This is a genomic window from Avibacterium paragallinarum (assembly GCF_011765605.1).
In the GTDB taxonomy this organism is placed as follows: Bacteria; Pseudomonadota; Gammaproteobacteria; order Enterobacterales; family Pasteurellaceae; genus Avibacterium; species Avibacterium paragallinarum.
This window is the reverse complement of record NZ_CP050316.1, coordinates 1892626-1950296: the sequence shown is the minus strand read 5'-3', so window position 1 is coordinate 1950296 and position 57671 is coordinate 1892626. Positions and strand designations below refer to the sequence as shown.

The window sequence follows — 57671 nt, the reverse complement described above, 5'->3', positions numbered from 1 at the left end:
AGCTATGGGCGTAAGCCCGTGATTTTGCTTGGCGTGTTGGTTAGTGCTGTAACCGCGTTGGCTTTAACGAATGTTACGCAGATCAGTAGCTTTACGGGCTTGCGTTTTATGCAAGGTTTTTTCGGGGCAGCTCCCGTGGTATTGGTGGGAGCATTGATGCGAGATCTCTTCAGCAAAAATGATTTTTCTCGCATAATATCCACGATCACCTTAGTCTTTATGGTTGCCCCTTTAGTTGCCCCTATTATTGGAGGCTATTTGGTCGCTTATTTCCATTGGCATTCAATCTTCTATGTCATCGCCACAATGGGCTTTTTAAGTGCGTTGCTGGTGTTTTTTATCATTCCAGAAACCCATAAAAAAGAAAATCGCATACCCTTGCGTTTGAACGTGGTGGTACGCAATTTTGTGAGCCTAGGTAAGAAAAAAGAAGTGCTAGGCTATATGTTTATGAGTGCCTTTGGCTTTGGTGGAATGTTCGCTTTTTTAACCGCAGGGTCGATTATTTATATCGGGATCTATGGCGTGTCTGAACAGCATTTTGGCTACTTTTTTATGCTCAATATCGGCGTGATGACGCTCGGCTCATTTTTAAACGGGCGTTTGGTGGGTCAGCTCGGTACAGAAAAAATGTTGCAAATCGGGCTTGGCATTCAATTTGTTGCTGCCTTGTGGTTATTAGTGGTTTATTTCGCTGATTTAGGCTTAATGCCGATGGCGATCGGTGTTGCCCTTTTTGTGGGACAAAATCCTCTGATTAGCTCGAATGCAATGGCATCAATTTTAGAAAAATTTCCTGCAATGGCGGGGACAGCAAATTCAATGGTAGGGAGCGTACGCTTTGGGGCTGGAGCTTGTATTGGTTCGCTAGTGGCATTAATGAAAATCGACAGTGCAGCACCAATGTTGCTGACAATGGTGGTTTGCTCGTTCTTCGCTGTGGGGTGTTATTATTTTCTCACCTATAGACAGGAATAGTTGAATGTCTTTCACTTTGAGCGGCGGTCTTTTGCTTGCCGAACATTGATAGAGAAAGCAAAGAGGACGTATGAAGATTAGCCAAGCGGCGAAAGAAACGGGCTTGTCTGCCAAACAAATTCGTGATTATGAAAAAGCGGGATTGCTCCCAACCCCTATGCGAACCCTAGCGGGCTACCGTCGCTATTCCGCACAGGATTTAAGCCAATTACGCTTTATTAGCAATGCACGCAAAGTCGGGTTTTCGTTGCAACAAATTCGCCAATTATTGAAATTAAATCAAGATCCCCACCGCACGAGCCGCGAAGTGAAAGCCATCACCGAACAGCATATTGCGGAGTTAAAAGACAAAATTGCCAGCTTGCAAGAAATGTTAGCCTTACTCCAACGCTGGCATTGCTCTTGTCAAGGCAACGATAGCCCTGATTGCACCATTCTTTCAGGGCTAGGGGAAGAAATAACTCCGTCTTTTTCGGTAGCTGAAGATGAAAAAGTGTAGCTATCATTGCTGAACTTTCTCATTCTTTACCAGTCTATATGAGCGATTTATAACGCTTTATATTTTTGGGAATGAGCGGAAAAATCATTCTCTTTTGTATCAATAATATTCTTATCTAGGAGATAAAAGTGCGGTTGTTTTCTCGCGTAAAATTGAAAAGCTCAACCTTAATTGCATTGGTTGCGTTTTATTTTACCCTTGTATTAAATTTTGCTTTTTACAACAAAGCCTTAACCCTACACCCATTTACTGGCAAGGCAGAAGATTATTTTCTCTTAACCATTCCTTTATTCATTTTCTTCACCCTTAATGCAGTTTTTCAGATTTTTGCGTTGCCGATTTTGCATAAAGTGATTATGCCTATTTTATTGATAATCAGTGCCGCGATCAGCTATCAAGAAATTTTTTATGATGTGCATTTCAGTTCAGAAATGCTAGATAACGTGTTACAAACCACGCCCGCTGAAAGTATGAGAATGCTCACTTGGCAATACCTCACTTGGATTGCGGTATTTGGGATTTTACCTGCTTTCTTATATGTGATGGTAAAGATTGATTACCGCACTTGGTGGAAAGAAACTGTTGTACGTCTTGGCTTAATTCTGTTCTCGGGAGTGGTGATTTTGGGCATTGCTAAAGGATTTTATCAAGATTACGCCTCTTTCGTACGTAATAATAAATCAGAAATGAGCTTGTTATTACCCTCTAATTTTATTAGTGCAAGTGTAAATAAAGTGAAACAAGTACGTGAAGCTAACCGTCCTTATGAGTATATTGGTTTAGATGCAAAACAGAATAAACCTGATTCCTATCGTCATTTAACAGTGATTGTCGTGGGCGAAACCACGCGTGCGCAAAACTGGGGGCTGAATGGCTATGCACGTCAAACCACGCCAAAACTTGCTGCACGTGGTGATGAGGTGATTAATTTTAATTCCGTGTCGAGCTGTGGCACATCAACGGCGGTGTCTGTACCTTGTATGTTTTCATTTTTGACTAAGGATCAATATGATGCCGGCAAAGCTCAGAAAATGGACAACCTGCTTGATGTTTTACAACGTGCAGGAGTAAATATTTTTTGGTTGGAAAATAACAGTGATTGCAAAGGCGTTTGCTTACGCGTGCCGAATGAAACTATTCAAGCGAATAAACCGACCTTGAAAAATTATTGTACTGACGGCGAATGTTTAGATGAAGTGATGTGGCCTGATGTGGATAAAATTCTTACACAAGCGGGCAAAGATGGGAAAGATACCGTACTCATTTTACACACCATTGGTAACCACGGGCCAACCTATTATGAACGCTACACCCCGGAGTTCAAAAAGTTTGTGCCAACGTGCGATACCAACCAAATTCAAACTTGTAGCAATGAACAGTTAGTCAATACTTATGACAATGGTATTCTATACATCGACAATTTCCTCAATACCTTAATTGCAAAATTGGAACACCGCGATGATTTAGAAAGTGCGATTTATTATGTTTCCGATCACGGTGAATCTCTGGGCGAAAACGGTATTTACTTGCACGGCACGCCTTACGCCATTGCACCAGCCTATCAAACTCGCGTGCCGATGATCTTCTGGTTCTCAAAAAACTGGAAACAGAATGAGGGCGTGGACTTGGATTGCTTACGCCACAACGCCAGCACACAACATTATTCTCACGATAATTTATTCAGCACGGTGCTTGGAATGATGGATATGGAACTCAACACAAATATTTATAATAGGACACTAGATATTTTAGCAAGTTGTCGAAAAACACATTAAAAATGTTATTGGAATAGATTTTGTTGGTTAAATTGATAGTTATTGTTTTTTTAACGAATAACTGTCAATTTTTTTATTATGTAAGCTCTATTTTTGTGAAGAGCGGGCGAATTGGGCGGCTTCTTCAATCAGTGCATCGCTTGGGCGTTGGTGGGTGTAAAGCACAAATTGTTCCACCGCTTGTAATGTCATCACCTCTGCCCCAGAAATAATTTGCTTGCCCTGTTGCTGGGCATATTGAATAAGCGGGGTTTCCGCTGGCATTGCGACAACATCAAAAATCACATTGGCTTGCGTTATCATTGCGGCGGGAAAAGCAAGATCTTGCTCTTCTTTACCACCTTTCATTCCGATCGGGGTAACATTAACTAAGATCTCAGCCTGTTGCTCTGCTAGATCTTGGAGATAGGTATAGCCGTATAAATCCGCCAAGTAACGCCCTGTTTTAGGATTGCGTGCATAGACTTTGAGCTGGCTAAATCCCGCATTTTTAAAGGCTGCCACAACGGCTTTCGCCATTCCGCCACTGCCCTGAACAATCACGGAGGCATTGCGATCTAATTGATATTTCTCGATTAATTTGGCAATGGCGATGTAATCGGTGTTGTATGCCACGAGATGCCCATTATTATTGACAATCGTATTCACCGATTCAATGGCTTGGGCGGAGGGATCAATTTCGTCCACAAAGGGCATACAGCTTTCTTTAAACGGCATTGACACCGCACAGCCACGAATGCCCAATGCACGCACGCCTTTCACCGCATCACCAATGTTCTCTGTGGTAAAGGCTTTATAAATAAAATTTAGCCCGAGTTTTTGGTAGAGGTAATTGTGGAAAAATGTCCCCGTATTGCCTGGTCGCCCTGCCAATGACATACATAATTGGGTATCTTTGTTAATCATTTTGCTTTCCTTTAAATATTAATATCGTCATCAATAAAATACTGATCCATTTCAAAGGCGGGTTTTGCCGCTTTGTCTTTGCCGACGGCTTTTGATGGCACACCTGCTACGGTGGTAAACTCAGGCACGGCTTGCAACACAACGGAATTTGCCCCGATTTTGGCATAACGTCCGATTTCGATATTGCCGAGAATTTTCGCTCCCGCACCGATCATCACGCCTTCACGCACTTTCGGGTGGCGGTCGCCTGACTCTTTGCCCGTTCCGCCCAGTGTAACCCCTTGTAAAATGGAAACATCATTTTCGATTACGGAGGTTTCGCCCACGACGATCCCCGTGGCGTGGTCGAACATTATGCCACAGCCGATTTTTGCTGCGGGGTGAATGTCCACATCAAAGGCAACGGAAATTTCATTTTGTAAATAAATGGCGAGGGCTTTGCGGTTTTGTTGCCATAAATAATGAGTGATGCGATAGCTTTGCAAAGCGTGGAAGCCTTTTAGATAAAGCAGTGGCGTTGTCCATAATTCCACAGCGGGGTCGCGGTGGCGTACCGCTCGAATGTCGCAGGCGGCACTGGCGATAATATCGGGTTCGGCTTGATAGGCTTCTTCGATGATTTCTCGCAAGGTTATCGCGGGCATTATGGGATTTGCCAGTTTGTTCGCCAAAATATAGCTCAGGGCATTGCCTAAATTTTGATGTTTCAAAATCGTGGAATGGAAAAAACTCGCTAACATTGGTTCACATTCGGCGAGTTCTTTGGCTTCTTGGCGAAGTAATGTCCAAACCTCAGCGGGCATTTTATTCTCCTTTTCGTTCACGTCCGAGCAGGATCGCGACAACATCTTGTGCATTTTTTCCACAAAATAGCACTTGATAAATTTGTTCGGTAATCGGCATTTCCACCCCTTGCCGTTGTGCCAGTAAATAGGCTTCTTTGGTGTTATAAAAACCCTCTACCACTTGCCCTATTTCGGCTAAGGCGGCTTCGGTGGTTTTGCCTTGCCCGAGCATTAAGCCGAAGCGGCGGTTGCGGGATTGATTATCCGTGCAGGTCAGCACTAAATCGCCAAGCCCTGACATTCCCATAAAGGTGTTAGGATTTGCCCCTAAAGATTCACCCAATCGGCTAATTTCAGCCAGCCCACGTGTGATCAACGCGGTGCGTGCATTTGCCCCGAAGCCCATTCCGTCTGACATTCCAGCCCCAATGGCGATAACGTTTTTGATCGCTCCGCCCAGTTGCACACCTGTCATATCTTGATTGAGATAGACGCGGAAATGTTTACTACAATGAATGCGAGCTTGGAGGGCTTCGGCAAAGGCGTGATCCTGCGAGGCGAGGGCGATGGCAGTAGGCAAGCCCTCAGCTAATTCTTTGGCGAATGTCGGCCCAGACAGCACTGCGAGGGGGTATTGCGTGCCGAGTTTTTCTTCCGCCACTTGTTGTAATAAACGCCCTGTATCCCGCTCTAAGCCTTTGGTCGCCCACACGATGCGATGATGCGGTTGTAAGTGCGGTCGGATTTTTTCCAGAATTTCACCGAAAACGTGGCTCGGCACAACGATGAGTAAATCGCGTGATTTTCTGACCGCACTTTCTAATTTGCTTTCAATTTCCAGTGCCGTAGGAAAGGGAATGTTAGGCAAAAAGGCTTGGTTGCAACGCTGTTGTGCAAGCTGTTGCATATGCTCGGGGTTATGCCCCCAAAGATAGGTGGGGTAGCCATTACGCGAGAGGGCGATGGCTAATGCTGTGCCATAAGACCCCGCTCCGATAACGCTAATAGGCTCGCTCATCATCATTCTCCTGAAGATAAGTGAAAGAAATGCCGATGTTGGTTTGGCTTGTAAATAGCGAGGAAGTGGGAATATCCCCACTTCTATTTAAATCTTAATTCAATTTTTCTGGTTGTTCGCTTTCCGCTTGTTGGCGTTCTAAATACTCCATAAATAATGCATCAAAATTCACTGGAGAAAGGTTAAGCGGTGGGAATGTACCACGATTTACAAGGCTTGCGATAAGCTCACGTGCGTAAGGGAAGAGCATATTTGGACATTGTGACATTAGGCAATGGCTTAATTGAAGATCATCTAAGCCGCTAATAGTAAATATCCCAGCTTGTTGTACTTCACAAATGAATGCAACATCTTTACTTTCTTCTAAAGTGGTTTCAATAGAAATTTTTAGACAAACTTCGTAAAGATCATCTGCAAGTTGTGTTGTTTCACTGTTTAGATCAAAAGAAAGTTGGGGTTTCCATTCCTGTTGAAAAATAGCTGGAAGATTTGGGGCTTCAAAAGAAACATCTTTAACGTAAATACGCTGGATTTGTAAGATGGCTTCAGAAGTTTGTGTATCCTGTTCTTCAGTTACAACTGCTTTAGTTTGCTCGGTCATTTTTGATTCCTCTTGAGTTATTTATCTTTTTTGATTAATGGCAAATTCGCGGAACGCCAACCTGCAATCCCTTCTCTTAATGTATAAACATCAGTAAACCCTTGTTTTATTAATAAGTTAGCTGATGACGATGCTGACATTCCTGTTTCACAAACAACAATGATAGGTGTATTTTTATGTTGTTCAAGTTTGCCAAGAGATTGTTTTTTGATATCTGATGGTAAAAGATTAATACTGTGAATAATGTGCCCACGCCCAAATTCATCAAGGGTACGCACATCAATTACCACTGCATCTTGGTTATTCATCAAACTAACTAGTTGTGAATTATCAATTAATTTCACTTTGCTAGTGAACGCTTGTAAGTAGGAATAAATCACCATTACAAATAAAGCGACCCAAGCAATTACCATCAACATATGATTTTTGGCAAATTCCGTTGCCATAGGAAGAAATTCTTGCATTTGATTCTCTATATTTATGTTTAGGATATAAAGGTCTAAGTATAACCATACTTTTTCGATCTTTCAAAGTAAAGTCCGATAATTTTTTGATTTACAAAATCTCTTTATTTTAAATCAAAGAATCACGAAAAATTATTGCTAATTGATAGCCCTCTATAAGGTTTATTGTTATATTAATATTGATTTAAAGGGATTAAGGTTCTTTCTCAGATTAATCCACTTTTTATTACACAAATAACGCAAGATTTAACAACTTAATAAGAGGTCTTACTATGTTTTTTCTCCAATTTGCCATCGTTTTGGTGTGCATTTTGATTGGTGCACGCATTGGCGGTATCGGCTTGGGAGTAATGGGCGGCGCAGGGCTGGCTATTCTCTCTTTTGGCTTTGGTTTACAACCAGCGGGCTTACCCATTAACGTAATGTTAATGATTATGGCGGTGGTTTCTGCAGCGGCAGCAATGCAAGCGGCAGGCGGTTTAGACTATATGATCAAAATTGCCACCAACATTTTGCGTAAACACCCGAAATACATCACCTTTATTGCGCCAGCAGTAACTTGGACATTCACTGTATTAGCAGGAACAGGCCACGTTGCCTACTCTGTATTGCCTGTGATTGCTGAAGTCAGCCGCCACAACGGCGTGCGTCCTGAGCGTCCACTTTCAATGGCGGTAATTGCATCACAATTTGCTATTGTTGCAAGCCCAATCGCTGCGGCAGTGGTGGCTGTGGTGGCTTATCTTGAACCACAAGGCATTCACCTTGGTGATGTATTAATGGTTACAATGCCATCAACCATTTTAGGTTTAGCGGTGGCTTGTATTTTCGTGAATAAAATGGGTAAAGAATTAAAAGACGACCCGAATTATCAACGTTTATTACAAGATCCTGAGTATGTAAAAGAAAACCACACTGACGTAAACCCAGATAACATTCAATTAAAACCAACGGCAAAATTGTCTGTGGGATTATTCCTATTTGGTGCATTACTTGTGGTATTAATGGGTGCATTCCCAAGCCTACGCCCAGCCTTTGACGGCAAAGCAATGGGAATGGCACACACTATCGAAATCGTAATGCTTACCGTGGGTGCGTTAATCATCTTAACCTGTAAACCAAACGGCAACGCCATTACACAGGGTTCAGTATTCCACGCGGGTATGCGTGCGGTGATTGCCATTTTCGGGATCGCGTGGTTAGGTGATACTTTAATGCAAGCCCATATGACCGAAGTGAAAGACACCGTGAAAGTGTTGGTAGAAACCGCACCTTGGACATTCGCCATCGCTTTATTCGTGCTTTCTGTGTTAGTAAATAGCCAAGGGGCAACGGTTGCCACCCTCTTCCCTGTTGGGATCGCACTCGGCATTCCTGCCCCTGTATTAATCGGCGTGTTCGTTGCGGTAAACGGTTACTTCTTCATTCCAAACTACGGCCCAATCATTGCGTCCATTGACTTTGATACCACAGGCACAACCCGCATCGGAAAATACATTTTCAACCACAGCTTTATGCTCCCAGGCTTATTAAGTATGGCATTTAGCTTGGCATTCGGTTTATTATTCGCCAATATTTTATTGTAAATTTAGACCGCACTTTCCTTTCTAAACTGAGCGATATCATCGCTCAGTTTTTTTATCTAGCATTCCCCCGTAAACTTCCGCATAATATCGCCACTTGACCTAGCAAAAGGAAAATCACAATGACTATTTCAAAACAACAAATTCTTGATGCTTATTATTTCCGCCACGCGTGCAAACAATATGATCCAAGCAAAAAAATCAGCGATGAGGATTTCCGTTTTATTTTAGAAACTGCCCGTCTTTCGCCGAGTTCTTTCGGTTTTGAGCCGTGGAAATTCTTAGTGATCGAAAATCCGCGTATCAAAGAATTAATCCGCGATAATGCGTGGGGGGCGAAAGATAAAGTGATGGATTGTAGCCATTTTGTGGTGATCCTTGTCCGCCAACCGCAAACCCTGCTCGCTGATGGCGATTATGTGCCACATATGATGCGTGATGTGCATCATATCCCTGAAGAGGCGTTAAAAATGCGTCAAAATTTCTACCGCACTTTTACCGAAAGCGACTTCGGGCTAACTCAAGCTCCTGTTGCTTTCTATAATTGGGCGTGCCGCCAAAGTTACATCGCGCTCGGTAATATGCTGACCAGTGCCGCAATGATCGGTATCGACAGCACCCCGATTGAAGGTTTCCCGCTGGAAAAAATGAATGATCTGTTCGTGGCAGAGGGGCTATACAACGCGGAAGAATACAAACTTAGCGTAATGGCAGCCTTCGGCTATCGATTAAACGAACCAAGAGAAAAAACACGCCAAGCCTTTGATGACGTGGTGGAGTGGGTGAAATAAAAATCCGCAAAACTCGCACCGCACTTTCATTTTCACAAAGATAAAGTGCGGTGTAAATTTCTCAACGTTTCTTTTCTAAAAAATCTCGGAACAATTATGCTAATTTCTTTTATTCTGATTGCCCTATGTGCCGGTGTCGCCCTTGCCACGCAAGCCGCCATTAATAGCCAATTAGCTGGTTCATTAATGGGGCAACCTGTTGTCGCCGCCTTAATTTCCTTCGCAACAGGAACATTGTTGCTCTTTTTCATTTGCTGGTGGAAGGCAGATCTTTTCACCGCCTTGCAACAAGTGCCAAAACAACCCCTATGGAAACTTCTCGGCGGCCCACTGGGGGCGTTAGTGGTGTTCACCACCATTTTCCTTGCTCCGAAAATGGGCGTAACCAATATGCTCTTTTTCATTATTGTCGGCCAACTCATCGCCGCCGCCATCATCGATCATTTCGGCTTAATCGGAATGACCGCCCGCCCAATCCAAATCTGGCAACTCATCGGCTTTGTGTTTATGGGATTAGGCTTGGTGCTGTTTTTCTTTGGGAAAAGATTGTTTGGATAGGGCTTCAAATCTCCCCTAACCCCTCTTTACTAAAGAGGGGGGCTGGATCGAAACGTGTTTAAGCTCTCTGGTAAAAAGCAATAAAGTTAAAAATCTCGAAAAAACCACCGCACTTTTTGTTTTATTGAATTTTCTCATCGCAACAAAATGTAGTGGCGGACCTATGTGTCCGCCTGAAAGATATATCCACAACAACAAAACGTAGAATAGGCTTTAGCCCATCATTTAATGTAATTTATTCCCTTTGATGACCTGATTTTGGGCTGAAGCCTCATCCTACCTATGCACATAAAAATGCAAACAATATCGCTAAGAAATTTGTGAATGATGCCCAAGAAATCCCCCTCCTTAGCAAAGAGGGATTAGGGGAGAATTGAAAAACAACGGAGATTTGAAAGATAGCAAATATTTGAAAACTTAGGGAGATTTAGCCACCTTACAAAATCATCTTCACCAATTTATCCGCTTTAATGCGGGCGAATTTTTTTAGTAGTTTTTGCACGGGTTCAGGGTATTGTGCCAGTTCTTCCAGCTCTGAATAATGCTTGAGTTGGGTGGTGTGCTGGCGAATGGTGGCGAGTTCTTGTTCAACCTGTGAGGCGAGTTGTTGGTTTGGATCTTGAATGAGCAAGCCATTTTCTGCATCTAAACGCCAAGCGCGTGGGTTTAGGTTGTTGCCAGTTAATAAAATATGGCTATCGTCCACCCACACGCCTTTTAGGTGATAGCTGTTCTCGCCGTCTTTCCAAGTGCGGATCACCAGTTGCCCTTGGGTAATTTGTGCTTCAAACTTTTGGCTAAAACGGCGAAGATTGCTTTCGTATAAATAAGGCAATGCCCCTGCCATTTTGAACGGCTGAGAAGGTGGAATGTAAAAATCATTCGCCGTTTTATCACCCACAATAATTTCAATGTGCTTGCCTTTTTGTAATAAACGGCGGATTTTTTGTTGTAATGGACGTGGAAAATTAAAATATGGTGTGCAGATCACCAATTTTTCTTGCACGATCTGGAAAAGATCTTCAATCGTACGGTTAAGCAGGTTTGCACCACCGCCTAAGCCAAAAAGTGGGGTGATTTTTAAGCCAGAATTTTCTTCGTTGACAAACTTATACTGCCCATCTGCTGCCAAGCCTTTACGGAAAGCACGAATATGCTGGCGAATTTCTTTGGTTTTTGGACGTTCAGCATTATCCAATGGCAACACCGCTTGATTACTCAATAGATATTGTTGTAGGAAATTCACCATTGAATCCGCAAGGGCGGAATGGGTGATTTTATGATAACGATCGTAGCGGTATTTTTCATTTTGCTGTAAATACACATTATTAATGCTTGCACCGCTGTATAACAAGGTATCATCAAAAATAAAGCCTTTAATATGCAACACGCCAAATACTTCACGGGTGTTTACCGGCACGCCGAAAAACAAATGGGCGTGTTCACCATATTGATGAATGGCTCGTTGTTCGCAGTACCAATCTGCGTTGGTGGCAGATTTTTCTGCGCCAAGCAAATTACGTTGCGCGCGATGCCAATCGACAAAAATTTTCACCTCAAGCTCGGGATTACGGCTTTTAGCGGCAAACACTTCATTTAAAATTTCTTGCCCCGCTTCGTCATTTTGCCAATAAAGTGCGGTGATATAAATGCGTGTTTTTGCTTCACGAATAAGCTGGATAATTTGTTGCTTAAATTCCGCAGGGTGATGAAGAAAATCAATTTGCGAGGGTTGTAACGCCAAACTTGGCAAGGCTTGCAAATTTTCCTCCGCCCTTTTCGTTTTATTTATCAACATAATTTTTTACTCTAATTTTGATAATCCATTTTTTTCAGCCTTGTAGTTTACAATATTTACTTCTTGGCTTGGTAGAAAAAAGATATTTTTTCGTTATAATGCTCACATTTTCCCATAAAGTGCGGTGCTTTTTTACCCACTTTTCTCACATTCATCACAATTTGGCAACATAAAATGAACGCAAAAAAACCGACTTTCCAGCAAGCAGATTCCAGCAAACGCTTCAATGAACGCTATTCTGGCGAAAAACAAGATAAAAAAGCACCGCACTTTTCCCCTCATTCTTCCCGTGGCAAAAAGGACGACAAACGCACTTTCTCGCGTGAAAGAACACCGACAAAATCCGCGGAAAAAGTGCAACAACGCACAGAATTAACGATGGGAAATGCGCGCGGTACAGCCAATGTGAAAGTGGTGATAAAAAGCACTGGTGTGAAAGAAAAACAGAAAAAAACCGGCCCGCTTTCCCCTCGAGCACCAGAAAAAATCAAAAAAAATCGTGCAGAAGAAATGAAAGTGTATGGCGAAAATACGTGCCTTGCGTTATTTGCTGAGCGCCCTGAAAGCATTGTTCGCGTGTGGACAACCGTGGAAATGGCACACCGTGTGGGCGAGTTATTTAGCTATTTGGCGGCGAATAAAAAAGTCTATCACGTTGTGGATAGCAAAGAGCTTGCACTAGTGAGTGGCACGGAGCATCACAACGGCATTTGTATGTTAGTGAAAAAGCCACGTCATTTTACATTGAGCGGTTATTTGGATATTCCGCGTGAAAAAGATGCGTTGATCTTACTCGATAATGTGCATAACGCACATAATATTGGTGGGATCGTGCGAACTTGTGCGGTCTATGGCGTGAAAGGTTTAGTATTAAGCGAATCCGATTTGCTAAATTCTGCCGCAGCAATGCGTGTGGCAGAAGGTGGTGCAGAATATTTGCATACTTTGCTTGTCGATAGCAGTGAACAAGCGTTAGAAAAATTGCGTGAAAAAGGCTATCAAATCGTGCATTTAAGCCAAAGCAAGCAGGCGAAACCGTTCGCTCAGCTGAAATTGAGTGATAAAGTGGTCTTTGTTTTAAGCGAAAGTGCGGGTGAAAATTTGGCAGAAAATCACGATGAAGTAGTGAATTTATCCCTTGCCAATCCGCTGAAAGCAGGCTTGAATGTTGCGGTGGCAGCGGGCGTGTTATTGGCAAAATGGGCGGAGAAAACCCTTTAAATCGCTATAACTGATCGGAATGATGAATTAACACAAAGCGTTCCCACAATTGGGCTTCGCTTTCTTGATGATCGGGATCGGGCTTGATGCAGTTGCTAATCGGGCAAACTTTTTGGCAAGTTGGGGTATCATAATGCCCCACGCATTCGGTGCAAAGATTGGGATCGATCACATAAATGTCATCGCCTACGGAAATGGCATCATTGGGGCATTCTGGCAAGCACATATCGCAATTTGTGCATTTATCTGTAATTAAAAGTGCCATAAATTCCCCGTAAAATCATTGAAAGGGCGAGATTATAAAGAATCGGCAAGGAAAATTAAATAGGCAAAACAAAATGAGCAAGAAAAACAGTAAAGGACTTTCTTTTGTAGGCACATTAATCATTGCAGGCATTGCATTGATTTGGAATTATTTTCAGCCTACTGAGAAAACAAACAAACCTGAACCCACAGCACAATCTCAACAAAATCAAGCAAAAACGTCAGCACAACAAAACACGCAAGTGCAACTTGGCGAGAATTATGATTATGTAATGCGTGATGATGCCATTGGGCAAAACAAAAACGCACCAGTGGATTATTATATGCTGGCGTTGTCTTGGTCGCCGGGGTTTTGCCAAGCACAAAAAGAACGTTATAACGGTAACTTGCCGCAATCTTTAATGAGCCAATGTGGTACACAGCAATATGGCTGGGTGATCCACGGCTTATGGCCGCAAAATGCCAATGCGCGTTCGGTTAGCGATCATCCGCGTTTTTGTCAGGGCGATTTGCCGATGGTTGATCCCGCAATTATCAAAAAATATTTAGCTGATAGCCCGAGTGCGAATTTATTACAAGGCGAATGGGAAAAGCACGGGGTTTGTGCATTCAATAATGCCAATGCCTATTTTGAAAAACAGCAAAATTTATACCGCACTTTAACGCTACCCGATCAAAATATGTCGCGTAAAGAATTGTTTGCGTGGCTGAAAAAGCACAATCCACACTTAAAAGGGGCGTATTTGCGGGCAAGCCATAATGAATTATTTATTTGTTATGATTTGCAGTGGCAAGTGATGGATTGTCCTCGCTAATATAAGGTTCTAAGTCTGGCTTGAAATAACTTAATGGAATTAATTTAAAAGCGAAAAAATCCCGCAGATAATTTGATCTAAAGCAGTTACAAGCTGGCGATAACTAGGTATAATGCCACGCAGTGATTATTTATTTTTAAACTATATAAAGAGGGTAAATTATGTCAGTAATTAAAATGACCGACCTAGATTTAGCAGGTAAACGCGTATTTATTCGTGCCGACCTGAATGTGCCAGTAAAAGACGGCAAAGTAACGTCTGATGCGCGTATTCAAGCAACCATTCCAACCTTAAAACTCGCCCTTGAAAAAGGTGCGAAAGTGATGGTTACCTCTCACTTAGGTCGCCCAACCGAAGGCGAATTTAAACCTGAAGATTCCCTCCAACCTGTGGTTGATTATTTAAAAGACGCAGGTTTTAACGTGCGTTTAGCACGTGATTATTTAGACGGCGTAGAAGTGAATGACGGTGAAATCGTTGTACTTGAAAACGTGCGTATCAACAAAGGCGAAAAGAAAAACGATCCAGAATTAGGTAAAAAATACGCCGCACTTTGTGATGTATTCGTAATGGATGCATTCGGTACAGCACACCGTGCGCAAGCTTCAACCTATGGCGTGGCTGAATTTGCCCCAATCGCCTGTGCAGGCCCATTATTAGCGGCGGAATTAGATGCCTTAGGTAAAGCCTTGAAAGAACCACAACGCCCAATGTTAGCGATCGTGGGTGGTTCAAAAGTTTCTACCAAATTAACCGTGTTAGATTCCCTTTCTAAAGTGGCGGATCAACTGATTGTTGGCGGCGGTATCGCAAATACTTTCATCGCAGCAGAAGGCAAAGATGTGGGTAAATCTTTATATGAAGCAGATTTAATCCCTGAAGCACAACGCTTAGCAAAAGCAACACAAATCCCAGTGCCAACAGATGTGCGTGTAGGCTTAGAATTCTCTGAAACTGCGCCAGCGATTGAAAAATCTGTTGATGACATTAAAGCCGATGAATCTATCTTCGATATTGGCGAAAAATCCGCAGAAGAATTAGCGAAAATCATTAGAAGCGCAAAAACTATTCTTTGGAATGGGCCAGTGGGCGTGTTTGAATTCCCTAACTTCCGTAATGGTACAAAAGTCGTGGCTGATGCCATTGTAGAAGCAACAGAAAACGGTGCATTCTCTATCGCAGGTGGCGGTGATACCCTTGCGGCGATTGATTTATTCGGCATCAAAGATAAAATTTCTTACATTTCAACTGGTGGCGGTGCGTTCTTAGAATTCGTAGAAGGCAAAGTATTACCAGCCGTTGAAATCTTAGAAAAACGTGCGAAAAACTAATTAAATGATATTGGGCGTAGCTTGTGCAGTACGCCCTTTTCATACGGAAATCTCTTAACATAACAATAGGAAACAGAAAAATGGCAAAATTATTAGACATCGTAAAACCGGGTGTATTAACAGGCGATGATGTACAAAAAGTTTTCAACTATGCAAAAGAACACAATTTCGCAATCCCAGCAGTAAACTGCGTGGGTACAGACTCTGTGAATGCCGTATTAGAAACCGCAGCACGCGTTAAAGCGCCTGTAATTATCCAGTTCTCTAACGGCGGTGCGCAATTCTACGCTGGGAAAGGCATTAAACCAGCAAGCGGCGCGCGTCCTGATGTATTGGGTGCAATTGCAGGGGCAAAACACGTTCACGAATTAGCTGCTGAATACGGTGTGCCAGTAATTCTTCACACTGACCACGCAGCGAAAAAATTATTACCTTGGATTGACGGCTTATTAGAAGCGGGTGAAAAACATTTCGCTGAAACAGGCAAACCACTTTTCTCATCACATATGATCGACCTTTCTGAAGAGCCAATGGAAGAAAATATGGCGATCTGCCGTGAATACCTTGCGCGTATGAGCAAAATGGGTATGACTCTTGAAATTGAAATCGGTATCACAGGTGGAGAAGAAGACGGCGTAGATAACTCTGATGTTGATGAATCTCGTTTATACACTCAACCTGAAGACGTACTTTACGTTTACGATCAATTAAACCCAGTAAGCCCACGTTTCACCATTGCTGCGGCATTTGGTAACGTACACGGGGTTTACAAACCAGGTAACGTGAAATTAAAACCTTCAATTTTAGGCGCATCACAAGAATTCGTTTCTAAAGAACGTGGTCTTCCACCAAAATCATTAGATTTCGTTTTCCACGGCGGTTCTGGTTCATCAACTGAAGAAATCCGTGAAGCAATCAGCTACGGTGCAGTGAAAATGAACATCGACACCGACACTCAATGGGCAGCGTGGGAAGGTATTTTAAACTTCTATAAAGCCAACGAAGCTTATCTTCAAGGTCAGCTTGGTAACCCTGAAGGTGAAGACGCACCAAACAAAAAATACTACGATCCACGCGTTTGGTTACGCAAATCTGAAGAATCAATGTCTAAACGCTTAGAAAAATCTTTCCAAGATTTGAATTGCGTTGATGTTTTATAATGAGTAATCTAATTAATATTTTGCTTCACGCGGAATAACGACTCAATATATTTACACTAGAAAAGCCAGTTTTATGTAACTGAGTAAAGTAAAAATATTTGGTGTAGTAGAAAACGGTGGAATAGGCAAAATAGCTATTAAAAAAGGCTTAATACCTTATGATTTAAGGTGTTAAGCCTTTGAATTTGAAATAGAAGTTAAAAAACAGTCCTTTTTGTTTTAAGTAAGTGTAGCCAAAAGTGTAGAAATAAAAAGGCTCAGAAAAAAATTTTTTCCTCTTGTTATAATAAAATCCGTTTCTCACTCAGAAATAGAATTCAATAGTTAGTTTAATGATGATAATTCTTTTTTTAATGCTAAGGTGATGGCAAGTGTTTGGACTAACGTCATTGTTGCACATTGAGAACGAAAACCTCGAACTTGAGCTTCTTTAATTACAAAAGAAACATCGCTGAAAGCAATTAGTGGGCTAATTTGGCTGTCAGTGATGGCAATTTGTTTGATGCCTTTTTTTGATGTAGTGTGCATAATGTCCACGGTTTCTTTAGCATAGGGAGAAAAACTAATAGCGATAACCGCATCTCCTTCTTTCACTAAATTAAGTTGCTCATCAAACATTCCTCCTAATCCATTAATCAAAAATGAACGACAATCTAGATGGTGCAAGGCGTAATCCAAATAACTTGCAATACTAAAGGAACGCTTTAAGCCGATAATAAAAATATTGTTGGCATTATTGAGGATGTCTACGGCTTGTTGTATTTGCTGTTCTGAAGTTTTGTTTGCTAGCTGCTGTAAGGCTTGATGATTAGCTTGAGAAAAAATATTCAAAATATCTACAGCACTTTCTTGTTGCGTTTGATCGGGCTCAAGCTGGCGAAAAAGTTGTAATCGCTCCGTATAGTTAGCCGTTTCTTCCATCAAATTTTCACGGAAGATTTGTTTCATTTCATTAAAACCACTAAAGCCAAACGCGTTGGCGAAACGAATCAGCGTGGAGGGTGGTACATTGGCTCGTTGTGAAATTGTTGCAACGGTATCAAAGACAACGCTATTGCTATTATCAAGCACATATTGTGCTACTTGTTTTAATCGTTTACTCAAATTATTGTAGCGGGCCCGAATTTCATTTTGTAGTTGAACGAGTTGAGAATTAGTTTGCATTTTAGATCCTAACGAAATAAATATTTTATTATGGAAAGTATAATCGTAAAAAAACTATTTGAATAGAGAATGTTCTTTGATCAAAGCTAAAATAGCAAAATCTTTGTGATCTACCTCTCAAATATTAATTTCAAAAAATGACATTTTTGAAATGTATGTTTTAATTTGGCTATGACTTTATGAGTTAAGTATTTTGTGATGGCATTATCACTAAGGAAAAACACTATGAAAGAAAAAACTTTAGATCTCATTTGTCTTGGTCGCGTAGCAGTCGATTTATATGCTCAACAGATAGGCTGCCGATTAGAAGATGTTACCTCTTTTGCCAAATATCTAGGGGGATCTTCAGGAAATGTGGCATATGGCACGGCAGTGCAAGGTGTGAAATCCTCAATGCTCGCTCGGGTTGGTGATGAACATATGGGGCGTTTTTTACGGGAAGAATTACAACGCGTTGGTGTTGATACCAGCCATTTAATTACCGATAAAGATAGACTCACAGCTTTGGTCGTATTAGGTATTAAAGATCAAGATACCTTTCCGTTAATATTCTATCGTGATAATTGTGCGGATATGGCGATTACTGCAGAAGATTTTGACGAAGAATATATTGCCTCCGCAAAAGCATTGGCGATAACAGGAACCCATTTGTCTCATCCGAAAACTCGCCAAGCCGTACTTACCGCCTTAGAATATGCGGGACGTAATGGCACAAAACGGCTGCTTGATATTGATTATCGCCCTGTTCTGTGGGGGCTAACTTCTTTGGGAGATGGGGAAACGCGTTATATTGATTCCGAAGCGGTTACACAATCTTTACAAGAAGTATTGCATCATTTTGATGTGTTAGTTGGTACAGAAGAAGAATTTCATATTGCAGGTGGCTCAACTGACACGCTAACCGCACTAAAAAATGTGCGTAAAGTGAGCCAGGCCACACTGGTGTGCAAACGAGGGGCATTAGGATGTTCTGTATTTGAAGGTGATATTCCTGATGACTTAGATGGTGGTATCAATGTGTATGGGGTACGGGTAGAGGTTCTGAATGTTTTGGGAGCTGGTGATGCCTTTATGTCAGGATTATTGCGAGGCTATATTAATGGTGAAAGTTGGGAACAATGTTGTCGCTATGCAAATGCCTGTGGGGCGTTAGTGGTTTCTCGCCATGGCTGTGCTCCTGCAATGCCAACTAAGATCGAACTTGATAATTACCTTGCTCGAGCAGAAAATGTACCTCGCCCTGATCTTGATCCTCAACTGAATCATTTGCACCGCGTAACTACGCGTAAAACGCAATGGAAGGATCTTTGTATTTTCGCTTTTGATCACCGCAAACAACTGGTGGAGATGGCAGAGAAGTGCGGTGCAAATTTAAACAAAATTCCAACGTTGAAAAAATTACTACTTCAAGCGGCAGAACAAACGGCGAAACAAGAGGGAATTGCCAATGGATATGCCGGCGTATTAGCCGATACGACTTTTGGTCAAGCCGCACTTAACGAAATCACCGGAAAAGGTTGGTGGATTGGTCGCCCTATTGAATTGCCTTCCTCCCGACCATTACGTTTAGAGCACGGCGATTTAGGTAGTCAGTTAATCAGTTGGCCCGCTGAACATGTGGTGAAATGCCTTGCCTTCTATCATCCTGCGGATAGTGTAGCTTTGCGAGCAGAACAAGATGAAATGCTCAAACAGGTCTATCAAACTTGTTGTCGAACAGGACACGAATTGCTATTAGAAATCATCTTGCCTGCAGATATGGAACAGAATGAAAATCACTATGCCGAAATGATAAAACATTTTTACACGATTGGGCTGAAACCGGATTGGTGGAAATTACCAGGCGTGTCTGCACAGGCATGGCAAGCGATCAGCCAAGTAATTGAACAAAACGATCCTTATTGCCGTGGCATTTTAATTTTAGGCTTAGATGCCCCAGAAGAAACCTTCAAACAAGTTTTCAACGCCTCAGCGAATGCACCACTCGTTAAAGGATTTGCCGTTGGGCGAACCATTTTCGGTCAGCCTTCCGCCCAGTGGCTAGCGGGCGAACTTTCTGATGAACAGCTAATTCAAGCCGTATCAGAACGTTACAAACGCTTAATTCAATTATGGAAAAATCGTAAAAATTAAACCGCACTTTATTTTCCCCCTAAAACTAAGCGAGCAGATTGGGCTCGCTTAGCTATTTTGTCACCTTGCTTAACATCAAACCAATAACAATCAAAACGATATTTTTTTAACATTTTTTTAATAAAACTTCCTTTGCGTTATTTATCCTTTCATCACGAACGCTTATAATCCTGCTTCTAAAGTAAAAATAAGAAATCAACAAAGGAAAATGTTTATTTCTTATTTTTATTTACATTTTTTATTAGGAACCTTTATGCAAAAAAATATTGTGATTGTCGGAGGCGGAGCTGGTGGCTTAGAACTTGCGACTTCTCTTGGCAATAAATTAGGCAAACAAGCGAAAGTTACCTTAATTGACCGCAATGCCACACATTTGTGGAAACCCCTATTACACGAAGTGGCAACTGGCACACTTGATGTGGGAACCGATGCGGTAAGCTATCGAGCTCAGGCTTATCAAAACCATTTCCACTTTGAACAAGGCACCATCACCCGTCTTGATCGTACGAATAAATATGTTGAACTTGCCCCAATGACGAACCAAGAAGGTGAGCTGATCGTACTTGCTCGCCGTATTCCTTATGATTATCTAGTGATTGCCATCGGCAGTAAATCTAATGATTTCAACACGAAAGGCGTGGCGGAACATTGCATATTCTTAGATAACGCCGAACAGGCACAGCGTTTTCAAAATAAAATGCTTTCACTCTTTTTACGTTTTTCAGAAAATCGAGTGCTAGATGACATCGGTGAAGAAAGCCAGAAACAGCCTTTGGTCGAAGAAGGCAAAATTAATATCGCCATAGTAGGGGCGGGGGCTACAGGCGTGGAGCTTACCGCTGAGTTATACAGTGCGACGAAATACCTTTTTCATTATGGCTATGGCGATATTGATACAAGCTGTTTACAGGTTACGCTAATTGAGGCAGGCAATCGCCTATTGCCCGCATTGCCAGAAAAAGTCTCCAATGCGGTGTATGAAGAATTAGAGCAACTTGGGGTAAAAATTAAACTGAATACGATGATTGTAGAAGCGACCGCACAAGGGTTGGTCACCAAATCTGGCGAGGTGATTGCAGCCGATTTAATGGTGTGGGCGGCTGGTGTACGAGTATCAAAAGTAACGCAACAATTTGATGGTTTAGCCTTAAATCGTAACAATCAAATTGAGATCAAACCCACCTTACAAAGCACCGTAGATGAGAGTATTTTTGCTATTGGCGATTGTGCTTTCCTTATGCAGGAAAATGGCACACCTGTGCCGCCACGTGCTCAAGCTGCACACCAAATGGCGAAAGTCTGTGCCAAAAATGTAGTTGCGATTTTCCAACATAAACCCTTGCGAGATTTCCACTACAACGACAAAGGTTCATTGGTCTCCCTTTCTAAATTCACCACAGTGGGAGCATTATTCGATAACAAAATGATGATTGAAGGCTTATTTGCTCGCCTTGCCTATCTTTCCCTTTATCGAATGCACCAACACGCCTTATTTGGTTGCATAAAAACAGGATTAATGATTTTAATTGGACGCATTAATCGTATTCTCAAGCCAATGCTAAAATTGCATTAAATATAAGTGCGGTGTTATTTTTATGAATTTCCACCGCACTTTTTATTTATTCTAGAATATGATTGCTAATTTTTGTGAGCGATGAAGTCTTTCATAAATCTCTCAAAATCAGCTAAACGGTTATTCTTCAATGAGTAATTGATATAATTCAACATTGATATAAAAATTCTCTTTGCCAATTTTCACTTTTTCTAAGATACCTAATTGCACTAATTTATCTAAACGTTTTGCAGCCGTATTTCGATGAATTTGGCAATCTTGTGCAACAAAATCAATTTTTGTATAAGGGTGTTTATAAAGATTATTAATTAATTCATGGCTATAGATCCCAGATGATTCGCTTCGGATTTTTTGTTTATGTTTTTGAATTAATTGCTTAATTTTTTTTATTAAAATTATGGTTTGCTTAGCGGTTTCTTCAATACCTTTGAGCATAAAAATAATCCATTTCCCCCAACTTTGTGAATCCCTTACTTCTTGTAATAAGCGATAATATTCTGCTTTATTGCGATTAATGTAACGAGAAAGATATAAAATAGGGGTTTCTAATAAATCTTGTTGAATTAAATAGAGAATATTAATAATACGTCCAGTGCTGCCATTACCATCATAAAATGGGTGAATACTCTCAAATTGATGATGAATTAATGCCATTTTAACAAGCGGATCGTAATCAACTTGAGCAGAATCATTAATAAACTTCTCTAAATCTGACATATAGTTTTCAATCAAATCAGGGTGTTGCGGTGGCATATAAACGACTTTTTTCGTTATTTGATTAATTAAACCAGTGCCTTTTTGTTTACGAAAACCTGCATTATTTCCCTCTAATTTAGCTTGCACCGCTTTGATTGTATTGAGCGTAATTAATCTAGAGGAACGGACCGCATTAAAACCTAACTCCATTGCTTGAGCATAATGATGAACTTCTTTTGCCGCAGCTGAACTAAATTGTTGCGTCGCAAAATTACTTTGATACAAATCATCTTGTGTAGTAATGATATTTTCAATTTCAGAACTTTCTTTTGCTTCTTGTAAAGGTAATGTACCAAGTAAAATATTCTGATTAGGCATCGTTTGTACAACACCTTTTAGTTCTCCTAGTGCTTGATGGGCTAAATTACTTGCTTTAAGTATGGATTTATTCTCTAATTCCCCTAAATTGAAAAGATCGGGGATTTGATAATTTTCTGTACTCATTTATTACTCACTTATTTTAATCATTTTGTGTATATCAGGATAACATGCACAAATTTTTGCATTTCTTGTGTATGTTTTCAAGACGTGCACAGATTTTTGGATTTATTGTGTCTGTGCATATTTTTCACTCTCCTTTTCCCCGCTTTCTTTTCCTCCTAAGGCAAAAATACATTATACTTAACGCCAATAATGATTTTTCATAATTAAGAGATGTGCAATGACAAACCCCCTAAATATTATTTTTGCTGGCACGCCTGAATTTGCGGCGGTGCATTTGGCGGCGTTGCTTAATTCCAAACATAACGTGATTGCTGTTTATACCCAACCAGACAAGCCCGCAGGGCGAGGCAAGAAATTGCAAGCCAGTGCGGTGAAGCAGTTGGCTGAGCAGCATAATCTGCCCGTTTATCAGCCGAAATCCTTACGCAATGCGGAAGCACAACAAACGTTGCACGCCTTGAATGCCGATGTGATGGTGGTGGTGGCCTATGGTTTAATTTTACCTAAAGCGGTGTTAGATGCCCCAAGATTGGGCTGTTTGAATGTACATGGTTCAATTTTGCCACGTTGGCGTGGTGCTGCTCCGATTCAGCGAGCCATTTGGGCGGGGGATAAGCAATCGGGCGTAACCATTATGCAAATGAATGAGGGCTTAGACACAGGGGATATGCTACATAAAGTGTATTGTGAGATTGCACCAGAGGAAACTTCGCTTAGCCTTTATCATAAATTGGAAAATCTTGCCCCACCTGCTTTGATTGAGGTGTTAGACGGTTTAGAAGCGGGGAAATTTCCGCCTGAGCCACAAGAGGAGAGCCTCGCAAATTATGCGGATAAATTATCCAAGCAAGAAGCCAAATTAGATTGGCAGTTGCCAGCCGCACAGCTTGAGCGTTGTATTCGAGCTTTCAACCCTTGGCCGATCAGCTATTTTGTTACCACCGACAGCGAGGGCAAGGAACAGAGTTTAAAAGTGTATCAAGCCAACGTGTTGCCTCATCAGCCTCAGCCCGCAGGCACGATTTTACGCACAGATAAAACAGGCATTCAAATCGCCACTGCAGAGGGAGTATTGAATCTCACCCAATTACAGCCAGCGGGCAAAAAGCCGATGTCCGCACAGGATTTACTCAATGGGCGTGCGGATTGGTTTCCGATCGGCAAACAATTAGGCTAAGGAACGAGTGGAATGAAAAACGCAAAACCCGCTAAAAAAGTGGTGAAAAAAAGCACCGCACTTTCTTCTACAGCCCTTTCTTCACGAGCGGTAGCCGCCCAAATGTTGTGGCAAGTGCTGGATAAAGGGCAATCCCTCTCCACCTTGCTCGGGGAAAAAACGCCTGCCGTGAAACCGCAAGATCTGCCTTTGTTACAAGAAATTTGTTTTGGGGTATGTCGTGTGTTGCCCCGTTTGGAGCAAATCATTCAACAATTAGTGGATAAACCGCTGAAAGGCAAAACTCGCCTCGTGCATTGCCTACTGCTGGTTGGATTGTATCAGTTGCTCTATTTACGCACGCCCGATCACGCCGTGGTTGATGAAATGGTGAAAGCGGCACAAAACCTCAAGTTAGACAATTTCAAAGGCTTGGTGAATGGCGTGTTACGCCGTTTTTTGCGTGAGCAAGAACAAATTCTGGCAAAGGTCGATAAACATTGGCAAACCCTCCACCCTGAATGGCTGGTGAATAAACTGAAAAAAGCCTATCCTCATTGGCGTGAAGTCATTGATGCCAATAATCAAAAACCGCCACTGTGGTTGCGGGTGAACGCACAATATCACAAACGGGCGGATTATTTAGCCCTTTTACAAGCTGAAAATATTGAAGCGGTGGCAGGTGATTCCCCCCAAGCCATTCAACTTACGCAGCCCCGTAATGTCGCCCAATTACCGCATTTCAATGCGGGGGCGATCACCGTGCAAGATCTGCACGCCCAATGGGCAGCGTTATTGTTAGAACCGCAAAATGATGAGGTGATTTTAGACGCTTGTGCCGCCCCTGGTGGGAAAACCACGCACATTTTGGAGCTTGCCCCGCAAGCTCGCGTGGTGGCATTAGATGTTGAACAACATCGCTTAAAACGAGTGGAAGAAAATTTGGCTCGAATGGGGCAACAGGCTTTGGTTATTTGCGGTGATGCTAGCCAGCCAGAACAATGGCTCGCCCAAATTCACGACTATTTAAACCTTGATTTAACACAACAAAGTGCGGTGCAATTTGACCGCATTTTACTTGATGCTCCTTGCTCAGCCACGGGTGTAATCCGCCGCCACCCTGATATAAAATGGTTACGCAAAGAAAGCGACATCGCCCCCTTAGTGGCATTGCAAAAAGCCATTTTAAACGCCCTATGGCAACGCCTAAAACCTAACGGCATCTTGCTTTATGCCACTTGCTCACTCTTGCCAGAGGAAAACAGCCAACAAATCGCCGAATTTTTACACCAACACCCCGAGGCACAATTAATGCCCCTGCCATTCCCTCAACAAGAAAACGCAGGCCATCAATTTTTCCCTCAACAAAACGGCGGCGATGGTTTTTATTATGCGAAGTTAAGAAAACAACGGGATTAAGCGAAGAACAAAAATTCATCAAAGTGCGGTGTTTTTTTCAAGCGTTTTCCCCAAAATAGCCAAAAATCCCACCGCTCTCTATATTTTGCATTGTAAATCGGGCGGACACATAGCTCCGTCCCTACGGGGTATCATTTGCAATATAGCGTGTTTATAACAAGGAGACTGGGGTATATAGATGTTGCTTAATCCCCGTGTAAATTGCCCGAATGGAAATAAAATTTTTAGAAAAGTAACGCCGAGCGAGAGCGAAGCGAACATCAGGCTTACTTTTCGTTAAAAAAATTTTATTGGAATGAGGAATAGCAATTTAGTCGGGGTACGCTTTTCTTTGCTTACTTTCTTTTGAGTAAGCAAAAGAAAGTAAGTCGCCAACGGCGAAACCCGTTACAATTACCAAAGAAAAAAGTCATTAGCCCAAATATCCAAAAATGACAGAACAAAAGTGTGGGGTTCTGTAAGTAAAAATTCAGTACAGAGGCGTATGCGATACGCCCCTGCGGGGGAATAAATAGAAAGTAAATCACCAACGGCGAAACCCGTTATATTTACCCAAAAAGATGTTATTCATATAATGGCGAATTAACACCCTATATTTAAGAGATCACAACAATGAAAATTATCATTCTAGGTGCGGGTCAAGTCGGCACAACCTTGGCAGCGAATTTGGTGAGTGAAGATAACGACATCACCCTTGTGGATAATGAGGCGGAGCGTTTGCTTGCGTTGCAGGATAAGCACGATTTGCGGGTGGTGAATGGTTCGGCTTCTTCGCCAAAAGTATTGCGTGAGGCGGGAGCTGCGGACGCGGATTTGGTGGTGGCAGTGACCAATTCCGATGAAGCCAATATGATTGCTTGTCAGGTGGCTTATACACTGTTTAACGTGCCGACAAAAATCGCACGTATTCGCAGTGCGGATTATTTACGCGAAAAAAATAAATTATTTCAGCCCGATGTGATCCCTATTGATCATATTATTTCCCCTGAGAAATTAGTTACCGATGAAATTGTACGCTTGATTGATTACCCCGGTGCGTTACAGGTTTCACACTTTGCGGGCGGATTGATTAGCATTGTGGTAGTCAAAGCCTATTATGGTGGGCCTTTGGTGGGTTATGCTTTATCGGTGCTGAAAGATCATTTACCGCATATTGATTGCCGTGTGGTGTCTATTTTGCGACAGGATAAAATTATCCGCCCACAGGGTTCGACGATTATTGAAGCGGGCGATGAGGTTACGTTTATCTGTGCTACTATTCACATTAAAGCCATAATGAGCGAGTTGCAACGCCTTGAAAAGCCTTATAAACGAATAATGATTATTGGCGGTGGCAACATTGGTAGCGGGGTGGCGAAACGCTTGGAAGATCACTGTTCGGTGAAACTCATTGAGCGTAACCCTGAGCGTGCCACAGCCTTGGCAGAGCGGTTGTCGAAAACCCTCGTGTTTTGCGGTGATGCCTCGGATCAATCCCTTTTATTTGAAGAACACATTGAAAACGTTGATGTTTTTCTCTCTTTAACCAGTGATGATGAAGCCAATATTATGTCGGCATTGCTGGCAAAACGCTTAGGAGCAAAAAAAGCGATGGTGCTGATTCAGCGTATGGCATACATTAATTTATTGCAAGGTGGAACACTCGATATTGTGGTTTCACCGCAACAACCAACTATTTCAGCACTATTAGGGCATATCCGAAAAGGTGATATTGGCGATGTTGTGTCATTACGGCACGGGGAGGCAGAGGCATTAGAAATCATTGTTCACGGCGAATCCCATTCATCTAATGTGATTGAGAGAAAAATCTCAGATATAAAATTACCGCCAACGGTTACAATTGGGGCTATCTTACGCGATGAAGAAATTATTATTGCTAGAAAAAATGTTGTCATTAAAGCAAATGATCATATTGTTGTTTATATTAGCGATAAAAAACATCTACCAGAGGTAGAAAAGTTGTTCCAACCAAGTGCATTTTTTATCTAATTTAGATTTCGATATTTTGACTCTAATAAAACAAGTTATAGAAAATAACGTTAAATTAATATTTGTTTAAGATTAAATTTCAGGAACATAGTAAAATAAGTAGTCATTTTACTTTTCCTAAAAGGATAACATTAATGGAAGCAATCCCTAACGTTGAAGAATCTCAGGCAATCACGCGTGAAATTATTCGCAACCTACTTAATGATGGCAGTGATCCAGCTGCTCTTTATATTATTGAACACCATATTTCGCATTATGATTTTGATAAATTGGAAAAAATTGCCGTTGATATATTTAAGGCAGGCTATGAAGTGTCTGATGCGGAAGAATGGCTAGATGAAGACGGAAAAACCTTATTTTCTTTTGATGCTATCAGTGAAATTGAATTAAAGGCAGAATTAATTGATGCCCAACAGAAAGAATTATTCCCATTGATTGCCAAATTTAACGGCATCTATGACGGCTGGGGAACCTATTTTGAAGATCCTAATGTCGATGAAGATGAATACGGCGAAGACGGCGAATTTTTTGACGAGGAAGAATAAACCTCGTCAAAATCATTGAAAAATCCTACCGCACTTTTGGTTACACCACCTAAGTGCGGTGTTTTTTGTTTCTATAGTTAAATGTCTTTCTGTATTGTCCTTGGATAAGGGGTTGCGTGAAAGCGAAATCAATTTAGCTATATTTTACCAACGCTTTGGGCTTTTTGTTGTCATAAAGCCAGCATATTGCGAAACGAGATTGCCTCGTTTATGCAGACCTATTCACTCATTTATAAGGATTTTTTATGCGTTTAAAACATTTCACCTTCGCACTTTTGGCACTGCCCCTGTTTGCACAAGCTACTCCTACAACGGCAGATAATCAGATAGCCTTTGATGTTGAAGTCGAAAAAGAAGTGTCGCACGATTTATTGCAGGCGACCCTATTTATTCAGGCGGAAAACAAAGATCTTGCACTAGCTAATAAAGAGGTAAATAGCAAAATTAATCAAGCCTTTAGCATTTTAAAAGGCTACTCAGACGTGGAATTACGTGATGATTCCCGCAGCACCCAAGTGCGTTATAATAAAGATGGCAAGCAAGACGGCTGGATCGCCCGTGGGCGACTTGTGTTACAAAGTAAAAATGTCGAAGCTTTGTCTGAGGTCATCAGCAAATTAAATGGTATTTTAGCCATTGAGTACGTTAATTCTCAAGTGTCTTCAACTGCCATCAATCAGCTTGAAGAAGAAATGATGCAACAGGCATTGGCTCAAGTGGAACGCAAAGCTCAACTCATTCAGCAATCCTTGCACGCCAAAGGCTACAAAATTGTCGAGCTTATCATTCGCACGCCAGCGGAAAGCGGACGCTTTGTGGCTCGCCCTTACGCAGTAATGGCGAAAATGGCAAGCCCTGAGATGAGCGATCAAATGCAACTTGGCACAGGCAAAGCCAATGTTCGGGCCAGTATCAATGCTAAGATCCAGCTTATTCAGGAATAATGACAGCCAGCCCCATTTCCGTTACAATGGGGCGATTTTTTAACAAGCCAATGAGGTTATCAATGAAAGTTGCAAAAAATGTCGTGGTGAGCATCGCTTACCAAGTTCGTACCGAAGACGGTGTATTAGTCGATGAAGCACCAGCGAATCAGCCTTTAGAATATTTACAAGGGCATAATAATTTAGTGATTGGCTTGGAAAAAGCCTTAGAGGGCAAATCAGTCGGTGATAAATTTGAAGTGCGTGTCAAACCTGAAGAGGGCTATGGTGAATACAACGAAAATCTCGTACAGCGTGTGCCAAAAGATGTGTTTGTTGGCGTTGATGAGCTTGTAGCTGGAATGCGTTTTATTGCCGATACGGACGTTGGTCCCTTACCAGTGGTGATCACCGAAGTAGGCGAAAATGATGTCGTGGTGGACGGCAACCATATGCTTGCAGGTCAAGAATTATTATTTGATGTGGAAGTCGTAGCAACCCGCGAAGCAACGTTAGAGGAAATCGCACACGGTCATATCCACCAAGAGGGCAGCGGTTGCTGTGGCGGACACGGTGATAGCGATGAAGAAGGACACGGCTGTGGTTGTGGCAGTCATCACCATCATCACGACCACGATCACCACCATCACGAAGGCGAAGGCTGTTGTGGTGGCAACGGCGGTTGCAAACACTAATTCAAAAATTTGCATTGAAAAACCACCGCACTTTAATTCACACCCTGATTCACTCAATTTGTGAAAAGGGGGAATTGGATTAATTTGAGATTAGTATGGAAAGAAGATAAAAGGGGCTTATTGCCCCTTTTATTTAAAATAGATTAATATTTTTTCCGTTTTGAATGTGGTTTGAAGCCGCTGTCATCAAAAGTGCGGTGTTTTTTTTCTCTGAATTTTCGATCGCCTGTGCGGCTGTCGTTGTTGCGGCCTTTGGTTTTGCCGGCAAAGCGTTTTTCGCCGCCTCTGCCTTCGTTTTTGGCTTCACCAAGTAATGACATTTGCATTGGTTTGTTCATTACGCGGGTTTTGGTGAAATGTGCCACGAGTTCTTTAGGCATTCCTTGCGGTAATTCGATGGTGGAGTAGTTGTCGTAGAGTTTGATATGTCCGATATAACGGCTGTCAATGTCCCCTTCGTTTGCCACTGCTCCAACGATATGACGCACTTCCACACCGTCTAAACGTCCTACCTCAATGCGGTAGAGATCCATTGGTTGCGGGATGCCGTAGCCACGGCGTTCTGCTGAGCGAGGGTTTTCACGGCGATTGCGTTCACGCCCTGCACGTTTGTCAATGGTAGGATCGGGAGGAAGAATCAATTTTTGTTTGCCTTGTAATAGCATTAACATTGCTGCCGCGATGTCTTCTTGATCTTGGTCTGCGGTAAACAGATCTTCAAGTAGGCTGCGGTACAGTTCAAGATCGTGATGCTCAAGTTGTTTTGTAATTTTGGCCACAAAATTTTTGCGACGACAAGCTTGTAATGCTTCGTGATTTGGTATTTCTACTTCATCAATCGGCTTTTTCATTAGACGTTCAATATTTTTCAGTAGGCGATTTTCGCGAGGTTCGACAAACAATAACGCACGTCCTGCGCGCCCAGCACGCCCTGTACGCCCAATACGGTGCACATAACTTTCGGCATCAAGTGGAATATCGTAATTCACCACAAGGCTGATACGCTCCACATCAAGTCCACGAGCGGCAACATCAGTGGCGACTAAAATATCTAGGCTGCCATTACGCAGGCGATCGAGGGTTTGTTCACGCAGTTGTTGGGTCATATCCCCATTGAGTGCGGCGGCACGGAAGCCGTGTTTTTCCAATAATTCGGTAATATCAAGGGTAGCAGTTTTGGTGCGAGCAAAGATGATTGCCGCATCAAATTCTTCCACTTCAAGGAAACGCAAGAGAGCTTCATTTTTGCGGAAACCACGCACATACCAGCAACTTTGGGTAATATCTGGGGCATTTTTTTGGCTTGATTGAATTTTCACTTCTTGAGGATTATTCATAAAGCGTTTTGTAATGCGGCGGATTGGTTCTGGCATTGTGGCGGAGAAAAGTGCGGTTTGATGCTGTTCTGGCAGTGCTGCCATTACGGTTTCAACATCATCAATAAAGCCCATTCGTAACATTTCATCAGCTTCATCAAGCACGATAAATTTTAATTCTGACAGATCAAGGGTGTTGCGTCTTAGGTGATCGAGGATACGCCCCGGTGTGCCGACAACCACTTGTGCACCTTGTTTTAAGGCTCTGAGTTGAATGTCATAACGTTGCCCGCCGTAAAGGGTTACGATGTTAATGCCTTTGGCATATTTCATAAATTGCTCGCAGGCGTCTGCCACTTGAATAGCAAGCTCGCGGGTCGGTGCCATCACGAGCATTTGTGGCATTTTTTTCTGCGGTTCGATTTGAGCCAACAGTGGAAGGGAGAACGCGGCGGTTTTTCCGCTTCCTGTTTGTGCCATTCCTAGCACATCTTGCCCAGCTAAAAGGTGAGGGATACAAGCCTGTTGGATTGGTGAAGGGGATTCAAATCCCATATCTGTTACTGCATTAAGGATAAATTCAGGTAAACCTAAATCATTAAAAGTGATTTTTGTTTCAGTCATTTAAATACTCGAATATAAAAAAGAAAGCTCAATTACTTTCAGGTTAGCAAAGCATAGGTGTCGCTAAATAGCTACTTTGCGGATAAATTGTTGAAAATCGTTTGTTTTACAACACCAAAATGTAGAACAAGTTCTACGTTATTGCACCTTCGCTTGCTTTAATTTTGCAAGCTCTAGTACGGCAAAACGATACTCAACAAAGTTATACACCTGATTCGCTATGGTCAATTTAAACAGGGTTTCTGCTTTTTCTTTTTGACCCAAATTGAGTTGTTGTTTTGCTAGATAAAAGTAGGTTTCGGTTAAAATTTCCGCATAGGGAATAGCGTGTTCCTTCGCAAAAGTGATGCCCTTTTGCTGCAATTCTGCCACCGATAATTGACCTAAATAATATTGCACAATATAGCTGCCCCATTTGTCATCAGCAAGGGCAAGGCTACGTTGTTTTAGCTGCTGTTTTGCATTCTCTGGGTTGATTTCTAATTCGTTCAAGTAAAGCCACAAGACTCGATAAGGATCAGAGGTATCTACTTGATAAAACTCAGATAAATCCTTTTCGGCAAGGGTGTAGCGTCCCATATAATAAAAATCAATGCCGCGATTAAAGAGGCTATTTGCGTCTTTGGGATTTAATGTCAAAGCGATGTTAAAAGCCTCTAACGCGTTATCATAGTCCTCGCTCAGCAGCAAAGATACGCCCAAATAATTATAAAGTGCGGTTACTCTTGGCTGCAATTCGTCGAGTGCTTGCAAAAAATCGTAGCGTGCTAATGTCCAAAGTCCAAGGTTGTCGTACAGTATGCCACGTTCAAAGTGTAATGCCGCACGTTCCTTGTTCGTCAATTTTTTTTCGTTAAGATGTCCTACTTGTAAGATTTGGCTAATGCGTGCGATCATCGTTTCTTGTTCAGAATGAAGATGGGGCGTTTGCTCTGCGATGGCGAGTTGATGATCCACCATAAATGCGGGCTGTGAGCCACTGCAACCGCTGAATAAAAAAGCCAATGGCAACAAGATTAAACGCCACATTGATAAACACCAAAGGGATTTCCATTGCCGGTTATGCTGCATTATATTTGCCTTAAATCTGCTTTTTGTGCGAAAAGATATGCTTATTTCACACGGATTCGTAAGATAAAACTCCCTGCTAACATTGAGCAGGGAGCTAGCCTAATTATTCTTGCTCACTTACTGTTACGCTTTCAACGACAATAGCATCTTGTTTGGGAGCAATATCTTTCATTGTTAAGCGGATACGACCTTGGCGATCGATTTCAACCACTTTTACCGTAACTTCTTGGCCAACGCTGAGGTAGTCGCTCACTTTTTCAACACGCTCATCAGCAATTTGAGAAATATGCACTAAGCCCTCTTTGTTGCCAACGAGAGAAACGAACGCACCGAAATCCGCAAGACGGGTTACTTTACCTTGATAGATTGCACCCGCTTCAACTTCCGCAGTAATGTCTTCAATGCGAGCCATTACCTCTTTCACCGCATTGTTATCTACCGCCGCGATTTTCACTGTACCGTCATCATCAATATCAATGGACGTACCAGTTTCTTCCGTTAAGGCACGAATTACCGCCCCACCTTTACCGATCACATCTTTGATTTTCTTCGGATCGATTTTCATTGTATGAATACGCGGTGCGAAATCAGAAATGTCTGCACGCGGCTGCGGAATAGCTTGTTCCATCACGCCAAGAATGTGCATTCTCGCGCCTTTCGCTTGGTTTAGGGCGATTTGCATAATTTCAGGGGTAATCCCTTCAATTTTGATGTCCATTTGCAGTGCTGTAACCCCTTCACGTGTTCCTGCTACTTTGAAATCCATATCGCCTAAGTGATCTTCATCACCTAAGATGTCAGAAAGCACGACAAATTTTTCATCTTCTTTTACTAAGCCCATTGCGATCCCCGCAACAGCCGCTTTAATTGGCACGCCTGCGTCCATTAATGCCAATGATGCACCGCAAACGGAAGCCATTGATGATGAACCGTTGGATTCGGTGATTTCAGATACCACACGCACCACATAAGGGAATTCAGAAAGGCTTGGCATTACCGCAGCCACCCCACGTTTAGCAAGGCGACCGTGTCCAATTTCACGGCGTTTTGGTGAGCCAATCATACCCGTTTCACCCACTGAATATGGCGGGAAGTTGTAGTGGAATAAGAAGTGATCGGTTTTCTCGCCTGTCAATTCATCAATAATTTGGGCATCACGCTCTGTCCCTAATGTCGCCACTGCTAAAGCTTGGGTTTCGCCACGGGTAAAGAGAGCTGAGCCGTGTGTGCGAGGCAATACGCCTGTGCAAATGTCTAATGCACGCACGGTATCTACGGTACGGCCGTCAATACGCGGCTCACCGTTTAGAATGCGTGAACGCACGATTTCACTTTCAAGTGCGGTAAGAATATCGACAATTTTTCCTTTGCTAAGGGTTTCATCTTCAGTGGTTAATTGGCCTACTACGTCTGCTTTAATCGCATCAATTTGTTCATAGCGAGCTTGTTTTTCCGTGATACGATAAGCATCACCTAAACGGCTTTCAGCAAGTGATTTCACTTTCTCAATCAATGCAGTATCCGACGCTGGTGGCTGCCAATCCCAACGCGGTTTTCCTGCTTCTTGGGCAAATTCTTTAATGGCTTCAATCACCACTTGTTGTTGCTGATGACCAAACACCACTGCGGCAAGCATTTGTTCTTCGGTGAGAATATCTGCTTCTGATTCCACCATCAATACGGCTTTATCTGTCCCCGCTACCACTAAATCTAAACGGCTTTGTTTTTGCTCGTTCATCGTTGGATTTAATACGAATTGACCATCGATAAAACCAACGCGTGCTGCGCCGATCGGGCCATTAAATGGCACGCCAGAAAGGGTAAGTGCGGCTGAAGCACCGATCATCGCCACTAAATCTGGGCTAATTTGTGGGTTTACCGAAACCACAGTTGCCACGATTTGAATTTCGTTGAAAAAGCCTTCTGGGAAAAGCGGACGGATTGGACGGTCGATAAGACGAGCGATTAAGGTTTCGCCCTCAGAAGGACGACCTTCACGCTTGAAGAACCCGCCTGGGATACGCCCTGCGGCATAAGTACGCTCTTGATAGTTTACGGTTAATGGGAAGAAATCTTGCCCTTCTTTAACGTCTTTTTTCGCTACCACAGTTACGAACACGCTAGTGTCGTCCATACTCGCCATAACTGCCGCTGTGGCTTGACGGGCGATTGCACCGGTTTCTAAGGTTACCATGTGCTGACCATATTTAAATTGTTTAACAATTGGATTCACAATATTTTCCTTTTAATAAAATGGAATAATTTGCGGAACATTCCGCACTCAATGCTTTTAGGTAAATAACAGATTAACTGTTTGATTTCACGTTGTTTTCCCAATTGCGACTAGCAAAAATTCTCTCAAAAAGCACCGCACTTTGTCGGGTTGCGTAAGAGTATTTTTGATAGCCGCACGCCAACGGGAAAAGAAAAGCCCCGCTATTATACAGGGCTTTTGGTTTTATTGATACCGCTAAATGCGTTGATTTTAGGTTTATTCACCTTACCTAATTATTCTGCTTTTTCTGGTGGTAAAAAGCCAGATTTCACGTCTTTCATATTTGGCAAGTGGTGAGCGATCCCTTTATGGCAATCAATACAGGTTTTGCCGTCTTTAATGGCCATTGTGTGCATTTTTTCTGCTACGCTTTTTTGCAAGGTGAAATCCATTGCATCAAAATTATGGCAGTTACGGCATTCTTGTGAATTATTGGCTTTCATTCTTGCCCATTCACGCTCTGCCATTTCTAAACGTGCTGCTTCAAATTTTTCTTTGGTATCCACTTTACCTGTAATATGTGCATAAACTTCTGTTGCTGCTTTAATTTTACGCACCCACTTAGGAATAAATTCGTGTGGCAAATGGCAATCCGCACAAATGGCTTTCACCCCAGTACGGTTCACATAATGCACAGATTGACGATATTCAGGCACCACATCGTTCATATGGCAGCTAGAACAAAACTCTTCCGTATTGGTGTGTTCTAGCGCAGTGTTAAAGCCGCCCCAGAAAATAATCCCAGCAATGAAAGAAAGGGTGATTAGCACGCCGACAGCAATACGACTTGGTGAACGAAACCAATGCCAAAATTTTTTAATTAATTTGATCATCGCAGTATTATTCTCCGTAGCCTTTCATTGGTTTAAATTCATTTGGCACAATCGGTTCAACGTCAGATTGTGAAACGTGGCACTGTAAGCAGAAATAACGGCGAGGAGCGGTTTCGCCGCCGACAAAGTTTCCGTTACGATCCATAAAGTGGGTTGGGCTAATGCGTGTTGCACCAGTGATGCGAGAAGCCTCAACGCTGTGGCAATTCAAGCATTGGTTCACATTTTTGGTGATTTGATAATTTTTTACGCTATGTGGAATCGTTGGTGGTTGATTCACATAGTTAAGCGGTGGTAACTCACTTTGTTTTGGCACGTTGTGAAAAGCGGGTTTCACGTCTTCTGGCGCGCCTTGCAGATAGTTGTCAATGTTATCCGCTGCCATCACGCTGGTGGCAAAAAGTGCGGTCAAAATTAATGATGTTTTTTTAATCATTTTATTCCCCCGAATGATTAAATCTTGTGGTAAAAGTGAATACATTTTCAGCACAGACATCAATGCAACGTCCGCAACTGATACAATCTTTGGAAAGCACGAGTAAGCCTTCCTCTTTTTTTCCGTGTAAGGGACTACGTAATACCTGCGGTTCTGGGCAAATATTGTAGCAATCCATACAATTATCGCAGCGGCTTCGCTCGATCACTTTGACGCGAATCAGGCTTTTCGCCCCGATTACGCCATAAGTTGCACCGATTGGGCATAAATGCCCGCACCAACCGTGTTCTACGATAAATAAATCAAATAAAAATACAGCTAAAATTAACCAAGTGGTTGCACCGAAGCCATAAATTAAGGCACGTCCAAAGGCTGCAACGGGGTTGATCCATTCCCACAACATTACGCCACTCACTGCACTGCCGAGCAAAATCATCAGCAAAATGCCATAACGCAAACCTCTTGGAAGCTTAGCATTTTGGCGAATGCCTAATTTGCGTCTTAGCCAAGCAGCACAATCTGTAACCAGATTTAACGGGCAAACCCAACCGCAAAACACTTTGCTGCCTAAGGTGGCATACAGGGCAATCACAATTCCTGCTCCCAATAGGGTGGTGAAATTAGGCAAATGACCCGTTGCAAGGCTTTCTGCGGTGATCAGCGGATCGCTCATTGGAATGAGATCCAAAAAGAGGCTGCCGCTGTAATTTCCACGCAAAATCCATACACCTAACCAAGGGCCACTGAGAAACATTGCCAAAATACTCAGTTGGGTGAAGCGTCGCCAAAATAAAAAGCGATTGGCACGCCACCAGCCCAGTTTTTCCCTTGCTTCTCTGCCCGCATATTTTGGAGAATTTGCCATTTAACGCCCCTCAGGTTTCTCTGTTGGCTGGCGAGTTGGCAGGCTGATAACATCTGGCACAAGCGAATGCCCTGCCTTCGCCTTTTCTTCCCAACCCAAGCGGTAATGTTTACCCAACATTCCTTTCGCAAGAGAGAGAGGCAACACTTTGATCGCCGCTTCGTCCAATACGCAGGCTTCCTCGCATTTACCGCAGCCCGTGCAAGCGTCCGAATGCACCGTTGGAATGAACAAGGCGTGTTTGCCTGTGCGGTCATTCCGTTGCATTTCGAGGGTGATCGCTTTGTCAATGAGCGGGCAAACTCGATAGCACACATCGCAACGTAGCCCTTGCCAGTTGAGGCAAGTTTCGTGATCTAACAGTACCGATAAGCCCATTCGGGAATCATTAATATCGTTTTGCGTTGAATCCAATGCCCCCGTTGGACAAGCTTTTGCACAAGGAATGTCCTCGCACATTTCGCAAGGTTTTTCCCGTGCGATAAAGTAGGGCGTGCCAGCTTCCATTGGTGAAAGCAGTGAAGCCAAATGCAGCATTTCGTAAGGGCAAGCCTGAACGCACTGCCCGCAACGAATGCAAGCAGCGGCAAATTTTTGCTCATCAGCAATCGCAAAGGGTGGACGTAATGCCACGCCTTGGCGTGCCAAACTTTGTTCTTGCTGAAGCCCGAGTAAAATCCCCAGCCCTGCCAAGCCCCCTGCGGTGCGTGCAGCGTCCTTAAAAAATTTGCGACGTTCTGGTGTTTGGGTTAATTTTTTCATTCTTTTTTTGTACCGCACTTTTACTCAATGGGTGATTCTCAATGGGAGATCAAAGTGCGGTGCGTTTTTAAGCGACTTTTTCCACTTTAACGGCACATTTTTTGAAGTCCGTTTCTTTTGAAATTGGGTCAGTGGCATCTAAGGTTAATTTATTTACCAACTGACCTGCATCAAAGAAGGTGGTGAAAACTAAACCTTCAGGACATTTATTACGTCCACGCGTATCTACATAGGAAATAATCTCCCCGCGGCGTGAAGACACTTTGATTTTATCGCCGTGGCGTAGCCCGCGTTTTTTCGCGTCATTTGGGTGCATCCAAACCACATTATTCGGGAATGAACGATGTAGCTCAGGTACACGGCGGGTCATTGTGCCTGTGTGCCAATGCTCCAGTACGCGACCTGTGGAGAGCCATAAATCGTATTCCGCATCAGGCACTTCCGCAGGTGGCTCATAAGGCACGGCTAAGATTACGGCACGTTTGTCTGGCTGTCCGTAGAATTCCACGCCCTCAGTGGCTTTCACATAAGGGTCATAGCCCGCACGGTAACGCCATAAGGTTTCTTTGCCCTCAACCACTGGCCAACGCAACCCACGGGCTTTGTGGTACATATCATAAGGGGCGAGATCGTGGCCGTGGCCGCGTCCGAATGAGGCATATTCTTCAAACAAGCCTTTTTGAATGTAGAAGCCGAAATCATAGGCTTCATCGTTGAGACGGTTATCTAATTCCTCGTTGGAGAATTTATCCACTTGCCCGTTGCGATAAAGCACTTCATAGAGAGTTTTGCCTTTAAATTCTGGGTTCGCATCTAAAAGTTCTGCTGGCCATACTTCATCAGTGGTGAAATATTTAGAAAACTCAACCAGTTGCCATAAGTCGGATTTCGCTTCGCCCGGTGCTTTAACTTGCTGTTTCCACACTTGAGTACGGCGTTCTGCGTTACCATATGCCCCTTCTTTTTCTACCCACATTGCGGTTGGCAGCATTAAATCCGCCGCTAAGGCTGAGGTGGTTGGGTAAGGATCGGAAACCACAATGAAGTTTTCAGGATTACGCCAACCAGGGAAGGTTTCTTGGTTGATATTTGGGCCTGCTTGCATATTGTTGGTACACATTTGCCATAGCACACGCATTTTGCCGTCTTTTAACGCACGGCTTTGTGCTACGGCGTGATAGCCTAATTTATCGGTGATTGTGCCGGCTGGGATTTTCCAGGTTTTTTCTGCAATGGCACGATGTTCTGGCTTAGTTACCACCATATCAGCAGGTAAACGGTGGATAAATGTTCCTACTTCACGCGCTGTACCACAAGCAGATGGCTGACCTGTTAAAGAGAATGGGCCACAACCAGGGATAGAAATTTTACCCGTTAATAAGTGAATGTTATAAATCAAGTGGTTTGCCCACACGCCACGGGTGTGTTGGTTAAAGCCCATTGTCCAGAATGACACGACTTTACGGTTTGGATCAGCATAAAGTTTCGCCAAGCTTTCTAATTGATCTTTCGGCACGCCTGACATTTCGTGGGCTTTATCAAGGGTATATTCAGACACAAGTGCTTTGAGTTCTTCAAAGTTACTGTCGTACATTTTACCGCTGTTGGCGTTTTTCGCTGCTTGCTGACGTGGATCATTATCTCGCAATCCGTAGCCAATATCCGTTTCACCACGTTTAAATTTGGTATGTTTATTAACAAAATCCCAGTTGATGGCATCATTTTGAATCAGGTAATTGATGATGTAGTTGAGAATCACCAAGTCGGCTTGCGGGGTGAAAATCATTCCATTATCAGCCAGTTCAAAACTGCGGTTTTCAAAAGTAGAGAGTACGGCAACTTTTACATCAGGGTTAGACAAACGGCGGTCAGAAATACGCGACCACAAAATTGGGTGCATTTCCGCCATATTTGATCCCCATAATACAAAGGCTTCCGCTTCTTCTATATCGTTATAACAGCCCATTGGTTCATCGATCCCAAAGGTACGCAAGAACGCTACCGCTGCAGAGGCCATACAATGACGTGCATTTGGATCGATATTGTTAGAACGGAAACCCGCTTTCCAAAGCTTCGCCTTGGCATAACCTTCAAAAATGGTGCTTTGCCCAGAAGTGAACATACCAATACCATTTGGCCCGCGTTCTTTCATCGCTGCCAAGAATTTTTCTTTCATTGTTTTGAAGGCGGTATCCCAAGTAACAGGCGTGAAATCACCGTTTTTATCGTATTTACCGTCTTTCATACGCAACATTGGGTGCGTCAAACGGTCTTGCCCGTACATAATTTTTGGCAAGAAGTAGCCTTTAATGCAGTTCAACCCACGGTTTACTTCCGCGTCTGGATCGCCTTGCGATGCCACCACACGCCCATTTTGCGTACCAATTAACACCCCGCAACCTGTACCACAGAAACGGCAAACGCCTTTATCCCATTTGATACTGGTATCCTGTGCGGCTTCTACATTTTTGACTGGAATAGTTAATCCAGCCACCGTTGCCGCAGCCATTGCGGCATTGGCTTTCATAAAGTCTCGGCGACTTAAACTCATCTTATTTCCCCCACGAGTATGATTAATTATTGCCATCATCTTGCTGATGATAGACTAAAGACACAGTAATCACGCCATCAATATCCCGTGCCTGCTCCATTTGCTCAAGCAAAATATGCTGATCGTGTGATTGCATCACCACCACTAATTTCCCCATCGCGACATCTTCCGCTGGAATTTCAGTGTGTGGCACAGATAAAAGTGCGGTCTTAATTTTGGCGATTTTTTGTGGATTACACTGCACCACCAACCCGCAAACGTGCCACTCTTGAGCCTGCTCCATTGGTGTTACTGTATATTTTTTTAACATTTTTATTCCTATAATAGATCCACATTCATTTTTTCAAAAATGTTCTAGAATGCAGTTATTATGACATCTAAAGCAGTTCTGATTGAAATAGTCAGTTTCTATATTTTAACACTATTGAAAACTACTTTTTACAATTTGGATATTTTCTCAATGTATGTTTGCCACCCTAATAACCAAATAGAGGTATTTGGAGATAAAAAGAGAGGGTTCTTGTTTTAGATCAAATTTTTTTTCAATATTTACCTTATAAAAATTTACACAGATAAATAAACTCACAAAATAGTTTCTGATAGAATAACTTCATTAAGTTTAACATTCGAAAATTTCCGTGAAAACAAAAAAATCTTCTATTACAACAAAAGTAACAAATTACCTACTTCTTATCATTATCTTTGCTACTATTATTAGTATTTCCAGCCTTGCTATTATGCTCAGCAATAAATCTGATGCTGAATTAATGAATATATCAGGTTCATTACGAATGCAAAGTTACCGTATTTTATATGAAATGGTATATGAACCTCAGTTTGTGACTACAAATTTACAACAGTATCGCTCTACATTATATTCCCCCACTTTGACAGAATTAAATCATCAATTTTTTATTCCTACTGATGTCAAACAAGCCTATAAAGCTCTTATTGAACGTTGGGGAGAGATGGAAAATTATGCGAAGCAAATGAACTATGAAGCGTATCAAAAAGAAGTTCCCCATTATGTTGATCAGATTGATGAGTTTGTGAACAGTTTGCAATATTGTGTGGAAAATAAGCTTTCTCTTGCGATGCTTTATATTCTTTTTTCAATGTTATCTATTATTGCTATGGCTTCTTATGTTGCGTGGTTTACGAAAAAACAAATGGTAAATCCACTAAAAAAATTAGCTTTAGCAAGTGTACAAGTGAAGTTAGGTAAATTTAGTCATATTCCCCTTGATGTAAATGAGGATAATGAAATTGGAAGATTATCATTAATTTTTACGCAAATGGCTCATAATCTACAAAAGTTATACCTAGAATTAGAAGAAAAAGTACAAGAGAAAACACAAAAACTTAATCAACTGAATCGCTCACTATCTATGTTATATCAATGTTCGCAATTAGTGACGACAAATCATATTGATCCTACAGTTTTGCGGCAAGTGCTAAGTCAGGTAAAAGTGAATGAATATTTACGTTATATTGAATTACAAATTTATGGTGCAGAACATTGGCACATTCATTTAGGGAAATTCGATCCTCATTTACGAAAGCAAGAAACTGAACTTTGTATCGAAGGTGAAAAACTAGGTATATTATACTGGCAAGCAGGCTTTCCTTGCCCTGATTTACGCACAATGCATAATGTTGCTCAAATGTTAAGCCGAACTCTTTATTTCTACCAAACACAACAGCAGAATCAGCAACTTTTACTAATGGAAGAGTGGTCTATTATTGCCCGCGAATTGCACGATTCGCTCGCTCAAGTGCTGGCTTATTTACAAATTCAGCTCACGTTACTGAAGCATAATCTGAACAAAGAAGATGACGTAGCCAAAGCCAAAAGTTTGTTAATTATCAAAGATTTCGAGCAAGCTCTAAACGGTGGCTATGTGCAGTTACGCGAGCTACTCGCCACCTTCCGCCTGACGGTGCAAGAGGCGAATTTGCAGTTAGCCCTTGAGCAAGTGATCGATTCGCTACGCAACCAAACCGAGATGAAAATGCGGGTGGAATGTTCGTTGCCTTCACAAACGTTCAATGCTCAGCAACTTGTACACGCATTGCAAATTGTCCGCGAGGCAGTACTCAATGCGATTAAACATTCGCAAGGCACCGAAATTGAGATTATCGCTCACGCCAATGAGGACGGCGAATATGAATTGCTGGTGCGTGATAACGGCGTGGGCATTCCAAGCCTTGACGAACCTGAGGGGCATTATGGGTTAAATATAATGAATGAGCGTAGCACGCAACTTAATGCTATGCTATCTATTATGCGTCGCCCTGAGGGCGGCACGGAAGTGAAAATGACGCTTCCTAACACATTATAGGAATTTGGACAAAATGGAAAATCTCAAGCCCTATCATACCTTTGGCATTGATGCGAAAGCAAAACAGGTGCAAAAAATCACCGCACTTGAACAAATCGTTCCCCTGTGGCAACAAGCCAGCGAACAAAATTTGCCCGTCCTGTTGCTCGGGCAAGGCAGCAATGTGCTGTTTGTGGAGGATTTCAACGGTGTGGTTGCCATTAATGCTTTGCACGGCATCGAACATCGCCAAGATGAGGCGTTTCATTATTTGCACGTGCAAGGCGGGGAAAACTGGCATCAGCTTGTGCAATGGAGCTTACAGCAAGGCATTTATGGCTTGGAAAATCTCGCTTTAATCCCTGGTTGTGCAGGGTCTGCACCGATCCAAAATATCGGGGCTTATGGGGTGGAATTTAAAGACGTGTGCGATTATGTGGACGTGTTAAATTTAACCAACGGCGAGGTTTTCCGTTTAAGCAATGCAGATTGTCAATTTGGCTATCGGGAAAGTGTGTTCAAGCACCAATACAAAACGGGCTATATGATCGTTGCTGTCGGGCTGAAATTAGCCAAAGCGTGGAAGCCCGTGCTGAATTACGGCACGCTTTCGCGTTTTAATACCGAAAGCGTAAGTGCGGTGGAAATTTTTGATGAAATTTGCCAAGTTCGCCGTGCGAAGTTGCCCGATCCACAAGTGTTTGGAAATGCAGGAAGTTTTTTCAAAAACCCTATAATTAGCACCGCACTTTTTGAGCAGTTAAAATCACAATATCCCGAAATCCCTCATTACCCGCAGCCAGACGGCACGGTGAAACTTGCCGCAGGTTGGCTTATCGATCAATGTGGCTTAAAAGGCTACCAGCTTGGCGGGGCGGCGGTGCATCAACAGCAAGCCTTAGTGCTGATTAACAAAGCGGGAGCAAGCGGTAAAGACATTGCCAATTTGGCACGGCATATCCGAGAAACGGTGGCAGCAAAATTCGGCGTATTTTTGCAACCCGAGGTGCGGTTTATCGGCACAGACGGGGAAATCGACAGCGAACAATTTATTTCATCACAACATTAATCATTATTCTCATTTAAAGAAAAGGAAGCAAAATGGATTTCAAAACAATTTTAGAAACCTTACCAACTATCGATCACCTTGCTGGCTTAAGTGTATTTGACGGTGAAACGCAAATTCATCACATTCCCGCTATGGCAGGTAAACTTGGTTCGTTGCGAGTGTATAATGCACTGGCAGAAAAATTTAACGGAAAATTAGACCGCACTTGCGCAGAAAAAGGCTTGCAACTTTTTGCCGAACACACGCAAGATGCGAAACAATTCCCCGGCAAGCACCCAAATATTGATCTGTTATTTACGGTGATTGAACAGGGCAAGGACTATCGCTTAGTGCCAGAAGAAAAATAAGCGTTAAGTCTTGTAGAACAGGGGCTTAGCGAGTTTTTTGAAGATTTATTTTATTTAGTAAAAAATTTATCAAAAGTAACGAACTTTCTTAAAAGTCCATAGTCTAAACCTAAAAGAAAAGGATAGATTAATCGTTATAATCGATTGACCTTATTATAGATTATGTTATAAATAGCCCTAGAGTTGGGCGTAAAATAAGAAGGAATATGATGAACAAAGAGACACAAACCCTAATGTTAGTTCCTCAAGGCAGTTTAGAAGGCTATATCCGTGCTGCGAACGAATATCCTATGCTGACCGCAGAGGAAGAAAAGGAATTAGCGGAACGTTTGTATTATAAAGAAGATCTTGAGGCAGCGAAAAAACTGATTTTGTCTCATCTTCGCTTTGTGATCCACGTTGCGCGTGGCTATTCCGGTTATGGATTACCACAGGCTGATTTGATTCAAGAAGGCAATATCGGCTTAATGAAAGCGGTAAAACGCTTTAATCCCGAAGTGGGCGTACGCCTTGTTTCCTTTGCAGTGCATTGGATCAAAGCAGAAATTCACGAATATGTGCTACGCAACTGGCGTATCGTAAAAGTGGCAACAACAAAAGCACAACGTAAATTATTCTTCAACCTACGCAAAACCAAACAACGCCTAGGTTGGTTCAATGATAATGAAGTAGATATGGTGGCACAAGAGCTTGGTGTATCCAAACAAGATGTCATCGAAATGGAAAGCCGAATGACTGGCTCTGATGTGGGCTTTGATCTTTCTAACGATGATGACGATGAGGCTTACGCACCAGCGTTATACCTCGAAGACAACAGCTCAAACTTTGCCGCTGAGTTAGAAAACGAAAACTACGAAACCCAAGCCACTGACCAAATCGCCCAAGCGATGGAAAGCCTTGACGCTCGTAGTCAAGATATTATCAAAGCACGTTGGTTAGATGAAAACAAAGCCACCTTGCAAGATCTCGCGGCGAAATATAATATCTCCGCCGAACGCGTTCGCCAACTTGAAACCAACGCCTTGAAAAAACTAAAAAGTGCAGTGAGTTTTTAATATTTGCTCGTAAAATCCCCAAAAGCTAGCTGACTTTTGGGGATTTTTCATAAAAAAGACAATTAGTTAAATAATCTATGATTAGTAATAAGAATGCTCACCACGTTGGTGTTCGGTTATGTCTTTGGCACCTTTTAGCTCATTTGGAAATAAACTTACTAATTGTTTTTCTATACCATCTTTTAATGTAATATCAACCATAGAACATCCGTTACAACCGCCTCCGAATTGTAATATAGCATAGCCATCTTGTGTAAGATCTATCAATGTGATGTGTCCTCCATGTCCTGCTAATTGCGGATTAATTTGTGTTTGAATTACATATTCTAGTCTTTCAATGAGTGGTGCATCATCTGCGACTTTACGCATTTTTGCGTTAGGTGCTTTAAGAGTGAGCTGAGCTCCTAGATCTTCTGTTACGTAATCGATCTCAGCGTCCTCTAAAAAAGGTAAGCTAAGCTCATCAATAAAGGCTGAAAATGTATCATACTTCATCTCAGTATCTGTTGCCTCTACACTATTTGGAGGACAATAAGATACACCGCATTCTGCACTTGGTGTACCAGGATTTACAACGAAAATACGAATATTTGTTCCTTCTTCTTGTTGATCTAATAAACGACGAAAATGTGCTTGAGCTGCGTCAGAAATAGTAATTTTTTGCATAATTTATTCCTCAGTAATACTTGAGCTAAACTATCGGGCATAATACCTGTAGAAAAACTTTTTTTCCACTGTTTCTTTAAAGCCATTATAAGCAATCAAATTCATCTAGCAGAATAAGCCCTTGCTAATCCCCAAACTTGGATATTTTGTACGCCTAATGTTTTAAAGCACTTAGCAACTTCATTTAAAGTTGAACCAGTAGTAATGACATCATCAACTAATGCTATTGAATGATACTTTGAAGATTGAATGGATAATGCAAAGGCATCTTTTAAATTTTGTTTTCGCTCTTTTGCGTTTAATCCAAGTTGAGTAGGTGTATTCTTTATTCTTTGAATATGTTGAGGATAATATGGGATATTTAACCATTTAGCTAAGTAACTTGCAATTAAATCTGCTTGGTTATATCCTCTCATCCATTGACGTAAATGGCTCAAAGGCACCGGAAAAATAGCATCTGGGAAATTGATAAAATGTAATCTTCGAGCTTCGTATACAGAGAGTAACAATAATCTTGCTAAGGTTTTATCGAGCCAAAAGAGGTTGTGAAATTTAAATTGTTGAATTAGTTTCGATAAAGGGGGAGCATAATGACCAATTATGATCATATGATCCCAGTACGGAGGTGAATTTAAGCAATATCCGCAATACTGTACATTATTTTGGGTGGGCATTCCGCAACACCCACAATAAGTATAACGTTCAATTGCTTTGTTACATTGTGAACATATCCCATTGTTTCCCATAAATAGGTTTTTTTGGCATAGAACACAACGAAAATCGAAAAAATTCATTAAATTTTTTAACTGCACATCCTCTCTTGGCTGATCATAATAGTAAGTAAATTTTTGATAAAATAAATTTTTTCAATGTATTTTTACGATCTAGATCGCAAAATAATAAAAGTTCAAGGACAAATATTGAGCAATATTCAGACTCATCATACGTTTTTTTAGAAGATTACTCTATGTTTGATGGCATATAGTAACAGGGGGGCTTAATAAGGGATCCCTCTTAGTAAAGGCTTTTTCTCAAAAGGGGCTTGGGATGTTGGTGCGGGTATAGTGTTAAATAGCATAATGAAAGGGGCTGGAGAAATAATCGTTTCTTTTCTCCATAAACTCCCTATATTAACTAATTGAATATCTTCTGGTAGATGATGTAACTGATGCTGTAAAACCAAAATGGTATTTTTCCGTGGGTGTCCGATAACCACAGCGACGCCGTGTTTTCTAGCATAGTGAATAGCCTGTTGAAATTGGTTTTGAACATCAATAAGTTTATCGCTATTGTCTAAGAAAATATTGCGTTCTAATGTATTGACACCCTGTTGTTTAGCGATTTTGTTAGCTACAGAATGCCCAATCGTTTTACTATCTAAGAAGAATAGGTTTTGCTCTTTTAATGCAATCATTAGCTTATTCATTAAATCTTTATCGCTAGTTGCAGCACTTCCCATATGATTATTTAAACCAATCGCTGCAGAAATAATTTTTTTTGCATTTTGTATTTTTTCTTGAACGCTTTCTTGCGTCATCCCAAGTGTTAAAGCACCAGCCTCAATTTTGTGCTTTCCTAAAGGTTGCATTGGTAAATGAATGAGTACATCTCGATGTTGCTGTTTTGCAAGTTCGTTGCGTTGTTTTGCGTAAGGTGCTGAAGGAATAATTGCAACTGAAATTTCCTTCGGCATTGCATAAATAGCAGCATCTTCCTTTGAACGATATCCAATATCATCAATAATAATAGCAAGCTTAGATTGTGAAAAGCTTATGTGAGAGAAGCACAGTATAGAAAAAAGTAAGGAAATTTTAACCGCACTTTGATGTATTAATTTTTTCATTATTTTAGCCAACCTATTGGGTTTACAGGGATTCCTTTCCGACGGATTTCAAAATAAAGTCCAGAATTTGCTTGTCCTCCAGTAGCACCAACTTCCGCAATTTTTTGACCGGCACTAACAAATTCTCCTTCTTTAACTGAAATCGATTGATTATAACCATATAAACTTAAATCGTGATCGCCGTGTTTAATTATTATCATTAATCCATAGCCTTGTAACCAATTTGCTAAAATAACCCGACCATTTGCTATCGCTTTGACAGGTTTTCCTGAATCTGCTTTAATGACAATACCTTTCCATTTTAATTCTCCCATTTGAGTAGAACCAAATTGGTTTAATATTTTTCCAGTTGTTGGATATTGGTATTGTTTTTGGGGCTTCCCTAAGCCTAAATGGTTGACCTCAAGTTGTTTTTCTTTTTTAGTTGAAACATAAGGTTTTTGTTTTGCATTATTTGTATGAGGCTGATCCAGCACAAGAATTTCTCGTTCACGTTTTTCTTGCTCCTTAGTTTGTTGCTCAGCACGTTGAATTTGTAGCCGTAGAGCAGCTTCATTATTTTTTAATTCATTTAATTTATTTTGTGCTTGGGATAGCGTGATATTTAGTTTATCAAGTGTAGTTCTTCGTTCTTGCTGTATTTTTTGCAAATTTAATTGGTATTTTGTTTGTTCATTAAGGTAGTGTTGCTGTTCGTTGTATTGCTGTTGAATATCTTTCTTATGAGCGATTAAATAATGTTGTGTTTGTTTTAAATCTTTAATTAAATCAACTCTTGCTTGGTTTATATAATGATAATAACGCATTAATCTATCGGATTGCTGAGCTTTTTCAGAAAGTAGTTTATCCAAAATTGACGTATTGTGATTTAACCGATACATTTCATCAAGTTGTTTTGCTAATTTTTCTTTTTGTTCTTTTTCTTGTTGTTCTAGATTTTTTATTTGTGTATCTGTTTCAGCGATTTTTTTATTGATGATTTTAAGGTCTTCAGAGGTTTTATTTAGCTGATTAATGATATGATCAATTCTGAGTTCCTGTTCTTGTAATGTTGATTGTAATTTATTTTGTTCACGTTTTTGATCGGCTATTCTTTTTTCTTGTTGTTGAATTTGATTTTGAATATCAGATAGATCTTTACATTGAATTGTAAGTGGGCTAACACATAAAAAAGCGATAAGTATTTTTCTTAACCAAATTAGCATAAAGGAAACCCTGCTGATCTAAACTGAGGATAACTATATCATTATTTAAGTGCTTGCTTTAAGCATTTAGTGTGAATTTTTATTAAAATTTTAGTAAGAGAGAATTTTAGATAATAATAAGCACACAAATTTTGCGAAAGATCACGAAATTTGTGCATTTTACTTTTAAAACGACAAAATATTTGCTATAAACGCCAAGTATTTTTTGATTAACATTAGGAGATTTTCTATGGAATTAGTGTTTATCCGTCATGGTTTTAGTGAGTGGAATGCAAAAAATTTATTTACTGGCTGGCGTGATGTCAATTTAACAGAACGTGGTGTAGAAGAAGCCAAAGCAGCTGGAAAAAAATTATTAGATGCAGGTTATGAATTTGATATTGCATTTACTTCTGTATTAACAAGGGCGATTAAAACGTGTAATATCGTTTTGGAAGAATCTAATCAACTTTGGATTCCACAAGTTAAAAATTGGCGTTTAAATGAGCGTCATTATGGGGCGTTACAAGGTTTGGATAAAAAAGCAACGGCTGAAAAATATGGTGAGGAACAGGTACATATTTGGCGTCGTTCTTATGATACGTTGCCACCATTGCTTGATCCAAATGATCCAAATTCAGCACATAAAGATCGTCGCTATGCAAATCTTCCGCAGGATGTTGTGCCAGATGGTGAAAACTTAAAAGTTACCTTAGAACGTGTTTTACCTTTCTGGGAAGATCAAATTGCACCAGCATTATTATCAGGAAAACGCGTTTTAGTGACAGCACACGGCAATTCATTACGTGCATTAGCTAAACACATTATGGGGATTTCTGATGAAGATATTATGGATTTTGAAATTCCAACAGGTCAGCCTTTAGTATTAAAATTAGATGACAAATTAAATTTTGTTGAGAAGTTTTATCTTTAATAAAAGTTAAGGTGCGTAGTACGCACCTTTTCTATTTTCCTTTCTGTATCCAATATTTCAAAGGCAGTTTTTCTGTTTCACTTCGAATTAAAGTGTGTTCCATAAATTGACAAAAACTCGGAATATCTCTTGTTGTGGCTGGATCATCGGCGAGGATAAGCAGAATTTCGCCCTCTTGCATATGGCGAATTTGTTTCCGCACGAGCATCACGGGTTCAGGGCAGCGTAGCCCTTGGGTGTCTAATTGGTGGTGAATTTTTATTTCATTCATTGTTTATTTTTGGCTGAAGTGATTTTGTGCGTATAATACCGATCAATTAAATGTCGGTCAAAGTCAGTCTTTACTATGGAATATTTAATCCCGAAAAGTGCGGTGGTTTTTGAAGAAGAAATTAAAAAAAGCCACTTTATTACCTATTTACAGCATACGGAAGGCATTGAACAGGCGAAAGCATTTTGGCGAGAAATTAAAGAACAACACCCGAATGCTCGGCATCATTGTTGGGCAGCAGTGGCAGGAACGCCGTTTGATTCGCAATTGCTAGGCTTTTCTGATGATGGTGAACCCGCAGGCACAGCGGGGAAGCCGATGTTAAATGCCTTGCAAGGCAGCCAGATTGGGGAGATTAGTGCGGTGGTCGTTCGTTATTATGGCGGGATTTTATTGGGAACGGGCGGGCTGGTGCGTGCTTATGGTAACGGCGTTCAGCAAGCGTTGAAATTGTTAGCCACTCAGCTTAAAGTGGAGCGAGAACACGTGCTTTTAACCAGCGATTATGACCAAATCAACCTGATACAGCATTTATGCGAGCAGCAAGATGTGCTAATTGAATCGCAGGATTTTCAAGAAAAAGTGCATTTTCAATTAGCCCTTCGTCCTGATAAGCGAGCCAGCTTTGAGCGGCAACTTAGCGAGCGTTCCGCAGGGCAACTTGTGTTGCAAGAGATAAAATAAGAGAGAACATTGTGCATATATTATCCATTTTTCGTATTATCGGTATTTTAGTGATGTGCTTTTCCGCAACGATGCTCGTTCCCGCGTTTGTCGCGTTAATTTATGGCGATGGCGGCGGAAAGGCATTTTTGCAAGCGTTTTTGAGCAGTTTTTTATTTGGCACATTGCTATGGCGAGCCTGTCATCAACATAAGCAGGAACTCCGTTCGCGTGAGGGCTTTTTGATTGTGGTGGTTTTCTGGGTTTTGCTGAGCTTGCTTGCGGTGATCCCATTTTTGCTCTTTGATGAACTTTCGATGAGCTTTGCCGATGCAGTGTTTGAAGCATTTTCGGCAATTACCACGACAGGGGCAACGGTGATGTCGGGGCTGGATAATTTGCCGAAATCCATTTTGTTTTATCGCCAGTTTTTGCAATGGATCGGCGGAATGGGGTTAATCGTGTTAGTCGTTGCGGTTATCCCTATTTTGGGCATTGGCGGCACGCAGCTTTATCGCATTGAATCTTCAGGTCCATTGAAAGATCAAAAAAACCTCCCGCGTATTGCGGAAGTGGCGAAACTGTTGTGGCTACTTTATTGTTTACTTACTGTGATCAGTACGCTCGGCTATTGGTGGGCGGGAATGTCCTTTTTTGATGCCTTGTGCCATAGCTTTTCAACGGTTTCAAATGGCGGAATGTCCACGCACGACGCGAATTTAGGCTATTTTAAAGATTCAAAAATTTATTTCCTCGCTGCGATCTTTATGCTTGCCGCAGGTTGTAACTTCGGGTTGCATATTATGGCATTTACTCATTTTAAGCATCAAAGTGTATTAAAAACGTATTGGCAAGATCCTGAATTTCGCTTTTTCTGTTTAATTCAAGGGGGGTTCATTTTAATAATGTCCCTTGGGCTTTATTTATCGTATCAGGATCTTTCCTTAGTTGATGCTTTCGCACAAGGCTCGGCACAGCTATCTTCAATGTCAATGACTTCAGGTTATACCCTGTTTGACATCAACCAATTACCGCCGTTTTTAGGTATGCTGTTAGTCATCTCTGCCGTATTAGGGGGATGTGCTGGGTCCACCTCTGGTGGATTAAAAATGATCCGCGTGCTGGTTATCTGGTTACAATTTAAACGCGAGTTAAAATACCTCATTCACCCTAATCTTGTCGTTCCTATCAAGTTAGGTGATAATCTTTTATCGATCAATGTGATAGAACGCATTTGGGCATTTCTCATCGCATTTTTCCTCACCTACTGGTTGTGTGTGTTTGCCGCAATTCTATGCGGAATGGGGGCATTTGACGCAATGGGGGCGGTTTTTGCCACGCTTAGCAATGCTGGACCTGGCTTAGGCGTGGTGAGTTCAAGTTTTGCGAATGTTCCCGATAATGCAAAATATGTGTTTTCCTTTGCAATGGTCGCGGGGCGTTTAGAAATTTTCTCCCTATTAGTATTATTTAGCCCCGCATTTTGGAGAGCATAACTTTATGAAAATCTTGATTTTATATTCAAGTTACGATGGACAAAGTAAAAAAATTGCCGAAGTGCTTGGCACGGTATTACAAGCTCAAGTTGAAGCCTTAGATGACAACCTTTCCCTTGCTGAATTTGATTGCATTGTCATTGGTGCGTCTATCCGATACGGGCATTTCAATAAACGGCTCTATAAATTTATTGAAAAACATACCGCACTTTTAAATCAGAAACGCACAGCATTCTTTGGCGTCAACCTCACTGCACGTAAAGCAGGCAAAGATACGCCTGAAACTAACGTGTATGTTCGCAATTTTTTACAACGTATTCACTGGCAGCCGACGCTCTCCGCCGTATTTGCGGGAGCATTGCTATACCCTCGCTACGGCTGGTTTGACCGAATGATGATCCGCTTTATTATGAAACTCACAGGTGGTGAAACGGATACAAGCAAAGAAATTGAATATACGGATTGGAAAAAAGTCGCGGATTTTGCCTCACAAATAAGTGCGGTACAAAAAGCACCCCAAATTTAGACCGCACTTTACATTTCTTCAGCAAAAATTGGATAATAAACCCTCATGGCGTTGAGAGAATAACCAAACAACAAAAAAATGAAAAATTTTTGCAAAAAGGGGTTGCAAAGATTTTAAAGAAGCCTATAATACGCCGCACACAACGACGCGACGTTGTAAACAAGTTGAAAATACACCTCGCGTCGTTGTTTTTTGCTCTTTAACAATCAATCAGACAATCTGTGTGGGCACTTGTTGATTCTGGAAAAAATTTAAAAGATTTAGAAACAATTAGTGCTTAACTGAAATTCATAGTGATTTTAAACGAAATCACAGAGCTTTGTTAGTGTACAAATTGAGAAAGATTAAACTGAAGAGTTTGATCATGGCTCAGATTGAACGCTGGCGGCAGGCTTAACACATGCAAGTCGAACGGTAACGGGTTGAAAGCTTGCTTTCAATGCTGACGAGTGGCGGACGGGTGAGTAATGCTTGGGAATCTGGCTTATGGAGGGGGATAACCATTGGAAACGATGGCTAATACCGCGTATTATCGGGAGATGAAAGGGGGCGAAAGCACCTGCCATAAGATGAGCCCAAGTGGGATTAGGTAGTTGGTGAGGTAAAGGCTCACCAAGCCTGCGATCTCTAGCTGGTCTGAGAGGATGGCCAGCCACACTGGGACTGAGACACGGCCCAGACTCCTACGGGAGGCAGCAGTGGGGAATATTGCGCAATGGGGGGAACCCTGACGCAGCCATGCCGCGTGAATGAAGAAGGCCTTCGGGTTGTAAAGTTCTTTCGGTGGTGAGGAAGGTTGTGATGTGAATAGCATCATGATTTGACGTTAGCCACAGAAGAAGCACCGGCTAACTCCGTGCCAGCAGCCGCGGTAATACGGAGGGTGCGAGCGTTAATCGGAATAACTGGGCGTAAAGGGCACGCAGGCGGTAAATTAAGTGAGATGTGAAATCCCCGAGCTTAACTTGGGAATTGCATTTCAGACTGGTTTACTAGAGTACTTTAGGGAGGGGTAGAATTCCACGTGTAGCGGTGAAATGCGTAGAGATGTGGAGGAATACCGAAGGCGAAGGCAGCCCCTTGGGAAGCTACTGACGCTCATGTGCGAAAGCGTGGGGAGCAAACAGGATTAGATACCCTGGTAGTCCACGCTGTAAACGCTGTCGATTTGGGGATTGGGCTTTAAGCTTGGTGCCCGTAGCTAACGTGATAAATCGACCGCCTGGGGAGTACGGCCGCAAGGTTAAAACTCAAATGAATTGACGGGGGCCCGCACAAGCGGTGGAGCATGTGGTTTAATTCGATGCAACGCGAAGAACCTTACCTACTCTTGACATCCTAAGAAGAACTCAGAGATGAGTTTGTGCCTTCGGGAACTTAGAGACAGGTGCTGCATGGCTGTCGTCAGCTCGTGTTGTGAAATGTTGGGTTAAGTCCCGCAACGAGCGCAACCCTTATCCTTTGTTGCCAGCACTTCGGGTGGGAACTCAAAGGAGACTGCCAGTGATAAACTGGAGGAAGGTGGGGATGACGTCAAGTCATCATGGCCCTTACGAGTAGGGCTACACACGTGCTACAATGGTGCATACAGAGGGAAGCGAGCCTGCGAGGGGGAGCGAATCTCAGAAAGTGCATCTAAGTCCGGATTGGAGTCTGCAACTCGACTCCATGAAGTCGGAATCGCTAGTAATCGCGAATCAGAATGTCGCGGTGAATACGTTCCCGGGCCTTGTACACACCGCCCGTCACACCATGGGAGTGGGTTGTACCAGAAGTAGATAGCTTAACCTTCGGGAGGGCGTTTACCACGGTATGATTCATGACTGGGGTGAAGTCGTAACAAGGTAACCGTAGGGGAACCTGCGGTTGGATCACCTCCTTACCTAATAGAATAGATGAGTGCTCACACAGATTGTCGTGATGGTTGTTAGACAATAAGAAGCAAAGAAAGGAATGGTGATGGTGTTGAAGAAACTAGCGATATGAAAAAATGGCTTAAAATCATACCGCACTTTAATAAAGCAGAGAGACGCTTTCTATGTTGTCCCCTTCGTCTAGAGGCCTAGGACATCGCCCTTTCACGGCGGTAACAGGGGTTCGAATCCCCTAGGGGACGCCATAGAAAGCGAATTTTTCGCGATTTGCTCTTTAACAATGTAAAAACAAGCTGAAAACTGAAGAGACTTTCAAGCTAATGAGGGAGTGGTGATAGTGATAGAGCCATTTTCTTATTAAATTGAAGAAGTCTGAGTAAAAGACTTACTTGAACAAAAGCAAGTAAGCGTTCTCAACGAGAGAACAACTTCGGGGAAAAATCCTTGAGGTTGTATAGTTAAGTGAGAAAGCGTACAGGGCGGATGCCTTGGCAATCAGAGGCGAAGAAGGACGTGCTAATCTGCGAAAAGCGTGGGTGAGTTGATAAGAAGCGTTTAACCCACGATGTCCGAATGGGGAAACCCGATAGGCGAAGAGCCTATCATTGCGAGGTGAATAAAATAGCCTCGTAAGGCGAACCGGGAGAACTGAAACATCTAAGTACCCCGAGGAAAAGAAATCAACCGAGATTCTGTGAGTAGCGGCGAGCGAAAGCGGAGGAGCCAGTAAGTAATAGCAGCAGAGATAGAGGAATTGTCTGGGAAGGCAAGCGACACAGGGTGATAGCCCCGTACTTAAAATCCAGGCTGTGGTACTAAGCTTACGAGAAGTAGGGCGGGACACGAGGAATCCTGTCTGAAGATGGGGGGACCATCCTCCAAGGCTAAATACTCCTGATTGACCGATAGTGAACCAGTACTGTGAAGGAAAGGCGAAAAGAACCCCGGTGAGGGGAGTGAAATAGAACCTGAAACCCTGTACGTACAAGCAGTGGGAGCCCCATCACTCAAACACATTGAGTGTTGGAAGAGGCAAAAGCACCAAAAATAACACCGCACTTTAAAGTGCAGGGTAAGACGAGCAAAGCGAGTCAAACCCAAAAATAGCAGTGTGATTGAGTGATGGGGTGACTGCGTACCTTTTGTATAATGGGTCAGCGACTTATATTTTGTAGCGAGGTTAACTGAATAAGGGAGCCGAAGGGAAACCGAGTCTTAACTGGGCGAAGAGTTGCAAGGTATAGACCCGAAACCCGGTGATCTAGCCATGGGCAGGTTGAAGGTTGGGTAACACTAACTGGAGGACCGAACCGACTAATGTTGAAAAATTAGCGGATGACCTGTGGCTGGGGGTGAAAGGCCAATCAAACCGGGAGATAGCTGGTTCTCCCCGAAATCTATTTAGGTAGAGCCTTGTGTGAATACCTTTGGGGGTAGAGCACTGTTTCGGCTAGGGGCCCATCCCGGGTTACCAAACCGATGCAAACTCCGAATACCAAAGAGTAATGCACAGGAGACACACGGCGGGTGCTAACGTCCGTCGTGGAGAGGGAAACAACCCAGACCGCCAGCTAAGGTCCCAAAATCTATATTAAGTGGGAAACGAAGTGGGAAGGCTTAGACAGCTAGGATGTTGGCTTAGAAGCAGCCACCATTTAAAGAAAGCGTAATAGCTCACTAGTCGAGTCGGCCTGCGCGGAAGATGTAACGGGGCTAAAATATAGTACCGAAGCTGCGGCATCAGGCGTATCACTAATACGCCTTAACGATTAACCACTTGCGAAGCAAGTGGGTAAAGCGAAAAACACGTTGAGTGTAATGGCAAAGAATCGAAGAGGGATATTAGTGATACGTCTGTTGGGTAGGGGAGCGTTGTGTAAGCGGAAGAAGGTGATTTGAGAAGATTGCTGGACGTATCACAAGTGCGAATGCTGACATAAGTAACGATAAAACGGGTGAAAAACCCGTTCGCCGGAAGACCAAGGGTTCCTGTCCAACGTTAATCGGGGCAGGGTGAGTCGGCCCCTAAGGCGAGGCTGAAAAGCGTAGTCGATGGGAAACGGGTTAATATTCCCGTACTTGGTAAAGCTGCGATGTGGGGACGGAGAAGGTTAGGTTATCGACCTGTTGGATATGGTCGTTTAAGTTGGTAGGTGGGTGAGTTAGGTAAATCCGGCTCACCGTTAACACTGAGAGATGATGACGAGGCACTAAGGTGCTGAAGTAACTGATACCACACTTCCAGGAAAAGCCACTAAGCTTCAGGCTTTACTAAACCGTACTGAAAACCGACACAGGTGGTCAGGTAGAGAATACTCAGGCGCTTGAGAGAACTCGGGTGAAGGAACTAGGCAAAATAGCACCGTAACTTCGGGAGAAGGTGCGCCGGCGTAGATTGTAGTGACTTGCTCACGAAGGTTGAACCGGTCGAAGATACCAGCTGGCTGCAACTGTTTATTAAAAACACAGCACTCTGCAAACACGAAAGTGGACGTATAGGGTGTGATGCCTGCCCGGTGCTGGAAGGTTAATTGATGGTGTAATCGAAAGAGAAGCTCCTGATCGAAGCCCCAGTAAACGGCGGCCGTAACTATAACGGTCCTAAGGTAGCGAAATTCCTTGTCGGGTAAGTTCCGACCTGCACGAATGGCATAATGATGGCCAGGCTGTCTCCACCCGAGACTCAGTGAAATTGAAATCGCCGTGAAGATGCGGTGTACCCGCGGCTAGACGGAAAGACCCCGTGAACCTTTACTATAGCTTGACACTGAACCTTGAATTTTGATGTGTAGGATAGGTGGGAGACTATGAAGCGGTAACGCCAGTTATCGTGGAGTCGTTGTTGAAATACCACCCTTTAACGTTTGATGTTCTAACGAAGTGCCTGAAACGGGTACTCGGACAGTGTCTGGTGGGTAGTTTGACTGGGGCGGTCTCCTCCCAAAGTGTAACGGAGGAGCACGAAGGTTTGCTAATGACGGTCGGACATCGTCAGGTTAGTGCAATGGTATAAGCAAGCTTAACTGCGAGACAGACAAGTCGAGCAGGTGCGAAAGCAGGTCATAGTGATCCGGTGGTTCTGAATGGAAGGGCCATCGCTCAACGGATAAAAGGTACTCCGGGGATAACAGGCTGATACCGCCCAAGAGTTCATATCGACGGCGGTGTTTGGCACCTCGATGTCGGCTCATCACATCCTGGGGCTGAAGTAGGTCCCAAGGGTATGGCTGTTCGCCATTTAAAGTGGTACGCGAGCTGGGTTTAGAACGTCGTGAGACAGTTCGGTCCCTATCTGCCGTGGGCGTTGGAGAATTGAGAGGGGCTGCTCCTAGTACGAGAGGACCG

At 42.4% G+C, this 57671-nt stretch carries 49 protein-coding genes, 1 tRNA gene and 2 rRNA genes (2 of these 52 only partly in view); 29 read left to right on the top strand and 23 right to left on the bottom strand.

All coding sequences use genetic code 11. The annotated features are described in order from the left end of the window. From HBL79_RS09410 to HBL79_RS09400, 3 genes are all read left to right on the top strand, one after another. On the top strand, positions 1 to 978 hold the 3' portion of the coding sequence (locus HBL79_RS09410; protein ID WP_081637519.1) for a Bcr/CflA family multidrug efflux MFS transporter. 153 nt of this gene lie to the left of the window's left edge; the window shows 978 of its 1131 coding nt (coding positions 154-1131); the start codon falls outside the window, past its left edge; its stop codon occupies positions 976 to 978. Positions 979 to 1048: 70 nt separating this feature from the next. Next, on the top strand, positions 1049 to 1477 hold the full coding sequence (cueR, locus tag HBL79_RS09405) for a Cu(I)-responsive transcriptional regulator (protein ID WP_035686147.1): 429 nt from the start codon (positions 1049 to 1051) through the stop codon (positions 1475 to 1477). 128 nt (positions 1478 to 1605) lie between these two features. Further along, on the top strand, positions 1606 to 3252 hold the full coding sequence (locus HBL79_RS09400) for a phosphoethanolamine transferase (protein ID WP_082082219.1): 1647 nt from the start codon (positions 1606 to 1608) through the stop codon (positions 3250 to 3252). An 87-nt stretch (positions 3253 to 3339) separates the two neighbouring features. Here HBL79_RS09400 and HBL79_RS09395 read toward each other — a convergent pair whose 3' ends face one another. The 5 genes from HBL79_RS09395 to HBL79_RS09375 all read right to left on the bottom strand — a co-directional run bounded on the left by HBL79_RS09395 (position 3340) and on the right by HBL79_RS09375 (position 7026). Beyond that, the gene (locus tag HBL79_RS09395; protein WP_046097228.1) at positions 3340 to 4158 is read right to left on the bottom strand and encodes a shikimate 5-dehydrogenase; all 819 of its coding nucleotides are present in this window, start codon (positions 4156 to 4158) and stop codon (positions 3340 to 3342) included. 11 nt (positions 4159 to 4169) lie between these two features. Beyond that, a complete protein-coding gene (gene cysE / locus HBL79_RS09390; RefSeq protein ID WP_046097227.1) occupies positions 4170 to 4961 on the bottom strand; it encodes a serine O-acetyltransferase in 792 nt (263 codons plus the stop codon). A 1-nt stretch (position 4962) separates the two neighbouring features. Then, positions 4963 to 5967 (bottom strand): NAD(P)H-dependent glycerol-3-phosphate dehydrogenase, encoded by a 1005-nt coding sequence (gpsA, locus tag HBL79_RS09385; protein WP_046097226.1) that lies wholly within the window; start codon positions 5965 to 5967, stop codon positions 4963 to 4965. Between the two features lie 88 nt (positions 5968 to 6055). Continuing rightward, complete coding sequence (secB, locus tag HBL79_RS09380; protein WP_035686132.1) at positions 6056 to 6562, bottom strand: protein-export chaperone SecB; 507 nt, start codon at positions 6560 to 6562, stop codon at positions 6056 to 6058. Positions 6563 to 6579: 17 nt separating this feature from the next. After that, complete coding sequence (locus HBL79_RS09375) at positions 6580 to 7026, bottom strand: rhodanese-like domain-containing protein (RefSeq protein ID WP_035686130.1); 447 nt, start codon at positions 7024 to 7026, stop codon at positions 6580 to 6582. A 272-nt stretch (positions 7027 to 7298) separates the two neighbouring features. Here HBL79_RS09375 and HBL79_RS09370 point away from each other — a divergent pair, with 272 nt between their 5' ends. The 3 genes from HBL79_RS09370 (at position 7299) to HBL79_RS09360 (ending at position 9958) form a co-directional block, all read left to right on the top strand. Continuing rightward, positions 7299 to 8612 carry an anaerobic C4-dicarboxylate transporter gene (locus HBL79_RS09370; protein WP_035686128.1) on the top strand — a complete coding sequence of 438 codons (1314 nt, stop codon included), beginning with the start codon at positions 7299 to 7301 and terminating at the stop codon, positions 8610 to 8612. A 119-nt stretch (positions 8613 to 8731) separates the two neighbouring features. Beyond that, entirely contained in the window at positions 8732 to 9400 is a 669-nt protein-coding gene (locus tag HBL79_RS09365; RefSeq protein WP_035686125.1) for an NAD(P)H-dependent oxidoreductase, read from the top strand. Positions 9401 to 9496: 96 nt separating this feature from the next. Next, positions 9497 to 9958 (top strand): DMT family transporter, encoded by a 462-nt coding sequence (locus HBL79_RS09360; protein ID WP_035686123.1) that lies wholly within the window; start codon positions 9497 to 9499, stop codon positions 9956 to 9958. 436 nt (positions 9959 to 10394) lie between these two features. On the opposite strand, the gene pssA is transcribed toward HBL79_RS09360, so the two are convergent. Next, entirely contained in the window at positions 10395 to 11756 is a 1362-nt protein-coding gene (gene pssA, locus HBL79_RS09355; protein ID WP_035686120.1) for a CDP-diacylglycerol--serine O-phosphatidyltransferase, read from the bottom strand. A 174-nt stretch (positions 11757 to 11930) separates the two neighbouring features. Here pssA and HBL79_RS09350 point away from each other — a divergent pair, with 174 nt between their 5' ends. Continuing rightward, the gene (locus HBL79_RS09350) at positions 11931 to 12977 is read left to right on the top strand and encodes a TrmH family RNA methyltransferase (RefSeq protein ID WP_035686117.1); all 1047 of its coding nucleotides are present in this window, start codon (positions 11931 to 11933) and stop codon (positions 12975 to 12977) included. Positions 12978 to 12981: 4 nt separating this feature from the next. Here HBL79_RS09350 and HBL79_RS09345 read toward each other — a convergent pair whose 3' ends face one another. Next, positions 12982 to 13242, bottom strand: coding sequence for a YfhL family 4Fe-4S dicluster ferredoxin (locus tag HBL79_RS09345; RefSeq protein ID WP_035686114.1), 261 nt, complete (start codon positions 13240 to 13242; stop codon positions 12982 to 12984). Between the two features lie 73 nt (positions 13243 to 13315). Between HBL79_RS09345 and HBL79_RS09340 the strand changes: the two genes are divergently transcribed. From HBL79_RS09340 to fbaA, 3 genes are all read left to right on the top strand, one after another. Next, a complete protein-coding gene (locus HBL79_RS09340; RefSeq protein ID WP_035686111.1) occupies positions 13316 to 14056 on the top strand; it encodes a ribonuclease T2 family protein in 741 nt (246 codons plus the stop codon). 161 nt (positions 14057 to 14217) lie between these two features. Then, the gene (locus tag HBL79_RS09335) at positions 14218 to 15387 is read left to right on the top strand and encodes a phosphoglycerate kinase (RefSeq protein WP_035686108.1); all 1170 of its coding nucleotides are present in this window, start codon (positions 14218 to 14220) and stop codon (positions 15385 to 15387) included. An 80-nt stretch (positions 15388 to 15467) separates the two neighbouring features. Next, positions 15468 to 16547: a class II fructose-bisphosphate aldolase gene (gene fbaA / locus HBL79_RS09330; RefSeq protein WP_017806342.1), complete on the top strand. Its 1080-nt coding sequence runs from the start codon at positions 15468 to 15470 to the stop codon at positions 16545 to 16547. Positions 16548 to 16871: 324 nt separating this feature from the next. Here the strand turns inward: fbaA and HBL79_RS09325 are convergent, their stop codons facing one another. Beyond that, on the bottom strand, positions 16872 to 17711 hold the full coding sequence (locus HBL79_RS09325) for a MurR/RpiR family transcriptional regulator (RefSeq protein ID WP_035686106.1): 840 nt from the start codon (positions 17709 to 17711) through the stop codon (positions 16872 to 16874). A gap of 225 nt (positions 17712 to 17936) precedes the next feature. Here HBL79_RS09325 and HBL79_RS09320 point away from each other — a divergent pair, with 225 nt between their 5' ends. Then, positions 17937 to 19844, top strand: coding sequence for a bifunctional 5-dehydro-2-deoxygluconokinase/5-dehydro-2-deoxyphosphogluconate aldolase (locus tag HBL79_RS09320; protein ID WP_035686104.1), 1908 nt, complete (start codon positions 17937 to 17939; stop codon positions 19842 to 19844). A gap of 253 nt (positions 19845 to 20097) precedes the next feature. Next, complete coding sequence (locus HBL79_RS09315; protein ID WP_046097236.1) at positions 20098 to 21417, top strand: NAD(P)/FAD-dependent oxidoreductase; 1320 nt, start codon at positions 20098 to 20100, stop codon at positions 21415 to 21417. 120 nt (positions 21418 to 21537) lie between these two features. Here HBL79_RS09315 and HBL79_RS09310 read toward each other — a convergent pair whose 3' ends face one another. Next, positions 21538 to 22617, bottom strand: coding sequence for a Fic family protein (locus HBL79_RS09310; protein ID WP_167316920.1), 1080 nt, complete (start codon positions 22615 to 22617; stop codon positions 21538 to 21540). Positions 22618 to 22834: 217 nt separating this feature from the next. Between HBL79_RS09310 and fmt the strand changes: the two genes are divergently transcribed. The 6 genes from fmt to slyD all read left to right on the top strand — a co-directional run bounded on the left by fmt (position 22835) and on the right by slyD (position 29344). After that, a complete protein-coding gene (gene fmt / locus HBL79_RS09305) occupies positions 22835 to 23794 on the top strand; it encodes a methionyl-tRNA formyltransferase (protein ID WP_035686100.1) in 960 nt (319 codons plus the stop codon). Between the two features lie 12 nt (positions 23795 to 23806). Next, a complete protein-coding gene (gene rsmB, locus HBL79_RS09300; RefSeq protein ID WP_035686098.1) occupies positions 23807 to 25192 on the top strand; it encodes a 16S rRNA (cytosine(967)-C(5))-methyltransferase RsmB in 1386 nt (461 codons plus the stop codon). Between the two features lie 612 nt (positions 25193 to 25804). Further along, positions 25805 to 27181, top strand: a complete 1377-nt coding sequence (gene trkA / locus HBL79_RS09295; protein WP_035686097.1) for a Trk system potassium transporter TrkA — start codon at positions 25805 to 25807, stop codon at positions 27179 to 27181. Positions 27182 to 27315: 134 nt separating this feature from the next. Further along, positions 27316 to 27726 carry a ribonuclease E inhibitor RraB gene (gene rraB, locus HBL79_RS09290; protein ID WP_035686095.1) on the top strand — a complete coding sequence of 137 codons (411 nt, stop codon included), beginning with the start codon at positions 27316 to 27318 and terminating at the stop codon, positions 27724 to 27726. Positions 27727 to 27971: 245 nt separating this feature from the next. Next, entirely contained in the window at positions 27972 to 28670 is a 699-nt protein-coding gene (locus HBL79_RS09285; protein ID WP_035686092.1) for an SIMPL domain-containing protein, read from the top strand. A 62-nt stretch (positions 28671 to 28732) separates the two neighbouring features. After that, entirely contained in the window at positions 28733 to 29344 is a 612-nt protein-coding gene (slyD, locus tag HBL79_RS09280) for a peptidylprolyl isomerase (RefSeq protein WP_035686089.1), read from the top strand. 143 nt (positions 29345 to 29487) lie between these two features. On the opposite strand, the gene HBL79_RS09275 is transcribed toward slyD, so the two are convergent. From HBL79_RS09275 to HBL79_RS09235, 9 genes are all read right to left on the bottom strand, one after another. Continuing rightward, on the bottom strand, positions 29488 to 31284 hold the full coding sequence (locus HBL79_RS09275; protein ID WP_046097225.1) for a DEAD/DEAH box helicase: 1797 nt from the start codon (positions 31282 to 31284) through the stop codon (positions 29488 to 29490). 138 nt (positions 31285 to 31422) lie between these two features. Further along, entirely contained in the window at positions 31423 to 32355 is a 933-nt protein-coding gene (nlpI, locus tag HBL79_RS09270) for a lipoprotein NlpI (RefSeq protein WP_051128078.1), read from the bottom strand. A 103-nt stretch (positions 32356 to 32458) separates the two neighbouring features. Further along, entirely contained in the window at positions 32459 to 34588 is a 2130-nt protein-coding gene (gene pnp, locus HBL79_RS09265; RefSeq protein WP_046097224.1) for a polyribonucleotide nucleotidyltransferase, read from the bottom strand. Between the two features lie 275 nt (positions 34589 to 34863). Next, complete coding sequence (locus tag HBL79_RS09260) at positions 34864 to 35463, bottom strand: cytochrome c3 family protein (protein WP_035686083.1); 600 nt, start codon at positions 35461 to 35463, stop codon at positions 34864 to 34866. A 7-nt stretch (positions 35464 to 35470) separates the two neighbouring features. Beyond that, complete coding sequence (locus HBL79_RS09255; RefSeq protein ID WP_035686080.1) at positions 35471 to 35899, bottom strand: nitrate reductase cytochrome c-type subunit; 429 nt, start codon at positions 35897 to 35899, stop codon at positions 35471 to 35473. 1 nt (position 35900) lies between these two features. Further along, a complete protein-coding gene (napH, locus tag HBL79_RS09250; protein WP_035686077.1) occupies positions 35901 to 36764 on the bottom strand; it encodes a quinol dehydrogenase ferredoxin subunit NapH in 864 nt (287 codons plus the stop codon). After that, a complete protein-coding gene (napG, locus tag HBL79_RS09245) occupies positions 36765 to 37526 on the bottom strand; it encodes a ferredoxin-type protein NapG (RefSeq protein ID WP_035686074.1) in 762 nt (253 codons plus the stop codon). It abuts the gene before it with no gap. Positions 37527 to 37593: 67 nt separating this feature from the next. Then, positions 37594 to 40077, bottom strand: coding sequence for a nitrate reductase catalytic subunit NapA (gene napA, locus HBL79_RS09240; protein WP_035686071.1), 2484 nt, complete (start codon positions 40075 to 40077; stop codon positions 37594 to 37596). Positions 40078 to 40099: 22 nt separating this feature from the next. After that, a complete protein-coding gene (locus tag HBL79_RS09235) occupies positions 40100 to 40387 on the bottom strand; it encodes a chaperone NapD (protein ID WP_035686068.1) in 288 nt (95 codons plus the stop codon). A 328-nt stretch (positions 40388 to 40715) separates the two neighbouring features. Here HBL79_RS09235 and narQ point away from each other — a divergent pair, with 328 nt between their 5' ends. The 4 genes from narQ (at position 40716) to rpoH (ending at position 44869) form a co-directional block, all read left to right on the top strand. Further along, a complete protein-coding gene (gene narQ / locus HBL79_RS09230; RefSeq protein ID WP_035686066.1) occupies positions 40716 to 42419 on the top strand; it encodes a nitrate/nitrite two-component system sensor histidine kinase NarQ in 1704 nt (567 codons plus the stop codon). 13 nt (positions 42420 to 42432) lie between these two features. After that, positions 42433 to 43467, top strand: coding sequence for a UDP-N-acetylmuramate dehydrogenase (gene murB / locus HBL79_RS09225; protein ID WP_035686063.1), 1035 nt, complete (start codon positions 42433 to 42435; stop codon positions 43465 to 43467). Positions 43468 to 43499: 32 nt separating this feature from the next. Beyond that, positions 43500 to 43814, top strand: coding sequence for a DUF2322 family protein (locus tag HBL79_RS09220; RefSeq protein ID WP_035686061.1), 315 nt, complete (start codon positions 43500 to 43502; stop codon positions 43812 to 43814). Positions 43815 to 44023: 209 nt separating this feature from the next. Continuing rightward, entirely contained in the window at positions 44024 to 44869 is an 846-nt protein-coding gene (gene rpoH / locus HBL79_RS09215) for an RNA polymerase sigma factor RpoH (RefSeq protein WP_017806367.1), read from the top strand. Positions 44870 to 44950: 81 nt separating this feature from the next. Here the strand turns inward: rpoH and nfuA are convergent, their stop codons facing one another. The 4 genes from nfuA to envC form a co-directional block, all read right to left on the bottom strand. Next, positions 44951 to 45535, bottom strand: coding sequence for a Fe-S biogenesis protein NfuA (nfuA, locus tag HBL79_RS09210; RefSeq protein WP_017806368.1), 585 nt, complete (start codon positions 45533 to 45535; stop codon positions 44951 to 44953). Between the two features lie 101 nt (positions 45536 to 45636). Beyond that, positions 45637 to 46329, bottom strand: coding sequence for a DNA utilization protein GntX (locus HBL79_RS09205; protein WP_035686058.1), 693 nt, complete (start codon positions 46327 to 46329; stop codon positions 45637 to 45639). 203 nt (positions 46330 to 46532) lie between these two features. Then, entirely contained in the window at positions 46533 to 47378 is an 846-nt protein-coding gene (locus HBL79_RS09200) for a divergent polysaccharide deacetylase family protein (protein ID WP_035686056.1), read from the bottom strand. Continuing rightward, entirely contained in the window at positions 47378 to 48583 is a 1206-nt protein-coding gene (gene envC, locus HBL79_RS09195; protein ID WP_046097222.1) for a murein hydrolase activator EnvC, read from the bottom strand. The genes HBL79_RS09200 and envC overlap by 1 nt, the downstream gene beginning before the upstream one ends. Before the next feature lie 229 nt (positions 48584 to 48812). On the opposite strand from envC, the gene HBL79_RS09190 reads away from it, so the two are divergent. Further along, positions 48813 to 49496 (top strand): 2,3-diphosphoglycerate-dependent phosphoglycerate mutase, encoded by a 684-nt coding sequence (locus HBL79_RS09190; RefSeq protein WP_035686053.1) that lies wholly within the window; start codon positions 48813 to 48815, stop codon positions 49494 to 49496. A gap of 31 nt (positions 49497 to 49527) precedes the next feature. On the opposite strand, the gene tusA is transcribed toward HBL79_RS09190, so the two are convergent. After that, positions 49528 to 49767 (bottom strand): sulfurtransferase TusA, encoded by a 240-nt coding sequence (gene tusA, locus HBL79_RS09185; RefSeq protein ID WP_017806373.1) that lies wholly within the window; start codon positions 49765 to 49767, stop codon positions 49528 to 49530. 75 nt (positions 49768 to 49842) lie between these two features. Here tusA and HBL79_RS09180 point away from each other — a divergent pair, with 75 nt between their 5' ends. From HBL79_RS09180 to HBL79_RS09155, 6 genes are all read left to right on the top strand, one after another. Beyond that, entirely contained in the window at positions 49843 to 50451 is a 609-nt protein-coding gene (locus HBL79_RS09180) for a YigZ family protein (protein WP_035686050.1), read from the top strand. An 11-nt stretch (positions 50452 to 50462) separates the two neighbouring features. Then, a complete protein-coding gene (locus HBL79_RS09175; RefSeq protein ID WP_035686046.1) occupies positions 50463 to 51926 on the top strand; it encodes a TrkH family potassium uptake protein in 1464 nt (487 codons plus the stop codon). Positions 51927 to 51930: 4 nt separating this feature from the next. Beyond that, entirely contained in the window at positions 51931 to 52452 is a 522-nt protein-coding gene (gene hemG, locus HBL79_RS09170) for a menaquinone-dependent protoporphyrinogen IX dehydrogenase (protein ID WP_035686043.1), read from the top strand. A 346-nt stretch (positions 52453 to 52798) separates the two neighbouring features. Next, positions 52799 to 54334: ribosomal RNA gene (locus HBL79_RS09165) — 16S ribosomal RNA — on the top strand. A gap of 161 nt (positions 54335 to 54495) precedes the next feature. Further along, a tRNA-Glu gene (locus tag HBL79_RS09160) sits at positions 54496 to 54571 on the top strand. A gap of 211 nt (positions 54572 to 54782) precedes the next feature. Beyond that, a 23S ribosomal RNA gene (locus tag HBL79_RS09155) occupies positions 54783 to 57671 on the top strand (it continues 232 nt past the right edge of the window). Together the 16S and 23S rRNA genes with 1 tRNA gene alongside form the textbook arrangement of a ribosomal RNA operon.

Excerpts from the sequence above, each read along its gene's own strand:
- cueR (WP_035686147.1), top strand. The coding sequence starts at position 1,049 with ATGAAGATTAGCCAAGCGGCGAAAGAAACGGGCTTGTCTGCCAAACAA.
- HBL79_RS09395 (WP_046097228.1), bottom strand. The coding sequence starts at position 4,158 with ATGATTAACAAAGATACCCAATTATGTATGTCATTGGCAGGGCGACCA.
- cysE (WP_046097227.1), bottom strand. The coding sequence starts at position 4,961 with ATGCCCGCTGAGGTTTGGACATTACTTCGCCAAGAAGCCAAAGAACTC.
- gpsA (WP_046097226.1), bottom strand. The coding sequence starts at position 5,967 with ATGATGATGAGCGAGCCTATTAGCGTTATCGGAGCGGGGTCTTATGGC.
- secB (WP_035686132.1), bottom strand. The coding sequence starts at position 6,562 with ATGACCGAGCAAACTAAAGCAGTTGTAACTGAAGAACAGGATACACAA.
- HBL79_RS09375 (WP_035686130.1), bottom strand. The coding sequence starts at position 7,026 with ATGCAAGAATTTCTTCCTATGGCAACGGAATTTGCCAAAAATCATATG.
- HBL79_RS09370 (WP_035686128.1), top strand. The coding sequence starts at position 7,299 with ATGTTTTTTCTCCAATTTGCCATCGTTTTGGTGTGCATTTTGATTGGT.
- HBL79_RS09365 (WP_035686125.1), top strand. The coding sequence starts at position 8,732 with ATGACTATTTCAAAACAACAAATTCTTGATGCTTATTATTTCCGCCAC.
- HBL79_RS09360 (WP_035686123.1), top strand. The coding sequence starts at position 9,497 with ATGCTAATTTCTTTTATTCTGATTGCCCTATGTGCCGGTGTCGCCCTT.
- pssA (WP_035686120.1), bottom strand. The coding sequence starts at position 11,756 with ATGTTGATAAATAAAACGAAAAGGGCGGAGGAAAATTTGCAAGCCTTG.
- HBL79_RS09350 (WP_035686117.1), top strand. The coding sequence starts at position 11,931 with ATGAACGCAAAAAAACCGACTTTCCAGCAAGCAGATTCCAGCAAACGC.
- HBL79_RS09345 (WP_035686114.1), bottom strand. The coding sequence starts at position 13,242 with ATGGCACTTTTAATTACAGATAAATGCACAAATTGCGATATGTGCTTG.
- HBL79_RS09340 (WP_035686111.1), top strand. The coding sequence starts at position 13,316 with ATGAGCAAGAAAAACAGTAAAGGACTTTCTTTTGTAGGCACATTAATC.
- HBL79_RS09335 (WP_035686108.1), top strand. The coding sequence starts at position 14,218 with ATGTCAGTAATTAAAATGACCGACCTAGATTTAGCAGGTAAACGCGTA.
- fbaA (WP_017806342.1), top strand. The coding sequence starts at position 15,468 with ATGGCAAAATTATTAGACATCGTAAAACCGGGTGTATTAACAGGCGAT.
- HBL79_RS09325 (WP_035686106.1), bottom strand. The coding sequence starts at position 17,711 with ATGCAAACTAATTCTCAACTCGTTCAACTACAAAATGAAATTCGGGCC.
- HBL79_RS09320 (WP_035686104.1), top strand. The coding sequence starts at position 17,937 with ATGAAAGAAAAAACTTTAGATCTCATTTGTCTTGGTCGCGTAGCAGTC.
- HBL79_RS09315 (WP_046097236.1), top strand. The coding sequence starts at position 20,098 with ATGCAAAAAAATATTGTGATTGTCGGAGGCGGAGCTGGTGGCTTAGAA.
- HBL79_RS09310 (WP_167316920.1), bottom strand. The coding sequence starts at position 22,617 with ATGAGTACAGAAAATTATCAAATCCCCGATCTTTTCAATTTAGGGGAA.
- fmt (WP_035686100.1), top strand. The coding sequence starts at position 22,835 with ATGACAAACCCCCTAAATATTATTTTTGCTGGCACGCCTGAATTTGCG.
- rsmB (WP_035686098.1), top strand. The coding sequence starts at position 23,807 with ATGAAAAACGCAAAACCCGCTAAAAAAGTGGTGAAAAAAAGCACCGCA.
- trkA (WP_035686097.1), top strand. The coding sequence starts at position 25,805 with ATGAAAATTATCATTCTAGGTGCGGGTCAAGTCGGCACAACCTTGGCA.
- rraB (WP_035686095.1), top strand. The coding sequence starts at position 27,316 with ATGGAAGCAATCCCTAACGTTGAAGAATCTCAGGCAATCACGCGTGAA.
- HBL79_RS09285 (WP_035686092.1), top strand. The coding sequence starts at position 27,972 with ATGCGTTTAAAACATTTCACCTTCGCACTTTTGGCACTGCCCCTGTTT.
- slyD (WP_035686089.1), top strand. The coding sequence starts at position 28,733 with ATGAAAGTTGCAAAAAATGTCGTGGTGAGCATCGCTTACCAAGTTCGT.
- HBL79_RS09275 (WP_046097225.1), bottom strand. The coding sequence starts at position 31,284 with ATGACTGAAACAAAAATCACTTTTAATGATTTAGGTTTACCTGAATTT.
- nlpI (WP_051128078.1), bottom strand. The coding sequence starts at position 32,355 with ATGCAGCATAACCGGCAATGGAAATCCCTTTGGTGTTTATCAATGTGG.
- HBL79_RS09260 (WP_035686083.1), bottom strand. The coding sequence starts at position 35,463 with ATGATCAAATTAATTAAAAAATTTTGGCATTGGTTTCGTTCACCAAGT.
- HBL79_RS09255 (WP_035686080.1), bottom strand. The coding sequence starts at position 35,899 with ATGATTAAAAAAACATCATTAATTTTGACCGCACTTTTTGCCACCAGC.
- napH (WP_035686077.1), bottom strand. The coding sequence starts at position 36,764 with ATGGCAAATTCTCCAAAATATGCGGGCAGAGAAGCAAGGGAAAAACTG.
- napG (WP_035686074.1), bottom strand. The coding sequence starts at position 37,526 with ATGAAAAAATTAACCCAAACACCAGAACGTCGCAAATTTTTTAAGGAC.
- napA (WP_035686071.1), bottom strand. The coding sequence starts at position 40,077 with ATGAGTTTAAGTCGCCGAGACTTTATGAAAGCCAATGCCGCAATGGCT.
- HBL79_RS09235 (WP_035686068.1), bottom strand. The coding sequence starts at position 40,387 with ATGTTAAAAAAATATACAGTAACACCAATGGAGCAGGCTCAAGAGTGG.
- murB (WP_035686063.1), top strand. The coding sequence starts at position 42,433 with ATGGAAAATCTCAAGCCCTATCATACCTTTGGCATTGATGCGAAAGCA.
- HBL79_RS09220 (WP_035686061.1), top strand. The coding sequence starts at position 43,500 with ATGGATTTCAAAACAATTTTAGAAACCTTACCAACTATCGATCACCTT.
- rpoH (WP_017806367.1), top strand. The coding sequence starts at position 44,024 with ATGAACAAAGAGACACAAACCCTAATGTTAGTTCCTCAAGGCAGTTTA.
- nfuA (WP_017806368.1), bottom strand. The coding sequence starts at position 45,535 with ATGCAAAAAATTACTATTTCTGACGCAGCTCAAGCACATTTTCGTCGT.
- HBL79_RS09205 (WP_035686058.1), bottom strand. The coding sequence starts at position 46,329 with ATGAATTTTTTCGATTTTCGTTGTGTTCTATGCCAAAAAAACCTATTT.
- HBL79_RS09200 (WP_035686056.1), bottom strand. The coding sequence starts at position 47,378 with ATGAAAAAATTAATACATCAAAGTGCGGTTAAAATTTCCTTACTTTTT.
- envC (WP_046097222.1), bottom strand. The coding sequence starts at position 48,583 with ATGCTAATTTGGTTAAGAAAAATACTTATCGCTTTTTTATGTGTTAGC.
- HBL79_RS09190 (WP_035686053.1), top strand. The coding sequence starts at position 48,813 with ATGGAATTAGTGTTTATCCGTCATGGTTTTAGTGAGTGGAATGCAAAA.
- tusA (WP_017806373.1), bottom strand. The coding sequence starts at position 49,767 with ATGAATGAAATAAAAATTCACCACCAATTAGACACCCAAGGGCTACGC.
- HBL79_RS09180 (WP_035686050.1), top strand. The coding sequence starts at position 49,843 with ATGGAATATTTAATCCCGAAAAGTGCGGTGGTTTTTGAAGAAGAAATT.
- hemG (WP_035686043.1), top strand. The coding sequence starts at position 51,931 with ATGAAAATCTTGATTTTATATTCAAGTTACGATGGACAAAGTAAAAAA.